The sequence below is a fragment of the Brevundimonas sp. genome, from assembly GCF_036400995.1.
In the GTDB taxonomy this organism is placed as follows: Bacteria; Pseudomonadota; Alphaproteobacteria; order Caulobacterales; family Caulobacteraceae; genus Brevundimonas.
Window position 1 is genome coordinate 1 of sequence record NZ_DASWWG010000085.1, and the last position, 50833, is coordinate 50833.

Annotated in this window: 50 protein-coding genes, 1 tRNA gene and 1 riboswitch; of the genes, 27 read left to right on the top strand and 24 right to left on the bottom strand. The window is 70.3% G+C overall.

Features of this window, described 5'->3' with window-relative positions; genetic code table 11:
* Positions 1-144 precede the first annotated feature (144 nt).
* The 5 genes from VGE03_RS12125 to rpe all read right to left on the bottom strand — a co-directional run bounded on the left by VGE03_RS12125 (position 145) and on the right by rpe (position 4521).
* Positions 145-342, bottom strand: a complete 198-nt coding sequence (locus VGE03_RS12125; RefSeq protein WP_331046730.1) for a Trm112 family protein — start codon at positions 340-342, stop codon at positions 145-147.
* 91 nt (positions 343-433) lie between these two features.
* On the bottom strand, positions 434-1099 hold the full coding sequence (locus VGE03_RS12130) for an LON peptidase substrate-binding domain-containing protein (protein WP_331046731.1): 666 nt from the start codon (positions 1097-1099) through the stop codon (positions 434-436).
* A 9-nt stretch (positions 1100-1108) separates the two neighbouring features.
* Complete coding sequence (gene trxA / locus VGE03_RS12135) at positions 1109-1996, bottom strand: thioredoxin (RefSeq protein WP_331046732.1); 888 nt, start codon at positions 1994-1996, stop codon at positions 1109-1111.
* Positions 1997-2059: 63 nt separating this feature from the next.
* Positions 2060-3865, bottom strand: a complete 1806-nt coding sequence (locus VGE03_RS12140; protein WP_331046733.1) for a heparinase II/III family protein — start codon at positions 3863-3865, stop codon at positions 2060-2062.
* Positions 3862-4521: a ribulose-phosphate 3-epimerase gene (gene rpe / locus VGE03_RS12145; RefSeq protein WP_331046734.1), complete on the bottom strand. Its 660-nt coding sequence runs from the start codon at positions 4519-4521 to the stop codon at positions 3862-3864. Before rpe ends, VGE03_RS12140 begins: the two co-directional genes overlap by 4 nt.
* A 103-nt stretch (positions 4522-4624) precedes the next feature.
* Between rpe and VGE03_RS12150 the strand changes: the two genes are divergently transcribed.
* Positions 4625-5086 carry an OsmC family protein gene (locus VGE03_RS12150; protein ID WP_331046735.1) on the top strand — a complete coding sequence of 154 codons (462 nt, stop codon included), beginning with the start codon at positions 4625-4627 and terminating at the stop codon, positions 5084-5086.
* Between the two features lie 2 nt (positions 5087-5088).
* On the opposite strand, the gene VGE03_RS12155 is transcribed toward VGE03_RS12150, so the two are convergent.
* Positions 5089-5850, bottom strand: coding sequence for a dienelactone hydrolase family protein (locus tag VGE03_RS12155; protein WP_331046736.1), 762 nt, complete (start codon positions 5848-5850; stop codon positions 5089-5091).
* 159 nt (positions 5851-6009) lie between these two features.
* Between VGE03_RS12155 and VGE03_RS12160 the strand changes: the two genes are divergently transcribed.
* Positions 6010-6534, top strand: a complete 525-nt coding sequence (locus VGE03_RS12160) for a PadR family transcriptional regulator (protein WP_331046737.1) — start codon at positions 6010-6012, stop codon at positions 6532-6534.
* Complete coding sequence (locus VGE03_RS12165) at positions 6531-7337, top strand: siderophore-interacting protein (protein WP_331046738.1); 807 nt, start codon at positions 6531-6533, stop codon at positions 7335-7337. Before VGE03_RS12160 ends, VGE03_RS12165 begins: the two co-directional genes overlap by 4 nt.
* Here VGE03_RS12165 and VGE03_RS12170 read toward each other — a convergent pair.
* From VGE03_RS12170 to VGE03_RS12180, 3 genes are all read right to left on the bottom strand, one after another.
* Complete coding sequence (locus tag VGE03_RS12170) at positions 7324-7788, bottom strand: GNAT family N-acetyltransferase (RefSeq protein WP_331046739.1); 465 nt, start codon at positions 7786-7788, stop codon at positions 7324-7326. The two genes, VGE03_RS12165 and VGE03_RS12170, sit on opposite strands and share 14 nt — an antisense overlap.
* Positions 7789-7796: 8 nt before the next feature.
* Positions 7797-9401, bottom strand: coding sequence for a bifunctional phosphoribosylaminoimidazolecarboxamide formyltransferase/IMP cyclohydrolase (gene purH / locus VGE03_RS12175; protein ID WP_331046740.1), 1605 nt, complete (start codon positions 9399-9401; stop codon positions 7797-7799).
* 82 nt (positions 9402-9483) lie between these two features.
* A complete protein-coding gene (locus VGE03_RS12180; RefSeq protein ID WP_331046741.1) occupies positions 9484-10029 on the bottom strand; it encodes a prolyl-tRNA synthetase associated domain-containing protein in 546 nt (181 codons plus the stop codon).
* A gap of 52 nt (positions 10030-10081) precedes the next feature.
* Here VGE03_RS12180 and VGE03_RS12185 point away from each other — a divergent pair, with 52 nt between their 5' ends.
* Entirely contained in the window at positions 10082-10825 is a 744-nt protein-coding gene (locus tag VGE03_RS12185) for a DUF6065 family protein (protein WP_331046742.1), read from the top strand.
* A gap of 140 nt (positions 10826-10965) precedes the next feature.
* On the opposite strand, the gene VGE03_RS12190 is transcribed toward VGE03_RS12185, so the two are convergent.
* From VGE03_RS12190 to VGE03_RS12210, 5 genes are all read right to left on the bottom strand, one after another.
* Positions 10966-11520, bottom strand: a complete 555-nt coding sequence (locus tag VGE03_RS12190) for a CC0125/CC1285 family lipoprotein (protein ID WP_331046743.1) — start codon at positions 11518-11520, stop codon at positions 10966-10968.
* A gap of 83 nt (positions 11521-11603) precedes the next feature.
* A complete protein-coding gene (locus tag VGE03_RS12195; RefSeq protein ID WP_331046744.1) occupies positions 11604-12233 on the bottom strand; it encodes a LysE family translocator in 630 nt (209 codons plus the stop codon).
* 50 nt (positions 12234-12283) lie between these two features.
* Positions 12284-12868, bottom strand: coding sequence for a hypothetical protein (locus VGE03_RS12200; RefSeq protein ID WP_331046745.1), 585 nt, complete (start codon positions 12866-12868; stop codon positions 12284-12286).
* A 76-nt stretch (positions 12869-12944) separates the two neighbouring features.
* Positions 12945-13403, bottom strand: a complete 459-nt coding sequence (locus VGE03_RS12205; RefSeq protein ID WP_331046746.1) for a hypothetical protein — start codon at positions 13401-13403, stop codon at positions 12945-12947.
* 92 nt (positions 13404-13495) lie between these two features.
* Positions 13496-14740, bottom strand: a complete 1245-nt coding sequence (locus VGE03_RS12210) for an argininosuccinate synthase (protein ID WP_331046747.1) — start codon at positions 14738-14740, stop codon at positions 13496-13498.
* A gap of 332 nt (positions 14741-15072) precedes the next feature.
* On the opposite strand from VGE03_RS12210, the gene VGE03_RS12215 reads away from it, so the two are divergent.
* Complete coding sequence (locus VGE03_RS12215; protein WP_331046748.1) at positions 15073-15969, top strand: aldo/keto reductase; 897 nt, start codon at positions 15073-15075, stop codon at positions 15967-15969.
* On the opposite strand, the gene VGE03_RS12220 is transcribed toward VGE03_RS12215, so the two are convergent.
* Entirely contained in the window at positions 15953-17770 is a 1818-nt protein-coding gene (locus VGE03_RS12220; protein WP_331046749.1) for a TonB-dependent receptor plug domain-containing protein, read from the bottom strand. The genes VGE03_RS12215 and VGE03_RS12220 overlap by 17 nt on opposite strands.
* Positions 17771-17935: 165 nt before the next feature.
* Positions 17936-18077: riboswitch (cobalamin riboswitch) on the bottom strand.
* A gap of 100 nt (positions 18078-18177) precedes the next feature.
* On the opposite strand from VGE03_RS12220, the gene mutS reads away from it, so the two are divergent.
* The 7 genes from mutS (at position 18178) to VGE03_RS12255 (ending at position 28042) form a co-directional block, all read left to right on the top strand.
* Positions 18178-20874 (top strand): DNA mismatch repair protein MutS, encoded by a 2697-nt coding sequence (gene mutS / locus VGE03_RS12225; RefSeq protein ID WP_331046750.1) that lies wholly within the window; start codon positions 18178-18180, stop codon positions 20872-20874.
* Positions 20871-21389 carry a hypothetical protein gene (locus VGE03_RS12230; protein ID WP_331046751.1) on the top strand — a complete coding sequence of 173 codons (519 nt, stop codon included), beginning with the start codon at positions 20871-20873 and terminating at the stop codon, positions 21387-21389. The genes mutS and VGE03_RS12230 overlap by 4 nt, the downstream gene beginning before the upstream one ends.
* Complete coding sequence (gene glnD, locus VGE03_RS12235) at positions 21386-24064, top strand: [protein-PII] uridylyltransferase (RefSeq protein WP_331046752.1); 2679 nt, start codon at positions 21386-21388, stop codon at positions 24062-24064. Before VGE03_RS12230 ends, glnD begins: the two co-directional genes overlap by 4 nt.
* Positions 24065-24094: 30 nt before the next feature.
* Complete coding sequence (gene murJ, locus VGE03_RS12240) at positions 24095-25690, top strand: murein biosynthesis integral membrane protein MurJ (RefSeq protein ID WP_331046753.1); 1596 nt, start codon at positions 24095-24097, stop codon at positions 25688-25690.
* 143 nt (positions 25691-25833) lie between these two features.
* On the top strand, positions 25834-26871 hold the full coding sequence (trpS, locus tag VGE03_RS12245; RefSeq protein WP_331046754.1) for a tryptophan--tRNA ligase: 1038 nt from the start codon (positions 25834-25836) through the stop codon (positions 26869-26871).
* Between the two features lie 2 nt (positions 26872-26873).
* Positions 26874-27302, top strand: coding sequence for a hypothetical protein (locus VGE03_RS12250; protein ID WP_331046755.1), 429 nt, complete (start codon positions 26874-26876; stop codon positions 27300-27302).
* A 65-nt stretch (positions 27303-27367) separates the two neighbouring features.
* Positions 27368-28042 (top strand): GNAT family N-acetyltransferase, encoded by a 675-nt coding sequence (locus VGE03_RS12255; RefSeq protein ID WP_331046756.1) that lies wholly within the window; start codon positions 27368-27370, stop codon positions 28040-28042.
* Here the strand turns inward: VGE03_RS12255 and VGE03_RS12260 are convergent.
* Both VGE03_RS12260 and VGE03_RS12265 read right to left on the bottom strand, forming a co-directional pair.
* On the bottom strand, positions 28039-29376 hold the full coding sequence (locus VGE03_RS12260) for an RsmB/NOP family class I SAM-dependent RNA methyltransferase (RefSeq protein ID WP_331046778.1): 1338 nt from the start codon (positions 29374-29376) through the stop codon (positions 28039-28041). The genes VGE03_RS12255 and VGE03_RS12260 overlap by 4 nt on opposite strands.
* Positions 29377-29423: 47 nt before the next feature.
* Positions 29424-31403: a potassium transporter Kup gene (locus VGE03_RS12265; RefSeq protein WP_414644948.1), complete on the bottom strand. Its 1980-nt coding sequence runs from the start codon at positions 31401-31403 to the stop codon at positions 29424-29426.
* Positions 31404-31558: 155 nt separating this feature from the next.
* Here VGE03_RS12265 and VGE03_RS12270 point away from each other — a divergent pair, with 155 nt between their 5' ends.
* Together VGE03_RS12270 and VGE03_RS12275 are read left to right on the top strand one after the other, a co-directional pair.
* Positions 31559-32029 carry an Rrf2 family transcriptional regulator gene (locus VGE03_RS12270; RefSeq protein WP_331046757.1) on the top strand — a complete coding sequence of 157 codons (471 nt, stop codon included), beginning with the start codon at positions 31559-31561 and terminating at the stop codon, positions 32027-32029.
* Between the two features lie 7 nt (positions 32030-32036).
* On the top strand, positions 32037-32843 hold the full coding sequence (locus VGE03_RS12275) for an SDR family oxidoreductase (RefSeq protein ID WP_331046758.1): 807 nt from the start codon (positions 32037-32039) through the stop codon (positions 32841-32843).
* Between the two features lie 5 nt (positions 32844-32848).
* On the opposite strand, the gene VGE03_RS12280 is transcribed toward VGE03_RS12275, so the two are convergent.
* From VGE03_RS12280 to VGE03_RS12290, 3 genes are all read right to left on the bottom strand, one after another.
* Positions 32849-33553 carry a lysozyme gene (locus VGE03_RS12280; protein WP_331046759.1) on the bottom strand — a complete coding sequence of 235 codons (705 nt, stop codon included), beginning with the start codon at positions 33551-33553 and terminating at the stop codon, positions 32849-32851.
* A 164-nt stretch (positions 33554-33717) separates the two neighbouring features.
* Positions 33718-33792: transfer RNA gene (locus VGE03_RS12285), tRNA-Gly, on the bottom strand.
* A gap of 144 nt (positions 33793-33936) precedes the next feature.
* Positions 33937-34719, bottom strand: a complete 783-nt coding sequence (locus VGE03_RS12290; protein ID WP_331046760.1) for an SDR family NAD(P)-dependent oxidoreductase — start codon at positions 34717-34719, stop codon at positions 33937-33939.
* Between the two features lie 57 nt (positions 34720-34776).
* Here VGE03_RS12290 and VGE03_RS12295 point away from each other — a divergent pair, with 57 nt between their 5' ends.
* Complete coding sequence (locus tag VGE03_RS12295) at positions 34777-35193, top strand: YkvA family protein (protein ID WP_331046761.1); 417 nt, start codon at positions 34777-34779, stop codon at positions 35191-35193.
* Between the two features lie 7 nt (positions 35194-35200).
* On the opposite strand, the gene VGE03_RS12300 is transcribed toward VGE03_RS12295, so the two are convergent.
* The gene (locus tag VGE03_RS12300; RefSeq protein WP_331046762.1) at positions 35201-36202 is read right to left on the bottom strand and encodes an NADPH:quinone oxidoreductase family protein; all 1002 of its coding nucleotides are present in this window, start codon (positions 36200-36202) and stop codon (positions 35201-35203) included.
* Between the two features lie 105 nt (positions 36203-36307).
* Between VGE03_RS12300 and VGE03_RS12305 the strand changes: the two genes are divergently transcribed.
* Positions 36308-37177: an isoaspartyl peptidase/L-asparaginase gene (locus VGE03_RS12305; protein WP_331046763.1), complete on the top strand. Its 870-nt coding sequence runs from the start codon at positions 36308-36310 to the stop codon at positions 37175-37177.
* On the opposite strand, the gene VGE03_RS12310 is transcribed toward VGE03_RS12305, so the two are convergent.
* A complete protein-coding gene (locus tag VGE03_RS12310; RefSeq protein WP_331046764.1) occupies positions 37178-38116 on the bottom strand; it encodes an alpha/beta hydrolase family protein in 939 nt (312 codons plus the stop codon).
* Between the two features lie 191 nt (positions 38117-38307).
* Between VGE03_RS12310 and VGE03_RS12315 the strand changes: the two genes are divergently transcribed.
* Both VGE03_RS12315 and acnB read left to right on the top strand, forming a co-directional pair.
* On the top strand, positions 38308-39018 hold the full coding sequence (locus tag VGE03_RS12315; RefSeq protein ID WP_331046765.1) for a LytTR family DNA-binding domain-containing protein: 711 nt from the start codon (positions 38308-38310) through the stop codon (positions 39016-39018).
* 149 nt (positions 39019-39167) lie between these two features.
* Complete coding sequence (gene acnB / locus VGE03_RS12320; RefSeq protein WP_331046766.1) at positions 39168-41750, top strand: bifunctional aconitate hydratase 2/2-methylisocitrate dehydratase; 2583 nt, start codon at positions 39168-39170, stop codon at positions 41748-41750.
* Positions 41751-41951: 201 nt separating this feature from the next.
* Here acnB and acnA read toward each other — a convergent pair whose 3' ends face one another.
* On the bottom strand, positions 41952-44672 hold the full coding sequence (acnA, locus tag VGE03_RS12325) for an aconitate hydratase AcnA (protein ID WP_331046767.1): 2721 nt from the start codon (positions 44670-44672) through the stop codon (positions 41952-41954).
* Between the two features lie 201 nt (positions 44673-44873).
* Here acnA and ccmA point away from each other — a divergent pair, with 201 nt between their 5' ends.
* Both ccmA and ccmB read left to right on the top strand, forming a co-directional pair.
* Positions 44874-45473 (top strand): heme ABC exporter ATP-binding protein CcmA, encoded by a 600-nt coding sequence (gene ccmA / locus VGE03_RS12330; protein ID WP_331046768.1) that lies wholly within the window; start codon positions 44874-44876, stop codon positions 45471-45473.
* Entirely contained in the window at positions 45470-46135 is a 666-nt protein-coding gene (gene ccmB, locus VGE03_RS12335; protein WP_331046769.1) for a heme exporter protein CcmB, read from the top strand. The genes ccmA and ccmB overlap by 4 nt, the downstream gene beginning before the upstream one ends.
* Positions 46136-46145: 10 nt before the next feature.
* On the opposite strand, the gene VGE03_RS12340 is transcribed toward ccmB, so the two are convergent.
* Entirely contained in the window at positions 46146-46370 is a 225-nt protein-coding gene (locus VGE03_RS12340) for an alkylphosphonate utilization protein (protein WP_331046770.1), read from the bottom strand.
* A 95-nt stretch (positions 46371-46465) separates the two neighbouring features.
* Here VGE03_RS12340 and VGE03_RS12345 point away from each other — a divergent pair, with 95 nt between their 5' ends.
* The 7 genes from VGE03_RS12345 to VGE03_RS12375 form a co-directional block, all read left to right on the top strand.
* Entirely contained in the window at positions 46466-47188 is a 723-nt protein-coding gene (locus tag VGE03_RS12345; protein ID WP_331046771.1) for a heme ABC transporter permease, read from the top strand.
* Between the two features lie 2 nt (positions 47189-47190).
* On the top strand, positions 47191-47352 hold the full coding sequence (gene ccmD, locus VGE03_RS12350) for a heme exporter protein CcmD (protein WP_331046772.1): 162 nt from the start codon (positions 47191-47193) through the stop codon (positions 47350-47352).
* On the top strand, positions 47349-47915 hold the full coding sequence (locus VGE03_RS12355) for a DsbE family thiol:disulfide interchange protein (RefSeq protein ID WP_331046773.1): 567 nt from the start codon (positions 47349-47351) through the stop codon (positions 47913-47915). The genes ccmD and VGE03_RS12355 overlap by 4 nt, the downstream gene beginning before the upstream one ends.
* An 81-nt stretch (positions 47916-47996) precedes the next feature.
* Positions 47997-48251, top strand: coding sequence for a hypothetical protein (locus VGE03_RS12360; RefSeq protein ID WP_331046774.1), 255 nt, complete (start codon positions 47997-47999; stop codon positions 48249-48251).
* Between the two features lie 59 nt (positions 48252-48310).
* Positions 48311-49060 carry a DUF1223 domain-containing protein gene (locus tag VGE03_RS12365; RefSeq protein WP_331046775.1) on the top strand — a complete coding sequence of 250 codons (750 nt, stop codon included), beginning with the start codon at positions 48311-48313 and terminating at the stop codon, positions 49058-49060.
* A gap of 111 nt (positions 49061-49171) precedes the next feature.
* Positions 49172-49819: a hypothetical protein gene (locus tag VGE03_RS12370; RefSeq protein WP_331046776.1), complete on the top strand. Its 648-nt coding sequence runs from the start codon at positions 49172-49174 to the stop codon at positions 49817-49819.
* A gap of 29 nt (positions 49820-49848) precedes the next feature.
* The coding region (locus VGE03_RS12375) for a hypothetical protein (RefSeq protein WP_331046777.1) at positions 49849-50833 on the top strand (985 nt) is incomplete at its 3' end.

Sequence of the window (50833 nt, forward strand, 5' to 3'; positions counted from 1 at the left end):
GCGATCAGCCGACGAGACGGAGGGGGCGGCGCGGATGGAAAGGGATTGGCGGCCAGCTTTCAGAAGCCTGAGCCGCCCCCTCCGTCACGCTTCGTATCCGAAGCGCGACACCTCCCCATTCGCAACGCGAACGGGGAGGAGGCGTCAGCCCAGCTGACGGGCTTCCTCGGCCAGCATGATCGGCACGCCGTCGCGGATCGGGAAGGCCAGTTTCGCGCCCGCGGACACCAGTTCCTGCGCCTCGCGGTCATAGGTCAGCTTGCCGCGGGTGACCGGGCAGACCAGCGTCTCGAGCAGGCGCGGGTCGACGGTATTGGGGGTGTTGAAGGCGTCGCTGGTCATGGGGGAAGGTTACAGGTTCTCGGGGTCAGGTTCTAGGTTTCGGAAGGACGTCCGGTCCGCCCTAGCGCCTGGCCCCTTGAACCTTGAACCTTCACTGCATCGACGGGCCTTCGCCCTCGCCGATCTCGCCGCCGGCTGCGCCGATCTGCATCAGGGCGGTCAGGACGCCGGCGCGGGCGTCGAGGTCCGGGGCCTCCAGCAGGGCCTGTTTCTCGGTCGGTTCGAAGGGCAGGGCCATGGACAGGCTGTTGACCAAGGCCTCCGGCGGGGCGGTCTCGGCCGTGTCCCAGTCGATGTCGAGACCCCGGGTCTCCAGATAGGCCTTCAGGGCGTCCAGCAGGCTTTCACGGTCCAGACCGCCCTCGCCCGCGGGTGGGGCGACCAGATCGTCAGCCCAGGCGTCGAAGGCGGCGCGGACCTGACGGTAGGGGGTCTTCACCGGCAGTTCGGCGGCCACGCGGAAGCGGGCGATGCCGGTCAGGGTGATCAGGTAGCGACCGTCCGACGTCTCGTTGAAGCTGGTGATCCGCCCCGCGCAGCCGATCGCCGACAGGCCCGGCAGACGGGCCGGTCCGCCCGAGGGCTGCAGCATGCCGATGATCCGGTCCCCGGCCATCGCGTCATCGATCATGTTCAGATAGCGCGGCTCGAAGATGTTGAGCGGTAGCTGGCCGCGCGGCAGCAGAAGGATGCCCGACAGCGGGAAGACGGGAATGACCTGCGGCAGGTCGGCGGCCCTGATGTATCCCTGAGCCACCGGCCCTCCTTAGGCGAACAGCAGCGACGACAGGCGACGACGGCCGTCGCGGGCGACGTCCGAGGTCGAGCCCGCGGCTTCGAAAACGGTCAGCAGTTGCTTGCGGGCGGCCTGCTCGTTCCACTCGCGGTCGGCGGCGACGATCTTCAGCAGGTGATCGACCGAGCCCTTGAGGTCGCCCGAGGACGCCAGGGCCTGGGCCAGGTCGAAGCGGGCCTGATGGTCGTTCGGGTCGGCGGCGACGCGGGCTTCCAGCTCGGTCGAGGCGCCGGTTGGAGCCGAGCCGGCCAGCGACAGCTGGGCGCGGACCGACTGGACCGTGGCGTCGCGCGAGTCCTGCGGGGCCATGGCGATGGTCTGGCGGGCCTGCTCGACGTCGCCGTCGGCCAGATAGACGCGCGCCATGCCGGCGATGGCCTTCTCATGCTCGGGTTCGAGCGTCAGCACCTGGGCGAAGGCCTGGGCGGCGCCGCCCAGATCGTTCAGCGACAGGGATTCCTCGCCCAACGACAGCAGCTGGTCGATGTCCGAGTTCGCGCTCGTCCCTCCGGTCAGCTTGTCGATGAAGGCCTTGATCTGGCTTTCCGGGATCGCGCCCTGGAAGCCGTCGACGGGCTGGCCGTTGACGAAGGCGTAGACGGTCGGGATCGACTGGACCCGCAGCTGACCCGCGTAGGCGGGGTTCTTGTCGACGTCGATCTTGACCAGCTTCACGGCGCCGCCGGCCGCGCGGACGGCCTTTTCGATCATCGGCGTCAGGGTGCGGCAGGGCCCGCACCAGGTCGCCCAGAAGTCGACCAGCACGGGCTGGGTCTTCGAGGCCTCGACGACATCGGCCATGAAGCCGGCGTCGGAGCCTTCCTTGATCAGATCGTTCGGCAGGTCGGTCAGGGTCATGAGGTCGGGGTCCGGATCAGTCGTAACGCGGTAGCCGTCAGATGGTCCCGGGACCATCGCGGCTCAAGAGGGATCGTTGCCGGCGCCGGCGGGGCTGAGCTTCCAGCGGATCTTGGTCTCGGAGTCGGTCCGGGCCGAGCCGCGCACCACGATCTGCAGCGAGCGACGGGTCAGGCCGTCATCGACATGGACCGAGGGTTCGATGGCCACGTCCGGGCCGTCGGTGCGGAACCACCAGCCCCGGCCGGAATGGCCGCGCAGCAGGATGGAGCGGCGATCCCGGGCCAGCGACGCCTGCACGCCCGGCTCCAGCTGGAAACGGACGGCGTAGGGGGCGGCGATGGCGCGGACCACGTCCTTCTGGCCGGGCGCCGGATGCAGCCGCTCTTCCGCGCGGAGCTCGTCCAGACGCTGGTCGAGATACAGGCGGCGCTGGTGCAGCAGGCCGAATTCGTGGACCCAGCCGTCGTGCTCGATCTCCAGCCAGACGGCGCCTTCGCCGTCACGCTGGTTGGCCTCGACGTGCAGGGGGCGGCCGACGAGGCGGGCGCCGAGCAGGTCGCCCTTCCAGCCGCCGAGCGGTTCGCCCGTCGAGCTTTCGCCCAGGGTCAGGGTGGAGTGGCCGGGGGTCAGGCGCAGGCCCTGCCGGTCGGCGGCGCGCGGCGTCCAGCCGGAGCCGGTGATCAGGCGATCCTTGCCGCAGACCACCTCTAGCGACAGCGGCTGGGCGCAGGCGGCCGCGGACCAGGGGCCGCGCGCGGGCGGGGCGGTGTCGGCGACCACGGTCAGAAGGGGGCTGCGGATGCGGGTGAGGCCGGCCACGGCGCCGGCGACGTCTTCCAGTTCGGTCTCGACGCCCCGGGCGGCCGCGACGCGAGCCGGGGTGGAGGGGCCGCCGCCCTGCAGGGTGGCCAGACGGCCGTCCGGGAGGGTCTGGATCGCCAGCGCCGCCTTCAACCGGTTCAGGGCCGCGGTCAGGGCCTCGGGCGCCGGTTCGGAAATCTGGGCCAGGGCGTCGTCGAGCGTCAGCAGGTCGAGCAGCAGCTCCAGTCCGGCCTCCGGGCTGCGCGTCGCATGGCCGCCGTCAGGGCCGACCGTGCGCGGCAGGGCGCGCGACAGGCGCGACAGGGCCCGGCGACGCAGGCCGGCGCCCGGCGGGCCCGACAGGACGGCGCCGATCAGGGCGGCGGCGGTCAGACGCTCGGACAGGGTGGACGGATTGCCGGGCGGGCGCAGCAGCTGGCGCGCCTGACGGCCGAGCACATTGGCCAGCTTCAGCCGCTCCGCCTCGGTGGCGACCTGACCCATGCGGCGGGCGGCGCACGCCAGGTTGATGGCGCGGCGGGCGAGGATATCGGGGTCCCAGGCGAAGGGCGACCAGCGGACGAAGACGTCGGACCAGACCAGCGTCAGGCGCAGGGCCTCGCGCGCGCCGCGGTCGCCCTGGGTCATCAGCGACGGCAGCCAGGCGAAGGCGTGCAGGTCGACGGCGAAGGCGCGGGTCGGGCTGGGCCGGTTGAAGGGGTCTTCGGTCTCGCCGATCTCGAGACTGGAGCCGGACAGCACATAGCGGCCGCCCAGAATGGCCTTGCCGACCGTCGGATCGACCGGACGGAAGTCGCGCGGGGTGGCGGCGAAGGCCTGGGCGACGCGGCCGCGCAGCGTCAGGGCGTAGCCGGGCAGGCCGTAGGCCTCGATCCACAGCTGGCGGGTCAGCAGCCGACCCAGGATGGCGGGCCACAGGGCGGGGCCGGTCGCCGCCCCGGTGGTGCGCACGGGGGTGCGGACGGGCGCGCCGCGCAGGCCCGGAATCTCGCCGGGCGCGGGCCCGTCGCCTTCCGGCTTCGAGAAGGGGCCGAATGGGTTCACGCGGACTTCAGGGCCTGGATGTTGGCGGCGTAGGCGTCAGGGCCGCCCTTGAACACGAAGGAGCCGGCCACGAGGGCGTCGGCGCCGGCGGACACGCAGGCCGCCGCATTGGCCGAGGTCACGCCGCCGTCGACCTGCAGGTGCGCCTTCGATCCGGCGGCGTCCAGCAGGGCGCGGGCCTTCTCGATCTTGCGCAGCGAGGTCGGGATGAAGGACTGGCCGCCGAAGCCCGGATTGACCGACATGAGCAGCACCAGATCCACCAGCTCGACCACCTCCTCCAGAACGGCGAGCGGGGTGCCCGGGTTCAGCACGACGCCGGCCTTGGCGCCCAGCTGGCGAATGCGGCCCAGGGTGCGGTGCAGGTGCGGGCCGCTTTCCGGGTGGACGGTCAGGATGTCGGCGCCGGCCTCCTTGTAGGCCTCCAGCCAGGGGTCGACCGGGGCGACCATCAGGTGCACGTCGAAGGTCTTGCTGGTGTGTGGCCGGATCGCTTTCACGATGTCGGGGCCGAGGGTGATGTTGGGCACGAAATGGCCGTCCATCACGTCGATGTGGATCCAGTCGGCGCCGGCGGCGTCGAGAGCGCGGACTTCCTCGCCCAGCTTCGAGAAGTCGCTGGCGAGAATGGAGGGGCAGATCAGGGGCGCGGCCATGAGCCCCGGATAAGGCGGGTCGCCCGCGCGGGCAAGCCGGGCGGGCTCCGATGCGGCGAAGCGTGCTACACGGTTTGGTCATCGTCCGGACGGGGAGGCCGCCATGACCGAGTATCTCGCGACTGTCGAATGGGGGCGGGGCGACCAGCCCTTCCTCGACAACAAATACGCCCGCGCCCACGACTGGCGGTTTGACGGCGGGGCGGTGGTGCGCGGCTCCTCGGCCCCGGAAAGCGTGCCGGTCCCGATGTCCGATCCGACCGCGGTGGACCCGGAAGAGGCGCTGGTGGCGTCCGCGTCCAGCTGTCACATGCTGTTCTTCCTGGCCTATGCGGCCAAGGCGGGCTTCGTCGTCGACCGCTATCTGGACGAGGCGGTCGGGGTGATGGGGCGGGATGAGCGGGGCAAGGTCGCCATCGTCTCGGTGATCCTGCGGCCCGCGGTGACCTTCTCGGGCGAAACGCTGCCGGACGCGGCGGCGATCGCCGACCTGCATCACCGGTCGCATGAGCACTGCTATATCGCCAACTCGCTGCGGGCAGAGGTGACGGTGGAGCCGCGCTAACCCTAAACGGGAAGGGGCGGGGCGGCGGCGACGTCCTCCAGCAGGGCGACGAAGCGGCGGACGGCCTCGTCGGCCAGGGCGGGCTGGTAGGTCATCGGATGGGTCGCGCCGGGCTCGTCGAAGGCGTGGGAGCCCTCGGCGATCCAGGTCTCCACCTCGGCGCCGCACTCGCGGACCATGGCGTGCACCTGTTCGGCGTTGCGGACCGTGGTCAGGTGATCGGTGCGCGAGATGACCGCCAGGGTCTTCGGGCAGTGCTTCCAGGGTCGCATCCGGTTGAGCGCCGCCAGACCGATGTAGGGGTAAGCCAGATAGACCGCCCTCACACCGTCCAGCGAGACGTCGCCAGGATCGGCCAGGCCCAGCATCCGGTCGTGCCGTTCCGAGCTCATGGCCTCCATGATGCCCCAGCCGCCGTGGCTCCAGCCGGCGAGCGCAAGGCGGGAGGCGTCCACGTCACGCCTCTGTGACACCCCGTGGAGCGCGGCCAGGATATCGCCCGCCCGCTTGTCGCCACGCAGGACCAGGCCGGTGCAGACGGTCATCAGGGCGCGCTGGCGGCCCCAGCCGCGCGGGCCGAAGGAATCGACGATGAAGGCGCGCCAGCCGGCCGCCTTCGCGGCCTCGGCGTAGCGGGGCAGGTGATCGCGCAGGCCGCCGCAGCCGTGGAACAGAAGAACCCCCGGACGTGGGCGGTCATCGTCCGGCCCGACCACGGCCACGCCGGGTTCAAGCATCGTCCAGCGGGCGGCGAGCGTGTCCATGCCTGCAGTGAGCCCCGCTTCGGCGCCGAACGCCACCCCTTGCGGAACGACAGTTTCAGATATATCTAATCGCTTATGAACAGATATATCGAAAAGAAAGAGCGAGAGATGGGACATCATCCTTTCGGCCGTCACGGTCACGGTTTCTTCGGGCGCGGAATGCGCAATGAGTTCGGTCGCGGCTTCGGCGGTGGTCGGGGCGGTCCGCGCGGCCATCGCGGCGGCGGCAAGCGGCTGCTGGCCCGGGGAGACCTGCGCTGGCTGATCCTGTCGCTGATCGCCGAGGACGGCCCTGCGCACGGCTATGTACTGATCAAGGCTATCGAAACGCGGATGGGCGGCGCCTACGCGCCCAGCCCCGGCGTCATCTATCCGACCCTGACCCTTCTGGAAGAGATGGGCGCGCTGGAAGGGCGCGAGGAGGGCGGCAAGAAGCGTTACGCCATCACCGACGCGGGCCGCACCCTGCTGGAGGAGAATGCGGAGGCCCTGACGGACCTGCGCGAGACCCTGGCCAAGTTCGCCCACCGCGCGGCGCGCCCGGCGCCGATCGCCGAGGCCATCATGCGGTTGCGCGGCGTGGTCCACGCCAAGCTGGCCGAGGACGTCCCGCTGGACGCGGCGCGGATCAGGGAGGTCGCCGACATCCTGAACCAGGCCGCCGACCGGGTGGAGAAGGCATGACCGACGCGCTGCGTATCGCCCGGCGCGTCCGGCATCCGCTGAAATTCCGCCTGCTGGAGGTGACGGAGGTCGGCGACCTGACCCCGTCGCTGAAGCGGGTGGTGCTGACCGGGGACCTGGCGGACTTCGTGTCCCTGGGCTTCGACGATCATGTGAAAATCTTCCCGGTGCGGGACGGCGAGACGCCGGTCCTGCCGGAGGCGGGGCCGGACGGGCCGGTTTTCGCCGAGCCTCGCCCGGTGATGCGGGACTACACGCCCCGTGTCTGGGACACGGCGGCCGGGACCCTGACGATCGACTTTGCGACCGGCCACGGCGGTCCGGCGACGGACTGGGCCATGGCGGCCGCGCCCGGTTCGACGCTGGGCGTCGGGGGGCCGCGCGGCTCCTTCATCGTGCCGACCGCCTTCGCGCATCATGTGCTGATCGGCGACGAGACGGCGGTTCCGGCGATCTCACGACGGCTGGAGGAGCTTCCGGCCGGTGTGGCGGCGACGGTGGTGCTGGAGATCGAGGATGCGGCGTCGCAACCGCCCCTGACCAGCGCCGCCGATCTGACGGTGGTTTGGGTCGAGCGGAACGGTGGGCCGCGTGGACGTGTCGAAGGCTTGCGGACTGCGGCGGAAACCGCCCTGGCTGATGTCGCGCGAGATGACGCCTATGTCTGGATCGCGGGCGAAAGCCAGGTCGCCCGGACCCTGCGCGGCGTCGTGGTCGCCATGGGCTTCGATCCGAAGGCGATGAAGGCCGCCGGCTACTGGCGCGCCGGAGCCGTCGGCGCCCACGAGGTCATTGAGGACTGAGGGCCCTGGCCATGCAGACCGACTCCGGACGCCCGACATAGCGGCCGAAGGGTTCGGTCTCGCCCCAGCCCTGACGTTTGTAGAAGTCGACGGCCCGATGGTTCACCCGCCGGGTCGACAGTTTCAGCACGGAATAGCCCAGCCGTTCCGCCTGAGCCTCCAGCGCCGCCAGCAGGGCCGCGCCGACACCTTTCGTGCCGGGCGCGGCGTACATGCGTTTGATCTCGCCGATTCCGACGGCGAGCGGACGCAGGGCGCCGCAGCCGACCGGCTGATCCGCCTCGTCCAGCGCCAGCAGGAAGACCGAGCCGGGCTCGTCAGCCTGCGCCGGGTCGAAGGATGAGCGCCCGTCATCGCCGGTGATGGCGCTCAGGGCGTCAGACAGCGCGTCCAGCAACGGAGCCGCCGCCGGATCATTCGGCGAGGCGACGATGATCCGGACAGCTGTCATTTTTCAGATCAATGCCGGAAGACCCGCACGCCGGTGAAGGCCATGGCGATGCCCTTCTCGTCGGCGGCGGCGATGACTTCGGCGTCGCGCATGGAGCCGCCCGGCTGGATCACCGCCGTGGCGCCCGCCGCGACCGCTTCCAGCAGGCCGTCGGCGAACGGGAAGAAGGCTTCCGACGCACAGGCCGAGCCCTCGGCGAGCGAGGTGGTCAGGCCCTTGGCCTCGCCGGCTTCCTTGGCGCGGATGGCGGCGATGCGGGCCGAGTCGCGGCGGTTCATCTGGCCGGCGCCGATGCCGGCCGTCTGGCCGTCCCTGGCGTAGACGATGGCGTTGGACTTCACGTGCTTGGCGACCGTGAAGGCGAACAGCATGTCCTGGATCTCGGTCGGCGTCGGTTGGCGCTTGGTGACGATCTTCAGGTCAGCGGGTTTGATCAGCGAGCGGTCGCGCGACTGGACCAGGAAGCCGCCGGCGACCGAACGGAAGACCTCGCCCGCGCCGTGCGGGTCCGGAAGACCATCCGTGATCAGCAGGCGCAGGTTCTTCTTGGCGGCGAAGATGGCCTTTGCCTCGTCATTCGCGCCGGGGGCGATGACCACCTCGGTGAAGATGTCGGTGATGGCGCGGGCGTCGGCGCCGTTCAGCGGACGGTTGACGGCGATCACGCCGCCGAAGGCCGAGACGGCGTCGCATTCCAGCGCGCGGGCGTAGGCTTCCGACAGGTCCTTGCCGACCGCCACGCCGCAGGGGTTGGCGTGCTTGACGATGACGACGGCGGGCTGTTCGAACTCGGCGACCAGCTCATAGGCGGCGTCGGCGTCGGCGATGTTGTTGTAGCCCAGTTCCTTGCCCTGGATCTGGGTCGCATAGGCCACGCCCGGACGGCGTTCGCCGGTCCGGTAGAAGGCGCCCGACTGGTGCGGGTTCTCACCGTAGCGCAGGGTCTGGGCCAGCGAACCGGCGATCGACTTGCGGGCCGGGGCCTCGTCGCCGACCTGGCCGGCGAACCAGGCCGAGACGGCGGCGTCATAGGCGGCGGTGCGGGCGAAGGCGCGGGCGGCCAGACGCTTGCGCAGCTCCAGCGAGGTCGCGCCGTCGGCCTTGAGCGCGGCCAGCACCTCGTCCACGGCGACCTTGTCGACGCAGACGGCGACGTAGCCGTGGTTCTTCGAGGCCGAGCGGATCATGGCCGGGCCGCCGATGTCGATGTTCTCGACCGCCGCCTCAAACCCGCCGCCCGAGGCGACGGTCTGTTCGAACGGATAGAGGTCGATCCAGGCGATATCGATGCCGCCGATGCCGTGCTCGGTCATGGCCTGCGCGTGGGACGGCTCGTCGCGCACGCCCAGCAGGCCGCCGTGCACGACGGGGTGCAGGGTCTTGACCCGGCCGTCCATCATTTCCGGGAAGCCGGTCAGGTCGGCCACGTCCTTCACCGGCAGGCCGAAGCCGGCGATGGCGGCGCGGGTGCCGCCGGTCGAGACCAGTTCGACGCCGAGGTCGTGCAGGGCGCGCGCGGCCTCTTCCAGCCCCGTCTTGTCGCTCAGCGAAATCAGGGCGCGCTTCGGCGCCACGCGGTTCGGCGCGGGGGGAAAGTCGGGAGCGGCGGGCATGGCGGCGTCCGTGATCTGGAATGGGGTCGGGGAGACGCGCGGGGCTCTAGCACTGTCCGGCCAAGGATTGAACCTCGCAGGGTCAGCGAAGGTCCGAAAAGTCCACCACCGTGACCGGAGCTCGCCCCATGGCCGCCAGCGCCTTGCGGAACTGGTCCTGCGTCATCGCCGTGGTGGCGGTGTTGGTCAGGGGATGGAAGTTGACGATGTCGGCGTCCCACAGGGCCTTGTCGAGGATGAAGGTCACGCGCTGGTCCGGGTCGTTGATCAGGCCCAGGGCGGTGACCGAGCCGGGGCGGACGCCGAGCGTCTCGTAGAGCAGGTGTTCGTTGCCGAAGGACAGGCGGTCCGAGCCGATGGTCTTCGGCGCCCGCTTCAGGTCGACCACCGTGTCCTGCCGGGCCGATATCAGCCACAGCTTTCCCTTCTTGTCCTTGAGAAACAGGTTCTTGGTGTGGGCGCCCGGCATGGCCGCCTTGAGCTCCAGCCCTTCCTCGACGCGGAAGACGGCCGGGTGGTCGTGGGTCGTCTGCGCGACCCCCTGTTCGGCCATCCAGCCCAGCAGGCGGTCGCGGTCGAAGGCCGGTTCGGCCACGGGGGCGGGAGCGGTCGGGTTGTCTTCGGTCATCGGGCTTCGGTAGGGAGGAGGGACGTATTCGCTTACCCGCCGGAGGCCGCCCGTGGAACTGGAATGCTATCCGATGTCGAGGCAGCCGCCCGACCTGGTGCCCGGCCGGGTCTCGCGCGACTGGATGGACGCCTTCGCCCAGCGCCACCCGTATCGCTGCCTGCCGCTGAACATGGCCAACACCACCGGGTGGGAAATCCTGGTGCCCTTCACCTTCACGGCGGAGTGGAACGGCGGGCCCAGCCAGACGGATATCGTCATCACGCCGGAGCGGCCGAATCCGCACGTCAGCCATTTCGTGACCTCGCACTTCTCGCGCGGGGTGCTGACGATGCATCCGCAGTACCTGTTCCGCACGCCGCCGGGCTGGGGGATGCTGGCGGGCGGGTCGCCCAACCATGTGAAGGACGGCATCCAGCCGCTGACCGGCCTGATCGAGACCGACTGGTTGCCCTTCCCCTTCACGATGAACTGGATCTTCACCCGGCCGGGCCGGGTGAAGTTCGAAAAGGGCGAGCCCTTCTGCTTCATCACACCGGTCGAGCACCGCAAGGTGGAGGCCTTTGAACCGGTGATCCGGACGCTGGAGTCCAACCCCAACATGAAGGGGCAGTACGACGCCTGGCTGAAGGCGCGGACGGACTTCAACAACCGGCTGGCCGCCGGCGACGCCGAGGCGACCAAGGAGCAGTGGCAGCGCTTCTACTTCAAGGGCGAGATCCCGGAGGACCTGGGCGCGGCGCCCGCGACCCACACCAACAAGCGGCGGCTGAAGGCGCCGCGGGTCGGGCTGTAGCAGAGTGGCTGGCGGCTAGTGGCCAGTTTGGACTTCGTCATCACGGTGACCGGATAACAAAATGCCCCGCCCGGATGTCCGGGCGGGGCTTCTGTCTGTCTGGACGGTGAAACGCTCCGCCTGATCCACCAGCCGGCCGATCAGCCGCGCGGAACGCGCGAGCTCAGATTGTTGACCACCTCGCGGGCGTCGAAGGCGTTGGGATCGTTGGCCGGTTTGGCGCCGCGACCCAGGACGATCTCGGCGGTGGCCTCGAACCGGTCGATCTCGCGGACGTCGAAGTCCGGGCCGAACGGATCGCGGAAGCCCCACGGGCTCCAGAAGCCGCGACGGTTGTAGTAGCGCCAGGACGGACCCCAGAACGGGCTGTACCGGTCATAGTAGAACGGGTCCGGGGCGCCCTGCAGGCGAACATCGCGGTCGGTGGCGCGGTTCACGGTGGTGAACCAGTCGTGGCCGCTTTCCAGCGTCAGTTCGGCGGCGCGCAGCAGCAGCGACATCTCGACCTGCTCACGCGAGGTCACCGAATTGCCGGCGAAGGCGACGCGGTAGCGGTCGGCGTCGACGCGCTGTTCGGAATAGCCGTAGCGGCTGTTGGGGCCGGCGGGACCGTAGGGGGTGGCGGTCGCGCAGGCGGACAGGGCGAGCGCCGCCGCCGTCACCAGCAATACGGGCTTGAGGAAACGGGTGTTCATCGGATGCTCCTTGAACGCGGTACGACGCGCTCCTGTGGCTGAACGGTACATGAACGGCGCCGGTTCCGGGATGCGGCAAACCGCTATAAACGCGAGAGAATAAGCACGGCGGCGGCGATCAGCAGAGCGCCGGTCAGAAAGGCGAAGCCTTTCCGGAATCTAGGTTCGGACATGCGCCGCGCCAAGGCCGCGCCGCCCAGACCGTAGGCGGACATGCTGACCACGTCCATGCCGACCGCGGCGACCGCGAACAGGGCCAGCTGGGGCGCGGCCGGGCGGCTGACGTCGATGAAGGGCGGCAGGACGGCGGTGAAGAACAGGATGGCCTTGGGGTTGGCGATCTGGACCATGAAGCCGTCGACCAGGGCGCTGCGACCCAGCTTCACCGTCGGGGCTTCGGGGTCGGCGGCGGTGGCGAAGGCGCCGCGCAGCGCCTTGTAGCCCAGCCAGGCGACGTAGAGGGCGCCGGCGATCGAGATGAAGCGAAAGACCTGGGGGAAGGCCGCGACCAGGGCGCCCAGACCGAGGGCGGCGGCGCCGAACCAGACCAGGGTGGCGGCGTTCATGCCGACCACGCCCGCCATCGCGCCGGCCTTGCCGCGCTGGACCCCGTTGGCGACGGAGAAGACGTTGGCCGGTCCCGGCGTGATCGCCATGACGGCCATCACCCCCAGGAAGGTGGCGTAAAGGTGCGGATCGACGGGCAGGACCATGCGCCGATCCTGTCGGACCGGCGCCGCTTCGGGTCAAGCGTGGTGACGGTTCAGTCGGCCTGCGGCGCCTCGGCGGGGGTGTCCGCCTCGTCCTCGTCGTCGAGGTCGATGTGGATTTCACCGCCGGTGGCCTCGTCGATGGCGTCCATGGCCTCGCCGACCGCATATTCGGCGACCAGGCCATAGGTGGCCATGTGCTCCGGATCGTTCGAGGCCCAGGCGCCGTTGGCGGCCATGCCGCCGGCCATGTCGAGCGCGCCGGACTCGGTGACGCCGGCGAGGGCCTCGGCGACGATGCCCTCGATATCGACCTCGGCCAGGGCCGCGCCGGCGATCGTGCCGACATGCTCGCTGACGACGGCGGTGAAGGCGGCGACGTCAGGTTCGTATTCGGCCCAGATCGCGGCGATCCGGGTCTTCTTCTCGGTCTCGCTGAGGCCGTCGTCCTCGGAGATCGCGTCGGCGCGTTCGCCGAAGGCCTCCATGCGGGCCTCGAAGCGTTCGGCGGCGGCCTCGATGGCGGCCTCCGCGGCCTCGGACGAGGCTTCGGACGCGGTCTGCGGGTCGGCCGCGGCGAGCGCCGCCGACAACGGCAGGACGGCGAGGGCGGCGGCGAGGGAGAGGGCCTTGATCATCACAGGTCTCCGGGGGGAAGGGCTGCCGGAGGGTCCGCCCAACGCCGTTCGACCTCAAGTGAAATCGCCGTAAGGCTTACTGCCCCTCATCCTCCTCGCCGGTTTCGCCGGTGATCAGGGCCTGGGTGATCTCGGCCATGATCATCGGGCCGATCATGGTCGAGGCCTCGGCGATCTCCTCGGGCGAGGCGCCTTCGTCGGCGGCCTCGAAGGCGACCATGTCGGTGATGGCGGCGACGAACTCGTCCAGCTTGGCCTGATGCGGGGCCAGAAGGGCGCGGATGCGGGTTTCCTTGTCTTCGGGCGACAGGGCGGCGTCGGCGCGGATGGCGGCGGCCTGCGGCTCCAGCTCCTCCATCACGGTCTTCAGGGCCTCGCCGGCGGTCTGGACGCGGGCGATGGCGGCGGCCTGGACGGGCGGGATTTCAGCCGGGGCCTCGGCCGGAGCGGGCGGCGTCGGGGGAACCTGCCGGGCGAAGGCCGGTCCGGCGAAGGCGAGGACCGTCGAGGCGGCGAGGACGAGACGCAGGGACATCGGCGTTCCGATCAAACAAAAAGGCCACGGCGGCCCGAAGGCCACCGTGGCGCATTTGGTCAGACCTGGCGAGCCGCTTCTGCGGCCGCGCTTCAACCGTTGTCGCGGGCGTCGCGCTTGGCCAGCACGCGCAGGCGCAGGGCGTTCAGCTTGATGAAGCCGGCGGCGTCCTTGTGGTCATAGGCCTGGACGCCTTCCTCGAAGGTCACCAGGTCCTGGTCGTAGAGGCTGTTGGGGCTTTCACGACCGATGACCGAGACATTGCCCTTGTAGAGCTTGACCCGGACGGTGCCCGAGACCTTCTCCTGGCTCTTGTCGATGGCGGCCTGCAGCATCTCGCGCTCGGGCGAGAACCAGAAGCCGTTGTAGATCAGCTCGGCATACTTCGGCATCAGCTGGTCCTTCAGGTGCATCGAGCCCCCGTCCAGGGTGATGCTCTCGATGCCGCGGTGGGCCGCGATCAGGATCGTGCCGCCCGGGGTCTCGTAGACGCCGCGCGACTTCATGCCGACGAAGCGGTTCTCGACCAGGTCCAGACGGCCGATGCCGTTGTCATGACCATACTGGTTCAGGGCGGTCAGGATCGTGGCCGGGCTCATGGCCTCGCCGTTGATCGAGACGGCGTCGCCCTTCTCGAAACCGATCTCGATGACGGTCGCCACGTCCGGCGCGTCTTCCGGCGAGATGGTGCGCTGGTGGACGAATTCGGGGGCCTCGACCGCCGGGTCTTCCAGCACCTTGCCCTCCGACGAGGAGTGCAGAAGGTTGGCGTCGACCGAGAACGGGGCCTCGCCGCGCTTGTCCTTGGCGATCGGGATCTGGTTCTTCTCGGCGAAGTCCAGCAGGGCCTCGCGGCTGCGGAACTCCCACTCGCGCCAGGGGGCGATGACGTGGATGTCCGGGTTCAGGCCGTAGTAGCCCAGCTCGAAGCGGACCTGGTCGTTGCCCTTGCCGGTCGCGCCGTGACAGACCGCGTCGGCGCCGACCAGTTTGGCGATCTCGATCTGGCGCTTGGAGATCAGCGGGCGGGCGATCGAGGTGCCGAGCAGATAGTCGCCCTCGTACTGGGCGTTGGCGCGGAACATCGGGAAGACGAAGTCGCGGACGAATTCCTCGCGCAGGTCGTCGATGAAGATGTTCTCGGGCTTGATGCCCAGCTTCAGCGCCTTCTCGCGCGCCGGCCCGAGCTCCTCGCCCTGGCCGAGGTCGGCGGTGAAGGTCACGACCTCCGCGCCGTATTCGGTCTGCAGCCACTTGAGGATGATCGAGGTGTCCAGGCCGCCGGAGTAGGCGAGCACGACCTTCTTGACGGGCTTCTTCGGAGCGTCGGACGACATGGGCAGAATCCTTCGACGAACGCGGGGAGGCGTTCCGTTATTTCGCGCGCTTAAAGGGCCAGACGCCCCGCGATGCAAGGGCCGGAATGGGGCAGGGGGTCTCCGGCGCTGATTCTTCAACGCGGGCCGGGCCGCTGTTCGCGTTCACGGACGCCCGGGGCGGGAACTCTCCTGTGGATTGTCGACCGACCGGTGGGGCCTCCTCAAGGCTCCGATTTGCCCTCAAGTGCCTGAAAAACGTCCACAATAAGGCTGAGACCGGTGTTCCGTGGGTAAGATTCGGTCAATGTCTCGGAAGGGGGGCCTTAAGCATTCGTGCGCAAGGTAGGGTCGTGATCCCCAACCGCGCCCCGTCCCCGGTCGAAAAGCTGGCGCTCGCCGTCGTGCACCAGCCTGAACGCGCCCTGCCTGCACCCGCCGGCGCGCGCGAGGAGGCTTTGCGCTTCCTGCTGCAGACCGCCGCCGACGCCGGCGTGACCGTGGTGGCGACCAAGCCGGACGGGGACGGCGAACGTCTTCTGGGCCAGGCTTGGCCCTTCCCGTCGCCGTTCCGCGTGACCGTGCGCACCGTGTCCATCGAGGAGGGCGTCGACCGGGTCGAGGCCCGCGCCCGCCGTTCGCTGGAGCGGATGGGCCTGCCGCGCGGCGAGGTGCTGCTGGCGTCCCGGGCGTCCGACCTGGTGGGCGCCGAGGGGCGCGCCCTCTGGGACCGGATGCAGGCGTTGAAGGATCGGGGCCTGTTCCGCAAGATCGGCTTCTGCGCCACGGTCGACGACGGTCCGGCCCTGCTGGCCCGCCGATTCCAGCCCGATGTGGTGCAATTGCCGTGCAGCCTGCTGGACCAGCGGGCGCATCGTTCGGGCGCGCTGGACGAGATCGCCGCCCTGGGCGTGGACCTGCATGTGTCGTCGGTCTTCTCGGGCGGCCTGCTGTTCATGAGCGGCGACGCCCTGCCGCAGGATATGGCGCATCACGCGCCGCAGCTGTCGCGTATTCGCCGTCGACTGGCCGAGGCGCGGGTCGACCCGATGCAGGCGACCCTGGCCTATACGCTCGGCCTGCCGCAGGTGTCGGCGGTGATCGCCAGCGCGGCCTCGGCCGCCGAACTGCGCGCCGTGGTGGCCGCCGCCCACGCGCCCGCGCCGGCGCTGGACTGGGAGCTGCTGCAGCTCGAGCACCCGGCCGCCGCAGCGGCCGGGCCTCGCGCCCGGATCAGTAGCGCAGCCTGATCCCGACGTAGCCGGAACGTCCCGGTTCGCCGTAGCCCCGCACCTGCTGGTAGTGGTCGTCGGCCAGGTTCTCGACGCGCGCCGTCAGGGTGACGTGATCGGTCAGTTCGTAGGCCGCGTTGACGTTGGCGGTGACGAAGCCCTCGCGCACGCCGCCCGAGTCGTCCTGATCGCCTTCGGCGCGGACGGTCAGGGCCCCCGACAGGCGGTCGCCCGTCCAGCCCAGGGTGGCCGAACCCGAGTGCTCGGGCACGCGCAGCAGGCGGGCGCCGGTGGTCTCGTCCTGGGCATCGGTCCAGGCGTAGGCGAGGCTCAGGTCGAAGCCGCCGCCCAGCAGGGCCCGGCCTTCCAGCTCGACCCCGTCCGTCGCCGTCTCGGCGATGTTGATGTAGTAGCTGTCGAAGGTCGTCGTATCGAAGAAGTAGGTGATCTGGTCCTCGACCCCGAGGTGATAGACCGTCGCCCGGCCCTCGATCCGGCCGTCCGCCGAACGCCAGCCGATGGCGGCCTCATAGCCTTCCGCCTTTTCCGGACGCAGGGTCGGGAAGGGGATGGCCGCGAAGCAGAAATCGCAGGCGGCCTGGCTGACCGACGGCGCCTTGAAGCCCGTGCCGTACGCGCCCGACAGGGTGAAGCCGTAGCCCAGCTCGTACGCGGCCGAGACGCGGCCAGTGGTCTTCGAGCCGAAGTCGTCGGTGTCGTCGAAGCGCAGGCCGCCGGTGACGCTCAGGGCGTCCGAGACCTGGTAGCGGCCGGTGGCGAAGACCGAGGTGGTCCCCAGGCTGACATCATCGCCGGTCGACAGGCTGCCGGTGCTTTCCTCGCGCTCGGCGCCGAAGGCGTAGGTGGCCGCGCCGGTCTCGCCGTTGGCCTGCCAGCGGTAGGCCTGACGATCGGCCTCGAACACCGAGCCGAACGCGCTGAAGGTCTGGCGCTCGATGTTCGAGCCCGAAACGCTGAACTGGTGCTCAAGGCCGAGGGCGTCGACGGTGGCGCGCACCACGCCCGACCATTGCTCGGACTCCGACCGGTCGCTGTTGTCGGAGACGGGGAAGCCGTTATCGAGGTCGGCCTCGCTGCGCGACCAGCGGGCCGAACCGTCCAGCTTCACGCCCGGGGAGACGGCGTAGCGGCCGCGCACGCCGACCGTGGTGTTGTCGAAGCCGTCGGCCTCCGTGTTGCCGTTGGCCTCGTCCGCGACCGAGATGCCGTCGGTGGTGAAGCGCGAGACATAGCCGCCCAGCGCCCAGGTCTCGTTGGCGGTCCCGACGGCGATGCGGCCGCGCACGGTGTCGAAGCTGCCGGCCTCGGCCTCGGCGCGGATGCCGTCGATCTCGCGGGTGGTGAAGGAGATCACGCCGCCGATGGCGTCCGAGCCCCACAGCGAGGATTGCGGGCCCGACAGGATTTCGATGCGCTCGACATCGCCGAGATCGAAGCCCGAGAAGTCATAGGCGCCGTTCGGCTCGGCGGCGTCGTTTACCGGTGCGCCATCGACCAGCACCAGGGTCTTGCCCGGGGTGGCGCCGCGCATGCGGACCTGGGCCACGCCGCCGAAGGCGCCGGAGCGGGTCACGGACAGGCCGGGCACGTCGGCCAGGGCGTCGGCGGCGAAGACGGCGCCGCGCTGTTCGATGGCTTCGGCGTCGATGACCCGGGCGCCCGGGGTGTCGGCGACGATGGCCGGGATGCGGGTGGCGGTGACCACGACCTCGGGCAGGTCCTCGGCCTGCTGGGCGAAGGCCGGGGCGGCGAAGGCGGCGGCCATGGCGGCCGAGGTCAGAAGAATGGAGCGCTTCATGTGAGCGTGTCCCCCGTTCAGGCCCCGCGAATGCGCGCGAGAGGCCTTTATGAGCGAACCGATCCGCCGGGCCTGCTGGTCCGGACGGCGCAAGATCGGGTCGCTACGACGGAAGTCCCCGCGCTGCTGTCTGGTCCCGGACAGGAGCGAGCGACACCGGCGGCCAGGTCTCCTGGCTTGCGGGTCGCCAAACGAAGCCCTCGCCTTCCCGGTCCGGGGACCAGTGACGCCGGGGCGAACCCCGGACGGACGACGCTCTCGCCGCCTACAGTTGCGGGCACAGCCGCGGTGTCTGACCGCGTTCCCTTAACCGCCGAGCCGGGCGTATCGCAGCGCGGCGAGGCTTGTGCAAGACAGGCGGATCACGCTTGAGAGGACGGCTCCGATCCGTCACCCTGACGCCACGCATGAACGCTCCCCTCGCTCACCCGCCGCAAACCGACGCCGTCCCGTCCGTGGAGGGCGCGACGCCGTTCATGGCGCAGTATCTGACGGCCAAGGCCGGGCAGCCGGATGCGATCCTGTTCTTCCGCATGGGCGACTTCTACGAGCTGTTCTTCAAGGACGCCGAGATCGCCGCCGCCGCCCTGGGCATCACCCTGACCAAGCGGGGCAAGCACCAGGGCGACGACATCCCGATGGCGGGCGTGCCGGTGCATGCGCTGGACGGCTATCTGGCCCGTCTGATCCGGCAGGGCTTCAAGGCCGCCATCTGCGAACAGCTGGAAGACCCGGCGGAAGCCAAGAAGCGCGGCTCCAAGGCGGTGGTGCAGCGCGGCGTCGTGCGGGTGGTCACCCCCGGCACCCTGACCGAGGACAGTCTGCTGGACGCGCGCGGCGCGAACCGGCTGGCCGCCGTGGCCGTCCGCAAGGGCCGCGCCGCCGTGGCCGTGGTCGAGCTGTCGGCCGGGGCGGTCGATGTCGTCGCCTGTGCGCTGGAAGACCTCGGCGCCACCCTCGCCTCCTTCCGGCCGTCGGAAGTGCTGGTCCCCGACCGCCTGTTCTCCGATGAGGAGACCAAGGACGCCCTGAACGGCTCCGGCGGCGTGGTCCAGGCCCTGCCGCAGGCGCTGGCCGAGCCGGTCGGGGCCAAGGTGCGGGCCGAGCGCCTCTATGGCGTCGCCTCGCTGGACGGTTTCGGCGCCTTCGAGGAGGCCGAGGTCTCGGCCCTGGGCCTGATCGCCGCCTATCTGGAGACGACGCAGGCCGGAAAGATTCCCGCGCTGACGCCGCCGCGCCGGTCGGGCGACACCGGCTTCCTGGCCATCGATCCGGCGACCCGGCTGAGCCTCGAGATCGACCGCACCCAGCGCGGCGAGCGCGACGGCTCCCTGCTGGCCTGCATCGACCGGACGGTGACGTCCGGCGGGGCGCGGGCGCTGGCCGAGCGGATCGCCCGTCCGCTGCGCGATCCCCTCGCCATCAATCAGGGGCTGGATGCGGTCGAGTGGCTGCTGGAGCGCCGCGATCTGCGGCGAGACCTGCGCGACGGACTGAAGGCGTCGTCGGACGTGGCCCGGGCCGTGTCGCGACTGGTGCTGGGCCGGGGTGGGCCGCGCGATCTGGCCGCCATCCGCAACGGCCTGTCCATCGCCGAGGGCATTGCCGGCCTGTTCCCGCCGGTCGCCGATCCCCTGACCGGGCCGCCGCCGCGCATCGCCGGATGCGTGGACCGGATGACCCTGTCGCCGGATCTCGGCCGCCTGCTGGCCGACCTGGCCGCCGGTCTGGTCGCCGAGCCGCCGCATCTGGCCCGCGACGGCGGCTTCGTGAACCCGGACTTCCGCCCTGAACTGGACGAGGCCCGCCGCCTGCGCGACGACAGCCGCCGGGTCGTGGCCGATCTGGAGGCGCGCGCCGTCGCCGAGTCCGGCGTGGCCTTCAAGATCAAGCACAACGCCGTGCTGGGCTATTTCCTCGAGACCAGCGCCAAGGCCGCCGAGCCCCTGCTGCGACCGACCGGGGAAAGCCCCTTCATCCACCGCCAGACCCTGGCCAACCAGGTTCGCTTCACGACCATCGAACTGTCGGAGCTGGACGCGAAGATCAGTCAGGCGGGCCACCGCGCCCTGGCCATCGAGGGCGAGACCTTCGAGATCTGGCGACGCACGGTGCAGTCCCTGTCGCAGCCCCTGCAGGCGGTGGCCGAGGCGCTCGCCGAGCTGGACGCGCACGGGGCGCTGGCCGAGTGGGCGCAGGAGGTGGGCGCGGTGCGCCCGCAGGTCGACGACACCCTGTGCTTCGAGGTCTCGGGCGGGCGTCACCCTGTGGTCGAGGCGGCGGTGAAGGCGGCGGGCGATCCCTATACGCCGAACGACTGCCGGCTGGACGGCTCGGGCGCCGGAGCGTCGCGCCTGTCCATCGTCACCGGCCCGAACATGGCCGGTAAGTCGACCTTCCTGCGCCAGAACGCCCTGCTGGTGGTGCTGGCCCAGGCCGGGGCCTTCGTCCCCGCCCGGGCGATGCGGCTGGGCGTGGTCGACCGGCTGTTTTCCCGTGTCGGCGCGGGAGACGATCTGGCCCGCGGGCGTTCCACCTTCATGATGGAGATGGTCGAGACCGCCGCGATCCTGACCCAGGCCACCGACCGCTCGTTCGTGGTGCTGGACGAGATCGGCCGCGGTACGGCCACCTATGACGGCCTGGCCATCGCCTGGGCGACGGCGGAGGCCCTGCACGATCGCAACCGGGCGCGGACCCTGTTCGCCACCCACTATCACGAGCTGGCGGCGCTGGAGACGCGGCTGGCCCACGTCTGCAACCTGTCCATGCGGGCCAAGGAGTGGAACGGGGAGCTGGTCTTCCTGCACGAAGCCGCCCCCGGCGCCGCCGACCGCTCCTACGGCGTGCAGGTGGCCAAGCTGGCCGGGGTGCCCGGGCCGGTCGTGGCCCGCGCCCGCGAGGTTCTGGACCGGCTGGAGGGCGAGAAGGCCGCCGGCGCCAGCCTGACCGACCTGCCCCTGTTCGCGGTCAATGAACCGCCCGCGCCGGAACCGGCGAAACCTTCGATGGTCGAGGACGCCCTGCGCGGCATCGATCCCGACGACCTTACGCCCCGCGAGGCGCTCGAGGCGCTCTACAAGCTCAGGAATTTGATGAAATGACCACCGCCGCGACGGCCCAGGACATCGGGGCGACCTTCGGATCGTTCGCCAGTGAGGCGGCCTATGAGGTGGCCGAGGTTTCGGCCGACTGGTTCGTCTCGCGTCGTGACGCGGGGGCCATGGTCGAGCGCTACACCAGCGCCGCCGTCTGGTGCTTCGCCCAGTCCTCGCCGGGCTTCCTGAACATGCCCGCGCCGAAACCGGCCGAGGCGATGAAGGCCTATCAGACGAACCGGCTGGCCCGCTTTGTCGGCGTCGCGCCGAACCAGAAGGACGCGGACGTCTGGCGGATGCTGCAGGAGGACGCCGAGGTCTTCGCCCGCATCCTGATGGCCCCGGACACCCAGTCCAGCGCCACGCCGCTGGAGCGTATCGCGGACCTGTGGTTCGCCGAGCGGGCCGGGGGCGCGCCGTCGGCGGTGCTGCCTGAGGCCTCGGCCGCCCGCACGGCCTCCGCGACCGGCCATCTCTACAGCGCGGTGACGCAACTGGTCGCCCGGGTCACCGGCGGGTGAGCCAGCCCCTCGACGCGCGGCTGGAAGCGGCCGCCGGAGAGGCGGACGTCCGCAAGGCCGTGGCGACGATCCTGCGTGAAAGCTGGGACGCCGCCCGGGCGAAGGCCGCGCGTCGACTGGAGGCTGGGGGAGACGGCGTCGAGGTGGCGCGGCTCTACTCCGAGGCCGCCGACGACATGCTGACCGCCCTGTGGCGGTTCACCACCGACACCCTCTATCCTGCGCCCAATCCGACCGAGGCCGAGCGGCTGAGCCTGATCGCGGTCGGCGGCTATGGCCGGGGGGTGCTGGCGCCGTTCTCGGACCTGGACCTGCTGTTCCTGCGGCCGTGGAAGTCGATCCCGCGCACCGAGCAGGTGATCGAGTTCATGCTCTACGTCCTGTGGGACCTGGGGGTGAAGGTGGGGCAGGCGGCGCGGTCGGTGGACGAGTGCCTGTCGCTGGCGAAGACCGACATGACGGTGCGGACGGCCCTGCTGGAGGCGCGCCCGCTGGCGGGCGACGACGCCCTGGCCGAGGACTTCATCGGCCGGTTCCGCGCCTTCGTGGTCAAGGCCGACCCGCGCCCCTTCATCGCCGCCAAGCTGGAGGAGCGGAACGTCCGGCACCAGAAGACCGGGGCGGTGCGCTATCGCGTCGAGCCGAACGTCAAGGACGGCAAGGGCGGGCTGCGGGACCTGAACACCCTGTTCTGGATCGCCCGCTCGCTGGCGCCGGACAGCCCGCTGGGGGCGCGGGTCATGGACGATCTGCTGACCCCGCGCGAGCGTCGGACGTTCGAGGAATCCTTCGACTTCCTGTGGCGGACGCGGGCGCATCTGCACCTGATCGCCGGCCGGGCCGAGGAGAAGCTGACCTTCGACCTCCAGCCCGAGGTCGCCCGGCGCATGGGTTGGCAGGGGCGGGGGGACGAGCCGGCGGTGGAGCGGTTCATGCGCCGCTACTTCCTGGTAGCCCGCGACGTCGGCGCCCTGACGCGGGCCCTGTCGGCCAAGCTGGAGGCGCGGCACCAGAAGGCGGCGCTGAGCCTGTCGCGGCTGATCCCGGGGCGGAAGAAGAACCTGGGCGTCGAGGGGTTCGTCGAGGTCGCGGGGCGGCTGTCGGTGACCGGGCCCGAGGTGTTCGCCGACGATCCGACGAAGCTGCTGACGCTGTTCCGGACCGCGGACGGCCACGATCTGGACCTGCATCCGGACGCCTTTTCGGCGGTGACGCGGTCGCTGTCGCTGGTGACGCCGTCGTTGCGCCGGGACCCGGAGGCCACCCGCGCCTTCCTCGACATCCTGACCGGCCAGCGGCCGTACCGGGTGCTGACCCTGATGAACGAGACCGGGCTGCTGGGCCGGTTCCTGCCCGAATGGGGGCGGATCGTTGGCCAGACCCAGTTCAACATGTACCACGCCTTCACCGTGGACGAGCACACCCTCCAGGCCATCGGCATCATCAACGACATCTGGCGCGGCAAGCTGAAGGCCGAGCATCCGACGGCGACCGAGATGGTCCACCGGATCGACGACTTCGAGGCCCTGATGCTGGCCATGCTGCTGCATGACGTGGGCAAGGGCGGCGACCGGGGGCAGCTGGAGGACGGCGCCATCGCCGCGCGGCGCGCCTGCGACCGGCTGGGCATTGACCCGCGTCGGACCGAGTTCGTGGTCTGGCTGGTGCGCAACCACCTGGCCCTGTCCGACTATGCGCAGAAGCGGGACGTGTCCGATCCGGCGACGGTCCGGGCCTTCGCGCGGCTGGTCGGCGATCCCGAACGGCTTCGCACACTGCTGGTGCTGACCGTGGCCGATGTGCGGGCGGTCGGGCCGGGCGTGTGGAACGGCTGGAAGGGCCAGCTGATGCGCGAGCTCTACCAGCGGACCGAGGCCGTGTTCCGCGGCGAGGACGTGACCCGGGCCGATCCGTTGGCCGACTTCCCGGATCTGGTGAAGCGGGCGGGTCAGTCGGGGGCGGCGGCCAGCCTCGTCACCGGGCGGGACGAGGACGAGGGCAACGAGCCGCTGGCCGCCGCGCGGATCGCGGTCGCCGCAAAGGACCGGCCGGGCCTGTTCGCCGATCTGGCCGCCGCGCTGGCGGCGGGCGGGGCGGACGTGGTCGGCGCCCGGGTGGCGACGGCGGAGGACGGCACGGCGCTGGACGTGTTCGAGCTGCAGGACGGTTCGGGCGCGCCCTACGGCCAGGCCGAGCCGCGCCGCCTGACGCGGCTGGTGTCGGCGCTCGAGGCCGCGGCGCGGGGCGAGAAGTCGGGCGCGCCGCCGGCGCCCCAGCCGAACCCCCGCCGCGCGGCCTTCGACGTGCGCCCGGTGGCCCTGATCGATCTGGACGAAACCCCGGACGCGGCGGTGATCGAACTGTCCGGCGCGGACCGGCCCGGGCTTCTGGCCGAGCTGTCGCGGGTGCTGGCGGATCATGGCCTGTCGATCCGTTCGGCCCATATCGCGGGCTTCGGCGAGCGGGCGGTGGACAGTTTCTACGTCACTGACGCCCGGGGACGACGTCCTGCGGCGGGGCCGAAGCTGGATCGCCTGCGCGAGGCGCTTGAGGCGGTTCTGGACCGCCGCGACGCCAATGTCCGGCCGGTGTCGACGCCGGTGCGCGCCAGCCTGCGTGACGTGTCCGAGTTCGGGCGCAAGCGGCCCGTATCGCCCCGGCCTGAAGCACGCTAAGCCAGCGTTCCGCGCCCCTTCGAGTTCCCCATGAGCCTCGCCCGAAACACCCTGGTTCAAGCGACCCTGACGCTGGGGAGCCGCGTTCTCGGGTTCGCCCGTGACCTGGCCCTGTCGGCGCGGTTCGGGCAGGGGCCGATGATGGACGCCTGGGCGACCTGCCTGATGCTGCCCAACCTGTTCCGCCGCCTGTTCGCCGAGGGCGCCTTCGCCCAGGCCTTCGTGCCGGTCTACGGCGGGGTCAAAGCGCGCGAGGGGGATGAGGCGGCGGCGGTGACCGCCTCCGAGGCCCTGAGCTTCATGTTCGCCGTCGTTGCCGCCTTCTGCATCGTGCTGCAGGTGCTGATGCCGTGGATCATGCCGTGGCTGCTGTCCGCCTGGCGCGACGATGCGGCGGTGATGCGCACCGCGGTGATCGCCACCCAGCTGGCCATGCCCTATCTGGCCTGCATGACCATCGCCTCCCTGCTGTCGGGGGTGCTGAACACCGGCGGCCGCTTCGCCCTGTCGGCCGCCGTGCCGGTCTTCCTGAACATCTGCACCCTCGTGCCCCTGCTGGCGCCGAGCGTCATGCCGATCAGCCAGCCGACGACCCTGCTGGCGGCGGCGGCGGCGGTGACCGTTTCCGGCGTGATCCAGGCGGGCCTGCTGTGGTGGGGCGTGCGTCGTCTGGGCGTGACCCTGAAGCTGGGCGTGCCGCGCCTGACGCCGAACGTGAAGCGGGCCCTGGCCCTGGCCGTGCCCGGCGCGCTGGCCGGCGGCGCCATGCAGATCAACTCGGTGGTCAGCCAGGTGCTGACCGGTACGGACGAGGGCGCCCGCTCGGTGCTCTACAACGCCGACCGCCTGTACCAGCTGCCGCTGGGGCTGGTGGGGGTGGCCATCGGTCTGGCGCTGGTGCCGCGCCTGACCCGGGCCTTCGTGCAGGGCGACCATGAGGGCGGCCGCAAGACGCTGGACGACGGCGTGACCCTGGCCATGGCCTTCACCCTGCCGGCGGCGGTGGCCCTGTTCGTCATTCCCTTCTTCATCATCGACGCCACCGTGACGCGCGGCGCCTTCACCAGCGCCGACGCGGCCCGCACCGCCGATGTGCTGCGCCAGTTCGCTTGGGGCGTGCCGGCCTTCGTGCTGGCCAAGGTCCTGACGCCGCCCTTCTTCGCGCGCGAGGACACCCGCCGCCCGATGATCTTCGCCGTCGCCGCGGTGGTGTTCACCGTGGTCGTCGGTTCGGTGCTGTTCTTCTGGCTGTCGGCGCGCGGCCATGACGGCGTGCTGGGTCTGGCGGTGGCGACCAGCCTGTCGGCCTGGTTGAACGTGGCCCTGCTTGGCGGGACCCTGATCCGCGAGAAGGCATGGCATGCGTCGACCGCCTTCATCTCGCGCATTTCCCGGGTGCTGCTGGCCAGCGGCGTGATGGCCGCGGCCCTGCTGGCGGCGGGGATCGGGTACGAGACCCTGAGCCGCGTCTTCTTCGCCAAGGAGATCGCCGTGCTGGTGGTCTGCGGCGTCGGCGCGGGGCTCTACGGCGCCTGTCTGCTGGTCTTCCGCGCCGTCAGCATCCGCGAACTGAAGGCTGTGCTGCGTCGCGAGCCGGGCGGCTCGATCTCCTCCGGTCTGGACTGACCGGCAGTGAGACGATAAGCGCGATGAAATGATGATTTCGGGACAGACCTTCGCCGCCCGTCGATGGCGCCGCTGAACAGCTCCAGCACCTTGCCGTGCGCGCGTCCGCGCGCCTGATCCAGATTCCTCCCGAGTACCCGACCATGACCGATACCGCTCCGGCTCAATACACCGGCCCGCGCCGCATCCTGTCCGGCATCCAGGCCTCCGGCGCCCTGCACCTGGGCAACTACCTGGGCGCCCTGAAGCGCTTCACCCAGCTGCAGGACACGGGCGCGCCCTGTTTCCTGTTCGTGGCTGACCTGCACGCCATCACCGTGTGGCAGGACCCGGCCCTGCTGACCGCCCAGACCCGTGAGATCGCCGCCGCCTATCTGGCCTCGGGTCTGGATCCGGCGAAGTCGGTGATCTTCCCGCAATCGGCCGTGCGCGCGCACACCGAGCTGGCCTGGATGTTCAACTGCGTCGCCCGCCTCGGCTGGCTGGACCGGATGACCCAGTTCAAGGAGAAGACCGGCAAGCACAAGGAGCGCGCGTCGGTCGGCCTGTACACCTATCCGGTGCTGCAGGCGGCGGACATCCTGCTGTACAAGGCCACCGAGGTCCCGACCGGCGAGGACCAGAAGCAGCACCTCGAGCTGACCCGCGACATCGCCGCCAAGTTCAACAACGACTTCGGCGTCCCGGGCTTCTTCCCCCTGCCCGAGCCGCTGACGCAGGGCCCGGCGCCGCGCGTGATGAGCCTGCGCGACGGGGCGGCCAAGATGTCCAAGTCCGATCCGTCGGACGCCTCGCGCATCAATCTGATCGACGACGCCGACACCATCGTGGCCAAGATTCGCAAGGCCAAGACCGACCCCGGCAATCTGCCGGAAGAGGTCGAGGGCCTGAACGACCGGCCCGAGGCGAAGAACCTGGTCACCATCTACGCCGCCTTGGCCGACGAGACCAAGGAACAGGTGCTGGCCGAGTGGGGCGGCAAGGGCTTCGGCGCCTTCAAGCCGGCGCTGGCCGAACTGGCCGTGGCCTCGATGGCCCCGGTCACCGCCGAGATGCGCCGCCTGATGGCCGACACGGCCGAGATCGACAAGGTGCTGAAGGACGGCGCCGAACGGGCCGCCGAGATCGCCGATCCGGTGGTCGACGAGGTGAAGAAGATCATCGGCTTCTGGAGGGGCTGACCATGATTGAACTGCTGCTGGCGCTCGTGAATGAACCGGTGGCGGTTCAGGAAGCCCCCGCCTCGCCCCTGAAGGTCGTGAATACGGCCTTCATCGTCGAAGGCCTGTCGGCGCCGTTCGCCGCCAACATCCGGGTGGTGGTCCAGAATACGGGGACGGAGGCCGACGAACTGGTCGCCGTCACCACCCCACTGGGCCAGCCGACCGCTTTCCGCACGGACGGAAACCTGTTCAGCCGCCAGCCGCCGGTCGAGCTGCCGATTCCGCTGCCCGCCCCGACGGCGGGGCAGGAGGCCTATCTGCCGCTGGTGGTGTGGGTGCCGGGGCTGGAGACCGGGGACTATCGCGCCGCCGGATCCAGCATCACCCTGCGCTTCGCCCGCGGCGGGGAGATCACCGTGCCCCTGACCCAGAGCTCGCCCGCGCCCTGAGCGATTTCCGGACCCGGCGTCGCTTCGGCGCTGGCGCCGGTCGGCCTGTGGGGTAGGGAAGGACCATGTCCGCTTCGCATCCCCTCGACCGCGCCGTCCGCAACGCCCTGACCAGCCGGCAGGCGCCGCTGTCCATCCGTGAGGGCGGGGTGCTGCGGTTCGATCCGGCCTACGCCACCTTCGCCGCCGCCGGTCCGGATGCGACGGCGGAAGATTGGGTTGCGCTGGCGCGGAGCACCGGCCCGGTCGCCCTGTTCGAGACCGATCCGGTCATTCCGGCGGGACTGGGCGAGGTGAGCCGCATCGATTGCCTGCAGATGACGGCGACGGCCCTGACCGCCGACGGTCGCGATATCGCGTTCGAGGCCCTGACCGACGCTGACGGCCCCGAGATGCTGGCGCTGGCGACCCTGACCCAACCGGGGCCCTTCTTCTCGAAGACCCATCTGCTGGGGCCCTTTATCGGCATCCGACGGGAAGGCGTGCTGGTGGCCATGGCCGGCGAACGGCTGAGCCTGGACGGGTTCAGCGAGGTCAGCGGCGTCTGCACCCATCCGGACCATCGCGGCCACGGCTACGCCGGGGTGCTGATGCGCGCCGTGGGGCAGCGCATCCTCGACCGGGGCGACACGGTCTTCCTGCACGCGCGGATCGGCCACGCGGCGACCATCGCCTTCTATGAGACCCTCGGCTTCCGGCCCCGGATCACGCCCAGCTATGTGGTGATGGACGTCGCCTAGGAGACGCGGTCCAGTCGGGCCACGAAGAAGCCGTCCACGCCGCCCTTGTCCGTCCACATCGACGGCAGGATGCGCAGCCAGCCCTCGGGCGTCAGGGCCTCGTCCGGGGCGCCGACCTCGGCCGGGACGGCGGCGACGGTCCTGAAGGCCGGGTTGCGGCGCAGGAAGGCGATGATCTGGGTCTCGCCCTCTTCCCGTTCCATCGAGCAGACGCAGTAGACCAGACGCCCGCCCGGTTTCACCCGTTCGGCGGCGGCGTCGAGCAGGCGGTGCTGCACGTCGGCCAGCTTGGCCACGTCGGCGGGCTTGGTGGCGCGCAGGACTTCCGGGTTGCGGCGGAAGGTGCCGGTGGCCGTGCAGGGCGCGTCCAGCAGGACGGCGTCGAAGGTGCGATCGTCCTCCCAGTCCTCGGCCGGGACGGCGACCACCTCGGCCGACAGGCCGGTGCGTTCCAGATTGGCGCGCAGGCGCTTCAGGCGGCTGTCGGAACGATCCAGGGCGACCACTTCGGCGCCGGAGGCGGCCAGTTGCAGCGTCTTGCCCCCCGGGGCGGCGCACAGGTCGATGATGCTCTCGCCGGCCTTGGGGGCCAGCAGGCGGGCGGGGACGGCGGCGGCGGCGTCCTGCACCCACCAGCTCCCGTCCTCGAAGCCGGGCCAGGAGGCCACGTCGCCGCGACGGCCGGTGCGGACCGTGCCGCCCGGCAGGACCTCGCCGTCGACGGCGGTCGCCAGGGCTTGGGCGTCGGCGTCGGGCTTGAGGCTCAGGTCGGTCGGCGGCTCCTCGCGCGCGACCAGGGCCAGGGCGATCAGCCCCTGTTCGCCCCAGGTCGCCTTCCAGCGGGCGGCGATCCAGTCGGGCAGGTTGCTCTCGGCGGTGGTCAGGCCGGGGCCGTCACGGCCGACGCCGCGCAGGACGGCGTTGACGAGGTTCTTGTACGGACGGGTCTTGGGGTCGCGTTCGGCCAGTTTCACGGCGGTCGAGACGGCGGCGAAGGCCGGGGTCTCCAGCACCAGGGTCTGGGCCAGGGCGATGCGCAGGATGGTGCGCACCGGCAGCGGCGGCGCCTTGTTCAGGCGGCGGTCCAGGATCTGGTCGATCTCGCCCAGACGGCGCAGGGCGGCCATGGCCACGGCGCGGGCGAAGGCCCGGTCGGGCGCGGGCAGGGCGGCGATCTCGCGGAAGGTCTGGGCCGAGTCCATGCCGCCGCGGCCCTCGAGGGCCGCGTTCAGCAGGACGCCGGCGGCCAGCCGGGCCTCGACGCCGATGTCGGCGGCCTCGTCGCGCGGCGCCTCGGGGCGGGGCGGGCGGGGACCGCGGGCCTTCTCGGCCATGCGGCGACCACGGGCGGCGGAGTTGCGGCCCGCGCCGTCACGGGCGGTCAAACCGACACCTGCGTGCCCAGCTCGACCACGCGGCCGGGCGGGATGTGGAAGAAGTCGGTGGGGTTGGCGGCGTTACGCATGAGGAAGATGAACAGCCGGTCCTGCCACAAGGGCATGCCCTCGGTGGACGAGGCGATGACCGAGCGGCGGCCCAGGAAGAAGCTGGTCGACATGATGTCGAACTTCAGCCCCTGCTTGCGGCAGACGCCCAGGGCCTTGGGCACGTTCGGCTGCTCCATGAAGCCGTAGGAGATGACCAGCTTCTTGAAGTCGTCCGAGATCGGTTCGATCGAGACCCGGTTGGCCGGATCGACGCGAGGCCGGTCGGTGGTGCGGACGGTCAGGATGACGTTCTTCTCGTGAAGCACCTTGTTGTGCTTGAGATTGTGCATCAGGGCGACCGGGGCGATGTCCGGGTCGCTGGTCAGGAAGATGGCCGTGCCCGGCGCGCGGTGCGGCGGACGGGCGCGCAGCATCTCGATCAGGTCGATCAGCGGCAGGCTGTCCTTGCGGGTCTTGGTGGTCAGGATTTGCGTGCCGCGCACCCAGGTCCACATCAGCAGCACCAGGGCCGCGCCCAGCACCAGCGGCATCCAGGCGCCGTCCGGAATCTTCAGCAGGTTCGACGTCAGGAAGACGGTGTCGATGAAGCCGAACGGGATCAGGCAGCCCAGAACCGCCCACATCGGCCAGTTCCACTTCTTGGTGATGACCGACCAGGACATCAGGGTGTTGACCAGCATGGTGCCGGTGACGGCCACGCCGTAGGCGGCGGTGAGGTTGTGCGAGCTCTGGAAGACGACCAGCAGCACCAGCACCCCGACCATCAGCAGGGTGTTGACCGCGGGGACATAGATCTGGCCCGCCTGACTCTCGGAGGTGTTGAGGATCTGGATGCGCGGCAGCAAGCCCAGCTGGACGGCCTGCTGGGTCACCGAGAAGGCGCCGGTGATCACGGCCTGCGAGGCGATGACGGTGGCGGCGGTCGCCAGCGCCAGCATCGGCCAGTAGATGCCCTGCGGGACCATGCTCCAGAACGGGTTTTCCGAGGCGCCGGGATTGTCGAGGATCAGGGCTCCCTGGCCGAGGTAGTTCAGCGTCAGGCAGGGCAGGACGAAGGCCAGCCAGCCGATGCGGATCGGCGACTTACCGAAATGGCCCATGTCGGCGTACAGGGCCTCGGCCCCGGTCACGGCCAGGAAGACGCTGCCCAGGATGATGAAGCCCAGGAAGCCGTCATTGATGAGCAGCTGGACGCCGTAGTGCGGCGACAGGGCCCGCAGGATCGAGATGTCGTCGAAGATGTGGATCAGGCCCAGCACGCCGAGGCTGAGGAACCAGACGGCGGTGATCGGGCCGAACCATTTGGCCAGTCCGGCGGTGCCGCGGGCCTGGACGAGGAACAGGGCGATCAGGATGCCCGCCGAGACCGGCACGATGAAGGGATCGAGGCTGCCGCCGACGCCCGGGGCCTCCTTGACGCCCTCGATCGCCGACAGGACCGAGATGGCGGGCGTGATGATGCCGTCGCCGTAGAACAGGGCGGCGCCGCAGACGCCGAGGATGAAGATCAGGGCCGAGCGTCGGCCGATCGCGTGCTGGGCCAGGGCCATCAGGGCCAGGGTGCCGCCCTCGCCCTTGTTGTCCGCGCGCATGAGGAAGAAGACGTATTTGAACGTCACCACGATCATCAGGGCCCAGAAGGCCAGGGAGACGACCCCGACCACGGCGAGATCGCCGCCGACGCCGCCGCGGGCGTGGTCGATGGCTTCACGCAGGGCGTAGAGCGGGCTGGTGCCGATGTCGCCGAACACCACGCCGATGGCGCCGATGATGAGACCCATCTTGCCGGCCTTGCCGACCGGATGCCCATGCGCATCCGTCGCCGGAAGGGCGCCGGAGGATGGATTCTGTCCGTTGGGTTGTTCGCCGACGGCCTGAGCGTCGTCTTCACCTTGGGGAGAGGCCCCGGCCATGAAGTTCCTCCGGGGCTCCGCGGTGCGCGGCCCCATCAAAAGCCGCGAGCCTTTAGGCCCTTTCAACGGGGGTTTCAATCGTGCTGCAGGTGCGAAGGTTGCGTCGGTTTGTGAAACGCACCCGGAACGCCTATCTTATCGACGAAAGAGCGCACATGTCAGACAGCCAACGCTTCCCCGTCGCCGCCCACTCCCTGGCCTATCTGGCCCACAAGGGCGCATACTCGCCGGCCGAGGCCGCGCCGAGCGCGGTTCTGGCCGCCTCGGTGCCGACCAACCCGGTCGTGGTCCGTCGCGTCACCGCCCAGCTGGCCAAGGCCGGGCTGATCGCCACCCGTCCCGGCGCGTCCGGCGGGGCCTGGCTGCTGCGCCGGCCCGAGGATATCCGGCTGAACGAGGTGCTGGCCGCCGTGAACGGCTGCGCCCACATCGGGTCGCCGCCCGCCGGTGCCAAGGGCTGTCCGGTCAGTGAACATATCCCGCGTCAGGTGGCCAAGGCCCTGACCGCCGCCGAGGTCGCGGCGGCCGAGGCGCTGTCGAAGATCACCATCGCCGACCTGCTGGCTGAAAACCCCGCGTCGCTGGCGGCCTTCACGCCGCACAAGTCCTGCCCCGTCGCGGCCTGACCGGCGCGTGAACCCCGGCAATCGCCGCACTGCCCTGATCACCGGCGCCAGCGCGGGCATCGGCGCGGCCCTGGCCCGCGTCTATGCGGCCGAGGGCTGGGACCTGATCCTGACCGCCCGCCGCGAAGGCCCGCTGAACGCCCTGGCCGACGAACTTCGCCGCACGGGTTGCGCCGTCACCGTCCTGACCGCCGATCTGGCCGACCCGGCCGCGCCGCGCGCCCTGTACGAGGCCGTGCTGGAGCGCGGGCTGATGGTCGACGCCCTGATCAACAATGCGGGCTTCAGCCGGACGGCGGGCTTCCTGCACACCGATCCGGCGGATCACGCCGCCATGATCCGGGTGATGTTGACCGCGCCCGTCGAGCTGTCGCGCCTCTTCGCGCCGGACATGGTCGCGCGCAGCTACGGCCGGATCATCAATGTCGCCTCCCTCGCCGGACGGATGCCCGCGACCGGCGGCGACACCCTGTACGGGCCGATCAAGAGCTTCCTGATCAAGGCGTCGCAGGGCCTGTATCTGGAGTTGAAGGACACCGGCGTGCACGTCACCGCCCTGTGCCCCGGCTACACCCTGACCGAGTTCCACGACGTGAACGGCACACGGGACGAGGTCTCGGCCGCCTATCCGGCCTGGATGTGGCAGACGGCGGCCCACGTGGCCCGCGTCGGCTATCACGCCGTCGAGGCCAACCGTCCGCAGGTGACGCCGGGCGTCATGAACAATCTGCTGGCCGGTCTGGCCAAGCATCTGCCGGACGCCGTAGCCCTGAAGATGGTCGGCGGGCACGCGAAACGGCTGAAGCGGATCTGATCCGGTCAGGCCTGTTTCAGCGCCTCCCGCAGATCGGCGGTGATATCCAGCCGCTTCGCCTTGCTGAAGTTCGGTTGGTAGCCCGGTTTGCGGACGGGGATGACCGAAGCCTTGCCGTCGTTGGACCAGCGCCCGTCGAAGAACAGGTCGCACTCGGCCCGCCGGCGGCTCAGGATTTCGGGCGGCTTCTTCCATTGCATGAAGGCCGTCTTCGCCCTGGCGGTCTCGCCCTGCCTGAACAGTTTGACCCAACTCGCCGTGCCGATGGCGCCGGTGTTGTAGTGGAATGAAAGCGCCGCCGCGAACTGCGCTTCGCTCAGGAGCGTGCCGCTGAAGGCCTTGCGGACCGCGGGGGCGTATTTCTTCTCCAGCAGCCAGACATAGACTTCGAGACATTTCGGGATCGGCTGCGGATTGTCCTTGTACCCAGACACGGCGTGGCCGGAGGCGCTGGTGACGCCCACGCTCCAGGTCCAGACGCCGACAGAGTCCCTGTAGGCCTCCTGAACGATCGCCTCGTGGGAGATCAGCTCCAGAGCGACCCGTTCGGTGATGGTTCCCTGGAGCGTCGGGGGAGTCGCCGGGGGCGCGTCGGCCCGGGGCAGGCCGAAGGCGTCGGCCAGATCATCGATGACCCGGACATGGTCGGGTGTGAAGCGCTTGTCCGGGGCAAAGGGCCGGATGGCGTCGAACAGGGCGGTGCGGGTCATGCGGGTCTCCGGTGAGGACGACGACCGAACAGGACGAACCGGCCCTACAGCGACCGGTGATATTCCAGATTGCACAGTTTTCCGGGATCGCGTCCAGAGGGAAGTCCAACGATCCGCCAAAACAAAAAGGCCCGGTCCGAAGACCGAGCCTTTTGCGTTTCGACTGGAGCGGGCGAGGCGATTCGAACGCCCGACCCTCACCTTGGCAAGGTGATGCTCTACCCCTGAGCTACGCCCGCACTCCGTGAAACGGCGAGGCCGTTCCGTGTCGAGGAGGGGGCGTATAGCGGACCCTTCCGGACCCGTGCAAGCCCCCTTTTGAAAAAACCGCGCTCAGGCAGCGAGCGACCGTGTCGCCGGCGTCAGCGCGTCTCTTTCAGGCGTCAGCGCGGCGCCAGCCGGATGGCGCCGTCCAGACGGATGCATTCGCCGTTGATGTAGACGTTACGGGCCAGTTCCAGCACCAGCGAGGCGTAGTCGGCGGGGGTGCCGAGGCGGCTCGGGAAGGGGATGGCGGCGGCGAGGCTGTCCTGAACCTTCTGGTCCATGCCGGCCATCATCGGCGTCCACATGATGCCGGGCAGGATAGTGTTCACCCGCACGCCTTCCTGGGCCAGGTCACGGGCGATCGGCAGGGTCATGGCGTAGACGCCGCCCTTGGAGGCCGAATAGGCGGCCTGGCCGATCTGGCCGTCCTGGGCCGCCACCGAGGCGGTGTTGACGATCAGGCCGCGCTCGCCATCGGCCATCGGCTCCAGGGTCACCATGCCCGCCGCCGACTGCGACAGGACCCGGAAGGTGCCGAACAGGTTGATGCGGACCGTGCGCTCGAACGAGGCCATGTCGTGGGCGCGGATCTCGCCGGTGTCGCGCTTGCGGCTGACGGTCTTCTGGCCGGTCGCGATGCCGGCGCAGTTGACGACCAGACGCTCCTGCCCGTGGGCGGCGCGGGCCTTGGCGAAGGCGGCGGCGACTTCCTCGTCGCTGGTGACGTCGACCTTGCAGAAGACGCCGCCGATTTCGTTGGCGATCGCCTCGCCCTTTTCCTCGTTCATGTCGAACAGGGCGACCTTGGCGCCGGTGGCGGCGATGGCGCGGGCGGTGCCTTCACCGAGGCCCGAGGCGCCGCCGGTGACCACCGCGGCGATGCTGCTGTCGAGTTTCATGTCCTGAGCCCCTATGTCCTGTTGTGAACCGAGTATGTCGCGGGGGATTTAGCCGCCATGACCACCAATGCCAAACCTGCCGCCGGGGCAGCCAACCCCGAAAATGCGCTGGACCCGTCCCACGCCCTCGTTCCGGCGGTGCAGCAGGTGAACGAAACGCGGGTGCGCCGGGGGTTCTGGCCCAAGATCCGGCGCACGGCGGCGCGCATCCCGTTCGCCGACCAGGCGCTGTCGGTCTGGTACGCCGCGCGCGACCCCGAGACCCCGGCGGCGGCCAAGGGGATCATGCTCGGGGCGCTGGCCTATTTCGTCCTGCCGACCGACGCCATCCCGGACCTGTTCGCGGTGATCGGCTTCACCGACGATGCGGCGGTGTTCGCCGCCCTGCTGGCGACGCTGGGGGCGAACATCAAGGCGCGGCACCGGGAGCTGGCCCGGACCGCGCTTGATCATCTGAAAGGCGACGCGGACTGAGCGGGGCTCAGTCCTCGACGGTGACGACCACCTTGCCCATGACCGAGCGGTCGCCCAGCGCCTGGATGGCCTCGTGGGCGCGCTCCAGCGGGAAGGTGCGGCTGATGCGGGGCCTGATCTTGCCGTCGCTCCAGAATTTGAACAGGTCGGCCATGTTCGCGACGTGCAGGGCCGGGTCGCGGGCGACGGCGGCTCCCCAGAAGACGCCGATCACCGACACCGACTTCAGCAGGGTCAGGTTCAGCGGCAGGGACGGAATGCCCGCCGGGAAGCCGACCACCAGATAGCGGCCGTTCCAGTCCATGGCGCGCAGGGCGGGCTCGCAATAGTCGCCGCCGACACCGTCATAGACCACGTCCGGGCCGTCGCGGCCCGAGGCCAGTTTCAGTTCGCCCGACAGCTCCTTCTGGGCGACCTTGTCCATCTTGCCCGACGGATAGATCAGGCCGTTGTCGGCGCCGGCCTCCAGCGCGAACTGGACCTTGTCGTTGGTCGAGGCGGCGGCGATGACATGGGCGCCCATGGCCTTGCCCAGTTCGACGGCGGCGACGCCGACGCCGCCCGCGGCGCCCAGCACCAGCAGGCTTTCACCGGCCTTGAGCTGCGCCCGGTCCTTCAGGGCGTAGTAGGAGGTGCCGTAGGTCATCACCAGCGAGGCGGCGGTCTGGAAATCCATCGCGTCGGGGATCTTGATCACCGAGGCGGCGGGCACGGCCAGCCGTTCGACCATGCCGCCCCAGCCGGGTACGGCGATGACGCGATCCCCCTTGAAGATGCCCTTCACGCCCTCGCCGACGGCCTCGACGATCCCGGCCACCTCGCCGCCCGGCGAGAAGGGCCGCTGCGGCTTGAACTGGTACTTGTCCTCGATGATCAGGGTGTCGGGGAAGTTGACCCCGATGGCCTTCACCTCGATCACCACCTCGCCCTTCTGCGGGCGGGGGTCCAGAACCTCCTCGACGACGAGGGTTTCGGGGCCGCCGGGAGCTTTCGAGAGAACAGCGCGCATCAGGCTTCCTTGGAACGTCAGGCGCTCGCCCCCGTGGCGCTCGCGTGGAGGGAAGGCTAAGGACCCCCACGCCCGTTGAAAAGAGGCGATCAGGAGACGAACGGAATGACGGCCCTCATCCTTCACGGCGGCGCGGGCGCCCGGCGCGAGCGCAACTATGACGCCGAGGTCGTGCACATGCGCGAGGTGGTCGAGGCCATGAAGGCGCGGCTGGACGCGGGCGAGAGCGCGCTGGACGTCGCGGTGGCGGCGGTGGTCATGCTGGAGGACTCCGGCCTCTATGTCGCGGGACGCGGCGCCTCGCCCAATCTGGCCGGCGCCTATGAGCTGGACGCCAGCATCATGGACGGGGCGACGAAGCGAGCGGGCGCCGTGGCGGCCCTGCAGGGCTTCCGCAATCCGGTCGTGGCCGCGCGGGCCGTTATGGACCGCACCCCCCACGTCATGCTGGCGGGCGAGGGCGCGGCCCTGTTCGCGCTCGATCAGGGGCTGGAGCCCATCGCCGACGAAGAGGCCTGGTTCACCCGCGCCGGCAAGGGCGAGGACAACCATCCGCCGGGCACGCTGAGCCACGGCACGGTCGGCTGCTGCGTGCTGGACGCCGCCGGCCGGCTCGCCGCCGCCACCTCGACCGCGGGCGTGTTCGGCAAGATGCCGGGCCGGGTCGGCGACACTCCGATCCCGGCGGCGGGCACCTGGGCGGACGGAAACGTCGCCGCCTCGGGCACCGGCCAGGGCGAGTATTTCATCCGCGTCGCCGCGACGGCCCAGACGGCCTGGCGGGTGGCGGCGGGTCAACCGTTGAGCGTGGCCGCACAGGCGGTGATCGACGAGATCGGCGCCATGGGCGGCGACGGCGGCCTGATCGCCCTGGACCGCGACGGCAACATCACCGCCCCCTTCAACAGCCAGGGCATGAAGCGCGCCTGGCTGACGCCCGCCGGGGAGATCGGCGTCGAGGTCTTCGGCCGCTGATCAGGCCGCCGGGTCCATCAGGGTCCGGCGGAAGAAGCGCACCACCTCGGCGTTGAGCCGGTCGTGGAAGGCCGCGCGGTCGAAATCCGGCGCCGAGACGCAGATCATCGGGGCGCTGGCCTGAACCTCCGGGCGGCAGGGCGGCAGGAAGTCGAAATGACCGGCCCCGGGAACCAGATGAAACTCCGGCGGCGTCGGCAGGGCGGCGCGCACCGGCTCGACATAGACGGGGGCGGGCAGGATGCGGTCATCCTCCGCCTGCCACAGCTGCACCGGCCCGGTGACGGCCTTCAGCCCATCCGGCGCGAAGGTGAAGCCCAACGCCGGGGCGGCCGCCACCACGGCCTTGATGCGCGGATTATGGGTCCAGGCCACCGGCGCACCGTTCGCGGGTAGGCCGACGGACGCGATCAGGCGGCAGTCGTAGAAGTCCGGATGGGCCCGGCAGTGATCGGCCACGCGGCCCATGTCCGGCTCGCCGCCCGCCGCGGTCAGGACGGTGAAGCCGCCGGCGGAGAAGCCGAAGGCGCCCACGCGGTCCGCGTCGACCCCGCCCCCGGCGACCATGGTCTCGACCAGCAGCGACAGCTGGCGCGGGCGCCGGGCCACGTCGGTCGCGCCGCTCTGGTCGCGCCAGCTGTCGCCGGTGTGGGTCAGGGCGGCGACGACGAACCCGGCGGCGGCCAGGGCGCGGGCGGTGTCCTCGTGTCCGCGGAAATCGCCGCCGTTGCCGTGGGAGATCACGACCAGCGGCCGGGGCGCGGCCGAGGGGGTCGAGGGCGACCAGACGCCGATCTCCACCGGCGTGTCGCCGTCCGCCATGGTGCGGCGTTCGAAGGTCACCGGATCAGCCTGCTGTACGGCGACGGTCAACAGATGATCGGGCGGCGACAGCGGGGCGGTCAGCAGGGCGGCGGCGAGGGCGGAGGTCAGGAGCATGGGACAGGGTTCCGGTGGGGTGACCGGTCCTGTCTTCCGTCCCTTCGAAGGCCGCGCCACGCCGTTTGCGCCAACGGGCGAACGGGCGCGTGACCGGGCGGACGGGTCCGGCTAGCCACAAGGGCTGTCTGTGGCAGGATCGGGCGATGGATTCGGGGCTGTTCAAATCGGGGGGCTGGGGGCGGTCGGTCGTGGCGGGGTTCGCCGCCTCGACCGCGCTGGGTGTCCTGCTGGGCCTGATCGGGCCGTTCGGCAGCTATATGAACGGGGGGCTGCCCGAGCGGCTGGCCTACTGGACGCTGAGCCTGTGGAGCGGCTGGGCCCTGTTCGGCCTGGTCGTGCCGTGGATCGCGCGGCGGGCGATGCGGCGGCGGGTTCCGGTCTGGCTGTGGGCGCCGCCGGTGGTGACCCTGCTGACGGTTCCGGCGACGGCCCTGAGCCGTCTTCTGGCCCGGACCGTCTGGCCGGGGACCGGCCGGGTGCCCTGGCTGGAATGGTATGGCCAGTCGCTGATCATCGCCGCGATCGCGACGGCGGTGGTGCTGTGGTGGATGAGCCGGGGTCTCGACGCGGTCGAGGCCGACAGCGCCGATCCGCGCGACCGCCTGCCGCCGGGTCTGGGGCGGGACATCCTGTGCCTGCAGATGGAGGACCACTATGTCCGGGTGCACACCCCGCGCGGCTCGACCCTGGTCCTGATGTCCCTGTCGCAGGCCATGGCCGGGCTGAAGGGCGTGGAGGGCGCGCAGACCCATCGCTCATGGTGGGTGGCCCGCTCCGCCGTCGAGGGGGTGGTCGAGGACGGCCGGAATGTGCGGCTGAAGCTGGCGGGCGGGCTGGAGGCGCCGGTGTCGCGCAGCAATGTCGGACGGCTGAGAGAGGACGGCTGGTTCGCCGGCTGACGTCGCGGCGCCTGTTCCGCATACGACACATGCCCGCTACGTATCGGGCGGTCGTGTTGCGGCGCCGGAGCAGATGTGGGAAAGGCCCCGCGCGGTTTTGACGGGCCGACGGCCAGTCTTGCCGCGACTGGATCAAGGACGCCCTCCCCATGCTTCAAGCCTATCGTGCCCATGTCGCCGAACGCGCCGCGCTCGGCATTCCGCCGCTGCCGCTGTCGGCCGAGCAGACCGCTGACCTGATCGAGCTGATCAAGGCGCCGCCGGCCGGGGAGTCCGAACAGGAGCTGCTGGACCTGCTGACGTATCGCGTGCCGCCCGGCGTGGACGATGCGGCCAAGGTGAAGGCGTCCTTCCTGTCGGCGGTGGCGCACGGCGATTTCGCCGTGCCGTCGCTGTCGCGTGAGCGCGCGACGGAACTGCTGGGCACCATGGTCGGCGGCTATAACGTCAAACCGCTGATCGACCTGCTGAACGATGCGGTGGTTGGCGCGGTGGCCGCCGAGGGTTTGAAGAAGACCCTGCTGATGTTCGACTTCTTCCACGACGTCGCCGAACTGGCCAAGGGCGGCAATGCCAATGCGCAGGCCGTGATCCAATCCTGGGCCGACGCCGAATGGTTCACCTCGCGCGACAAGGTCGCCGAGAAGATCACCGTCACCGTGTTCAAGGTGACCGGCGAGACCAACACCGATGACCTGTCGCCGGCGCCCGACGCCTGGTCGCGGCCGGACATTCCGCTGCACTATCTTGCCATGCTGAAGAACGCCCGTCCCGGCATCACGCCGGAGCAGGACGGCGTGCGCGGACCGATGGCCTTCATCGAGGAGCTGAAGGCCAAGGGCCATCTGGTCGCCTATGTCGGCGACGTGGTCGGCACCGGTTCGTCGCGCAAGTCGGCGACCAACAGCGTGATCTGGGCCACCGGCGAGGACATTCCGTTCGTGCCGAACAAGCGCTTCGGCGGCGTGACCCTGGGCGGCAAGATCGCCCCGATCTTCTTCAACACCCAGGAAGACTCCGGCGCCCTGCCGATCGAGGTCGATGTGACCAGCCTGGAGATGGGCGACGTCATCGACATCTATCCCTATGCGGGCAAGATCGAGAAGGACGGCCGGACGGTCTCGACCTTCGAACTGAAGTCGCAGGTGCTGCTGGACGAGGTGCAGGCCGGTGGCCGCATCAACCTGATCATCGGCCGTTCGCTGACCGCCCGCGCCCGTGAGGCCCTGGGTCTGGCGCCCTCGACCGAGTTCCGCCTGCCGGTCACGCCGGAAGACAGCGGCAAGGGCTTCACCGTCGCGCAGAAGATGGTCGGTCGCGCCTGCGGCCTGCCGGAAGGTCAGGGCATCCGTCCGGGCACCTATTGCGAGCCCAAGATGACCACGGTCGGCTCGCAGGACACCACCGGTCCGATGACGCGTGACGAGCTGAAGGATCTGGCCTGCCTCGGCTTCTCGGCCGACATGGTGATGCAGTCCTTCTGCCACACCGCCGCCTATCCGAAGCCGGTGGACGTGAAGACACACCGCGAACTGCCGCAGTTCATCTCGAACCGCGGCGGTGTGGCCCTGCGTCCGGGCGACGGCGTGATCCACTCCTGGCTGAACCGCCTGCTGCTGCCCGACACCGTCGGCACCGGCGGCGACAGCCACACCCGCTTCCCGATCGGCATCTCCTTCCCGGCCGGTTCGGGTCTGGTGGCCTTCGGCGCCGCCACCGGCGTGATGCCGCTGGACATGCCGGAGTCGATCCTGGTCCGCTTCAAGGGCGAGCTGCAGCCGGGCATTACCCTGCGTGATCTGGTCCACGCCATTCCCTACTACGCCATCAAGCAGGGCCTGCTGACGGTGGCCAAGGCGGGCAAGATCAACGCCTTCTCGGGCCGCATCCTCGAGATCGAGGGCCTGCCGGACCTGAAGGTGGAACAGGCGTTCGAACTGACCGACGCCTCGGCCGAGCGTTCGGCGGCGGGCTGCACCGTCAAGCTGAACAAGGCGCCGATCATCGAGTACATGACCTCGAACATCGTGCTCATGAAGAACATGATCGCCGACGGTTACGCCGACGCCCGCACCCTGCAGCGCCGCATCGACGCCATGGAGGCCTGGCTGGCCAACCCCAGCCTGCTGGAGGCCGACGCGGACGCCGAATACGCCCACGTCATCGAGATCGATCTGGCGGATGTGACCGAGCCGGTCCTGTGCGCCCCGAACGATCCCGACGACGCGCGCCTGCTGTCGGAAGTCCAGGAGACCCCGATCGACGAGGTCTTCATCGGCTCGTGCATGACCAACATCGGCCACTTCCGCGCGGCCTCGCTGCTGCTGAAGGGCAAGAAGGACATCCCAACCCGGCTGTGGGTCGCCCCGCCGACCAAGATGGACGCCTCGGAACTGACCAAGGAGGGCCACTACTCGACCCTCGGCGGCGCCGGCGCCCGCATGGAGATGCCGGGCTGTTCGCTGTGCATGGGCAACCAGGCGCAGGTGAAGGAGGGCGCGACCGTGGTCTCGACCTCGACCCGCAACTTCCCCAACCGTCTGGGCAAGGGCTCGAACGTCTATCTGGCCTCGGCCGAACTGGCGGCCGTGGCCTCCAAGATGGGCCGCATCCCGACCGTGGCCGAGTACATGGCCGAGATGGGCGTGATCGATAAGGATCGCGACGAGGTCTATCGCTACATGAATTTCGACCAGATCCCCGAATACGCGGATCGCGTCGCCGCCGAGTAAGGGCGGGGTTCAGTTTGAAACGGGAAGGGCCGGCGGGGCGATCCGCCGGCCCTTTTTGTTTGCGGTGAGGAGTCCCACCGTCTCCCGCTGCACGACGGAAGGAGACAGGCCAAGAAAAAAGGCCGGTGGATCGCTCCACCGGCCTTTGGTCGTTTTCACGCTACCGGCCGGCTCGCGGAGCCGGCCTGCTTGAGCGGGGCCTTACTCGGCGGCTGCCGGGGCCGCTTCACCGCCTGCGAGGTTGCGCAGGACGTAGGGCATGACGCCGCCGGCGCGCAGGTAGTCGAGCTCGGTCTGGTTGTCGATGCGGCAACGGACCGGGAAGCGGGCCATCTTGCCGTCCGACGGGCGGAACAGCTCGACCCACAGGTCCTGACGCGGCTTCAGCTTGCCGATGTTGGCGTCGGTCAGGCCGCGGATGGTGACGATCTCCTCGCCGGTCAGGCCCAGCTTGTGCCAGCCGTCAGCCTTGAACTGCAGCGGCACGACGCCCATGCCGACCAGGTTCGAGCGGTGGATGCGCTCGAAGCTCTCGGCGATGACGGCGCGGACGCCCAGCAGGTTGGTGCCCTTGGCCGCCCAGTCGCGCGACGAGCCGGTGCCGTATTCCTTGCCGGCGAAGACGACCAGCGGACGGCCTTCCGACTGGTAGCGCATGGCCGCGTCGTAGATCGACATGACGTCGCCCGACGGGAAGTGCTTGGTGACGCCGCCCTCGATCTCCGGGGTGATCTTGTTGCGGATGCGGATGTTGGCGAAGGTGCCGCGCATCATGACTTCGTGGTGGCCGCGGCGGGCGCCGTAGCTGTTGAAGTCCAGGGCGTCGACGCCGTGGTTGGTCAGCCACTGGCCGGCCGGCGAGGTCTTCTTGATCGAACCGGCCGGGGAGATGTGGTCGGTGGTGATCGAGTCGCCGAAGATGGCCAGCACGCGGCCCTCGACGATGTCCTGGACCGGAGCGGCCTCCATCGACAGGCCCTCGAAGTAGGGCGGGTTGGCGACGTAGGTCGAGCTGTCATCCCAGCTGTAGGTCTGGCCGCCGGCGACCTTGATCGCCTGCCAGTGCTTGTCGCCCTTGAAGACGTCCTTGTAGCGCTTGGCGAACATGGCCGGAGTCACCGACTTGCGCTGGATGTCGGCGACTTCCTGCGCGGTCGGCCAGACGTCCTTCAGGAAGACGTCATTGCCCTTCTTGTCCTTGCCGAGCGGCTCCTTGGTGATGTCGATGCGCATCGAACCGGCCAGGGCGTAGGCGACGACCAGCGGCGGCGAGGCCAGGTAGTTGGCCTGGACGTCGGGGTTCACGCGGCCCTCGAAGTTGCGGTTGCCCGACAGGACCGAGGTGGCGACGATGCCGTTGTCGTTGATGGCCTTCGAGATCGCCGGATCCAGCGGGCCCGAGTTGCCGATGCAGGTGGTGCAGCCGTAGCCGACCAGGTTGAAGCCGATGGCGTCCAGGTCCTTCTGCAGGCCGGCGTCGGTCAGGTAGTCGGTGACGACCTGCGAGCCCGGGGCCAGCGAGGTCTTGACCCAGGGCTTGGGCTTCAGGCCCAGCGCATTGGCCTTGCGCGCCACCAGACCGGCGGCGATCAGGACCGACGGGTTGGAGGTGTTGGTGCAGGAGGTGATGGCCGCGATCACGACGTCGCCGTCGCCGACCGAGAACTTCTCACCCTCCACGTCGGCGCGCGGGGCGTCGGCGGCGCGGGCGAAGGTCCCGGTCAGGTGGCCTTCGAACTCCGGGGCGGCGGTGGTCAGTTCGACGCGGTCCTGCGGACGCTTCGGACCGGCCAGCGACGGCACGACCGAGGCGAGGTCCAGCTCCAGGGTGTCGGTGAAGACCGGCTCTTCCGAGGTTTCGTCGATCCACAGGCCTTGCGCCTTGGCGTAGGCCTCGACCAGGGCGACGCGCGCCTTGTCACGACCCGTGGCGGTCAGGAAGTCGATGGTGGCCTGCGAGACCGGGAAGAAGCCGCAGGTGGCGCCGTATTCCGGGGCCATGTTGGCGATGGTCGCCTGGTCTTCCAGCGTCAGGCCGGTCAGGGCGTCGCCGAAGAACTCGACGAACTTGCCGACCACGCCCTTCTTGCGGAGCATCTGGGTGACGGTCAGGACCAGGTCGGTGGCGGTGGCGCCTTCCGGCAGCTTGCCGGTCAGCTTGAAGCCGATGACTTCCGGGATCAGCATCGGGATCGGCTGGCCCAGCATGGCGGCTTCAGCCTCGATGCCGCCCACGCCCCAGCCCAGAACGGCCAGGCCGTTGATCATGGTGGTGTGGCTGTCGGTGCCGACCACGGTGTCCGGGTAGGCGACGGTCTTCTTGCCTTCGTCCAGCGTCCAGACGGTCTGGGCCAGATTCTCCAGGTTCACCTGGTGGCAGATGCCGGTGCCGGGGGGCACGACGCGGAAGTTGTTGAAGGCCGACGAACCCCAGCGGAGGAAGTTGTAGCGCTCGATGTTGCGCTCGTACTCACGCTCGACGTTCTGGTTGAAGGCCTTGGCGGTGCCGAAGTGGTCGACCATGACCGAGTGGTCGATGACCAGGTCGACGGGGACCAGCGGGTTGATCTTGGTGGCGTCGGCGCCGAGGGCGGCCATGGCGTCACGCATGGCGGCCAGGTCGACGACGGCCGGAACGCCGGTGAAGTCCTGCATCAGCACGCGGGCCGGACGGAAGGCGATCTCGTGCTCGACCGAGCCCTTGTTCTCGATCCAGGCGGCCACGGCCTTGAGGTCGGCTTCGGTGACCGAAACGCCATCCTCGTTGCGCAGCAGGTTCTCCAGCAGCACCTTCATCGAGCGCGGCAGGCGGGAAATCCCGGCCAGACCGGCTTCCTCGGCGGCGGGAAGGCTGTAATAGGCGTATTTCTTGCGCCCGACGGTGAGATCCTGACGGGTCTTGAGGCTGTCAATCGACGGCATGGAGAGTCTTCCTCTGGTGTACGCCGCCCGACAATCCGGTTGCGCCTTCGCGCGCTGTACGCCGGGACTCACAGGGTCCAGACGCGCGCGGCGAAAGCCTGCTGCGACGATCGCGGATATAGCGAGGGTCGTGGTGCGCGTCCATGAATCCATGACGCCGACAGGGGTATTGCGAGACGTTCGCAATTGCGGGGGTTGCGGATGATCGCCGTCGACGGGCTGACGCTGTCCCGGGGCGAGCGCGTCCTGTTCCGTGAGCTGTCGTTCTCGACCGCGTCCGGCGAGGCGCTGGCCCTGACCGGAGCCAACGGCGCGGGCAAGACCAGCCTGCTGCGGGCCCTGGCCGGCTTCCTGCGCCCGGACGCCGGGACCATCGCCTTCGCCGACGTACCGGCGGACGAGGCGCGGACGCAGCATCTGCACTGGCTCGGTCATCAGGACGGGCTGAAGGGCGCGCGCCGGGCGCGGGAGGAACTGACGTTCCAGACGCAATGGCTGGGCGCCGACGCCGACGGGATCGCCGCGGCCGTGGACGTGCTGGCGCTGGAGCCGTTGCTGGATCTCGAGGTGCGCAAGCTGTCGGCCGGCCAGCGCCGGCGCCTTGCCTTCGCCCGGCTGATCGCCGTGCAGCGGCCGATCTGGCTGCTGGACGAGCCGCTCAGCCCGCTGGACGCCCGCTGGCGCGCGGCTATGGGGGTGCTGATGCAGGCGCATCTGGACCGGGGCGGGGCGATCCTCGCGGCCGTGCACGATCCGCTGCCGATCCCGGCGCGGACGCTCGACATCGGGGACGCCCGATGAAGGCGCTGACGGTCCTTTGGCGGCGTGAGCTGGCGCTGGCCTGGGCGGGCGGCGGCGGGCCGCTGCTGGCCTGCGGCTTCTTCCTGTGCCTGACCGTGCTGGTCCCGCTGGCCTCGGGCAGTGATCCGGCGGCCCTGCGCCCGATCGCGGGCGGCATCAGCTGGGTGGCGCTGGCCGTGTCGTCGATCCTGTCGCTGGAACGGCTGTTCGAACGTGATTTCGAGGACGGGACGCTGGATCTGCTGACGCTCGGCCCCGCGCCGCTGGAGCTGGTGGTCGTCGCCAAGGCCAAGGCCCAGTGGCTGGCGGTCGGCTGGCCCCTGGCCGTGACCGCGCCGGTGGCGGCGATCACCCTTGGCCTGCCGGTCGCGCTGGCGCCGCTGGCCGCGCTGGCGGCCCTGATTGGCGGGCTCGGCTTCGCCCTGACCGGGGCGCTGGGCGCGGCTCTGGCGCTGGGCTCGAAGCGCGGGGGCCTGTTGATCGCCGTGATCGTCCTGCCCCTCTTCATTCCGCCGGTGGTGTTCGGCGCGGGCGCGCTGGAGCGGGCCGCCAACGGCCAGTCGCCCGCCCCGGCGCTGGCCTTCCTGTGCGCCTATGTGCTGTTCGCCGCCGTGATCACCCCCCTGGCGGGCGCCGCAGCCATCCGCAACGCCCAGGGCTAGGGGCGGCGGCTCAGGCCTTCTTGACGAACTCGGTGCGCAGGACGAGGCCGCGGACCTTCTCGACATTGGCCTCGATCTCGTCGGGGTCGCCGGTCAGGCGGATGTTCTTCACCAGCGTGCCGCGCTTGAGCGTCACCCCGCCCGAGCCCTTGACCTTCAGGTCCTTGATCAGGGTCACGCTGTCGCCGTCGGCGAGGCGGTTGCCGTTGGAATCCTTGGTCACGTCGTCGGTCATGGGAGCCTCCCGGAAATGCGCGCGACGGTCTGGCACGGCGAATGGCTCCGCCTCAAGTAGCGCGACGCGCGATCAACGATTAAAGAGCGCCGATCATGTTCGGCCTCGCCAATCCCGACCGGTTCGCCCGCTTCACACGCCCGCTCGTGCCGGTGCTGTGGGCCGCGGCCGTCGTGCTCCTGCTGGCCGGGAGCTGGTTCAGCTTTACGGCGCCCGAGGATTACCAGCAGGGCGACACCGTGCGGATCATGTTCGTGCACGTGCCGGCGGCGTCCGTGGGGCTGATGATCTACGGCGCGCTGGGCGTCTCAAGCTTCTTCGCCCTGGTCTTCCGCCATCCTCTGGCGGACGCCGCGGCCCGCGCCGCCGCCCTGCCGGGCGCGGCCTACACCCTTCTCGCCCTCGCGACCGGCAGCCTGTGGGGCAAGCCGATGTGGGGCAGCTGGTGGGAGTGGGGCGACGCCCGCCTGATGTCGGTGCTGGTGCTGTTCCTGTTCTACCTCGGCTACATGGCCCTTCGCGCCTCGATCGATGACGAACAGAAGGCCGCCCGCGCCGCCGCGGTGCTGGGGCTTGTGGGCCTGATCAACCTGCCGATCGTGAAATTCTCGGTCGACTGGTGGAACACCCTGCATCAGCCGGCCTCGCTGATCCGCGCGGACGGGCCGTCTATGCCGCCGGTCTTCCTGACCCCGCTGCTGACCATGATGGCGGCCTATCTGGTGTTGTTCCTGGCCCTCTGGCTGACCGCGATCCGCACGGAGATCGTGCGTCGCCGGGTCGTCGCCCTGCGCGCCCGCCGGGCTCTGGAGGCCTGACCATGCTCGACCTCGATATGGGCAAATACGCCGCCTACGTCTGGCCCGCCTGGGGGATCAGCGCCGTGGTGCTGGTCGCGCTCGCCGCCCGCGCCCTGGTCGCCGCCCGTCGCTGGAAGGCCGAGTTGGCCAGGCTCGAGGCCGACAAGGCGCCCCGGTCATGAGCCGCTGGTTCGCCGTCGTTCCGCTGGTGGTGCTCGTCGCCCTGTCGGCCCTGTTCATCGGCTGGTCGCTGAAGCGCGATCCGGGGGTGAAACCGGACGCCCTCGTCGGCCAGCCGGTGCCGGAGACCGTGCTGCCCCTGCTGGAGGGCGCGCAGGCCGGGACGCGGAACCTGGACCTGAAGACCGCCGGCGTCGGGCGGCCGATGCTGATCAATGTCTTCGCCAGCTGGTGCGCGCCGTGCCGCGCCGAGCATCCGAAGCTGATGGCGCTGAAGGATCGCGGGATCGCCGTGGTGGGCGTGGCCTGGAAGGACGATCCGGCGGATACCCGCGTCTTCCTGGACGAGCTGGGCGATCCATTCGCCATGGTGCTGGTGGACCGCGAAGGCCGGGCCGGTCTCGACCTCGGCATCACCGGCGCGCCCGAGACCTTCGCCGTGGACGCCCAGGGCCGGGTCGTCGCCAAATTCGCCGGGCCGCTGCTGGAGGACGCCGAGATCGAGCGTCTGGTCGCGGCCATGCAGGCTCCGCCGCGCCCGCTGCCGACCGCCGCGAAACGCTGACCGCCAACCTCCCGACGGGGCTGAAATCCTTGCGGGGAGGGCGTTAACCCATTTCCGACGGTTTTCATTAACCCTGTCGGCATGAGCGCGATTCGCCCGCCTGTTCCGTCGCCCCTGTTCCCGTCGCAGACCCCTCCGTCTCCGGCGTCGAACTCGCGTTCGGCCTTCTTCCAGGCAGCGCTGCAGGCGGCTTCGCCCTCGGTGGCGGCCGCGGCCCCGGTCGCGCCCGCTCCGGTGAAGGATACGCCGGTGCGCGCGGTCGCCCCCCGGTCCGCGGAAGGGGAGCCGACGCGGCGCTACGACCGTCCGGGCAGCCTGCTCGACATCCGGGTCTGACACCCGCCTCACGCGAAAATGACCGGCGCGTGTTCGGGCGGCGTGATTAAGATGTCCGGATGCGCACCTGGGGGTGGACACTTCTGATTGCGGTCGGTCTGACCGCGTCGCTTGCGGCGGCCACCTCGGCCCAGCCGTCGGCGACGCGCGTGCGCCATCGCGCGACGCCCGCCGAGCCGGTGGTCGTGGAGCTGTTCACGGCCCAGGGCTGCGCCGGCTGTCCCGAGGCCAACGCCCGGATCGAGGCCGTGGCGGGCGAGCCGGGCGTGATCGCCCTGACCTACGCCGTCGATTACTGGGACTATCTGGGCTGGGCCGACACCTTCGCCCGTCCGGAGTTCGCCCAGCGCCAGCGGGCCTATCGTCGGCCCCTGCGCATCCGCAATGTCTCGACCCCGCAGGTGGTCATCGACGGCCGTCGTCAGGCCCCGGCCAATGTCGAGGCCCTGCAGGCCGCCATCGACGAGGAGGCGGCGCGCCGCGTCTTCCCGCCCGAGGTCGAGTTCCGGGAGACCGGCGACCGGGTCGGGGTGGGCTCGGGCCGAGCGCCCACCGGCGGCGCCGAGGTGATCGCCGTCGTCTATACGCCGGGCCCGCAGACGGTGGAGATCGGCGGGGGCGACAACCGCGGCCAGAAGGTGCGTCACATGAATGTGGTGCGGTCGGTGCGGGTGCTGGGGCCCTGGACCGGTCGGCCGGTGCTGTACGCCCTGCCGGAGCTGTCGTCGCCGGATCAGGCGGTCGCGGTCCTGGTGCAGGCCCGCGACGATCGGCGCATCCTGACGGCCGCCGTGCTTGAGGCCCGCTGACGCGTCGCGTCAGCTTCGGTCAGTATCCCTGTTCTCTCTGAAACCCGCACAGTGCATGATCGGCCCCGAGACGTCGGGGCGTCGGCGCCTGGGGATGGACGCATGTTCGGCATGAAGCCTGTACTGAAGGGAGCGACGATCGCCGCCGTTCTGGCCGTCGCCGGGGGCGTCGCGGCCTTCGCCTCCGATCCCGAGCCGGTGATCACGCCCGAGGCCCGCGGTGTGGCCCAGGCCGTGACCGCCGCCGAACTGGCCGCCTGGGGGCGCGAGCGAGGCGATGCCGGGGCGCTGATCATGGCCGCCCGGTTGCTGTCCGAAGTGCCGGTGCGTCAGGGCGAGGGCCCCGAGCCCATCCTGACCCCGGGTCGCCTGCTGGACGAGGCCGCGGCGCTGTCGGCGGGAAACCAGCCGATCATCGACGCCATCGACCGCCTGCGGGAGCCGATGACGCGGGGCGTCCGCTCCTCGCCCTTCGGCGCCGGGCCGGTGTTCACCGTCAAGCAGCTGCGGGCGCGCGAGAGCTGGACCTTTGACGTCGACGCCCGGGCGGGCGAGGTGCTGCGCGTGGCGGCCATCGGCGACGGCGACACCGACATCGACCTGACCATCCATGACCAGCGCGGCGCCACCATGTGCCGGGACGGCTTCGGCGATCACTATCCGGTCTGCACGGTCTCCTCGCGGGCCGGGGGCAAGATGCGGGTGGCGCTGACCAATCGCGGCGATGTGCGGACCAGCATCCAGGTGCTCAGCAACTGATGCGGCGGCCCGGGCGCTTCTGGACCGGGATGCTGGCGATCGCGAGCCTGCTCGCGGCCTCGCCCGCCCTGCCCGCCGGTTCCGACACGCCCGAGACCCTGAGGGCTGAGGCCTTCGAGGCGGCCCAGTGGGCCATCGCCTCCGACGCCGCCGACGCCCTGGCGCGGGTGTCCGCCCGCTTCGCCCAGGGTGATGATGCGCTCGGCCGACTGGCCGAGGAGCGGGAGGATCTGATCGTCCGCCGCGACCGGCTGGAGCGGGCGCTGGAGCGGCACTACGCCTCGACCGATCCCGCCGATCTGGAGGCCCGCGTTCGCGCCCAGGCCGAGTGGGAGACGGTCACCGCCCGGCTGGCGGCGCTCGACGCCGACATCGAGGCCCGCTTCCCCGCCTATTCCGAACTGACCAGCCCCCGGGCCCTGTCGATCCGCGAAACCCAGCAGTTGCTGCGCCCGGACGAGGGCCTGCTGCTGATCCTCGTCAATCCCGAGGCGACCTATGTCTGGGCGGTGACACGGGAGCGGGCGGCCTGGACCCGGTCCGAGACCCTGACCGAGGCGCGGTTGACGGCTTCCGTGGAGCGCCTGCGTCAGTCGCTGAGCGCCACCGCCGCCCCGCGCGGCGACGACATCGACCCGACCCTGTTCGCCGGACGCCAGCCGCTCCCCTTCGACCGGACCGAGAGCTGGCGGCTGTATTCGGAGCTGGTCCTGCCCGTCGAGGAGACGTTCAAGGACAAGACCACCCTGATCACCGTCACCACCGGCGCCCTGACGGCCCTGCCGCTGTCGGTTCTGGTCACCGCGCCGCCGCAAGGGTCGGACGCCGACCTCGACGCCCTCGCGGCCACGCCCTGGTTGTCGGACCGCTATGCGATGGCCGCCCTGCCGGCGGTGTCCAGCCTGCGGGCCCTGCGCTGCTATCTGGTCGCCGACCCGGCCGCCCGCAGCGCCGGTTGCCCGCCCATGCCCGCCGCGGCGCCGCGCGAGCGGGCCGCCTTCGAGCCCCTGCGCC

What these genes read in the sequence shown, in the direction of transcription:
- VGE03_RS12125 (WP_331046730.1), bottom strand. Translation starts at nt 342, where the DNA reads ATGACCAGCGACGCCTTCAACACCCCCAATACCGTCGACCCGCGCCTG.
- trxA (WP_331046732.1), bottom strand. Translation starts at nt 1,996, where the DNA reads ATGACCCTGACCGACCTGCCGAACGATCTGATCAAGGAAGGCTCCGAC.
- rpe (WP_331046734.1), bottom strand. Translation starts at nt 4,521, where the DNA reads ATGGCCGCGCCCCTGATCTGCCCCTCCATTCTCGCCAGCGACTTCTCG.
- VGE03_RS12150 (WP_331046735.1), top strand. Translation starts at nt 4,625, where the DNA reads ATGACCGAGTATCTCGCGACTGTCGAATGGGGGCGGGGCGACCAGCCC.
- VGE03_RS12155 (WP_331046736.1), bottom strand. Translation starts at nt 5,850, where the DNA reads ATGGACACGCTCGCCGCCCGCTGGACGATGCTTGAACCCGGCGTGGCC.
- VGE03_RS12160 (WP_331046737.1), top strand. Translation starts at nt 6,010, where the DNA reads ATGCGCAATGAGTTCGGTCGCGGCTTCGGCGGTGGTCGGGGCGGTCCG.
- VGE03_RS12165 (WP_331046738.1), top strand. Translation starts at nt 6,531, where the DNA reads ATGACCGACGCGCTGCGTATCGCCCGGCGCGTCCGGCATCCGCTGAAA.
- VGE03_RS12170 (WP_331046739.1), bottom strand. Translation starts at nt 7,788, where the DNA reads ATGACAGCTGTCCGGATCATCGTCGCCTCGCCGAATGATCCGGCGGCG.
- purH (WP_331046740.1), bottom strand. Translation starts at nt 9,401, where the DNA reads ATGCCCGCCGCTCCCGACTTTCCCCCCGCGCCGAACCGCGTGGCGCCG.
- VGE03_RS12180 (WP_331046741.1), bottom strand. Translation starts at nt 10,029, where the DNA reads ATGACCGAAGACAACCCGACCGCTCCCGCCCCCGTGGCCGAACCGGCC.
- VGE03_RS12190 (WP_331046743.1), bottom strand. Translation starts at nt 11,520, where the DNA reads ATGAACACCCGTTTCCTCAAGCCCGTATTGCTGGTGACGGCGGCGGCG.
- VGE03_RS12195 (WP_331046744.1), bottom strand. Translation starts at nt 12,233, where the DNA reads ATGGTCCTGCCCGTCGATCCGCACCTTTACGCCACCTTCCTGGGGGTG.
- VGE03_RS12200 (WP_331046745.1), bottom strand. Translation starts at nt 12,868, where the DNA reads ATGATCAAGGCCCTCTCCCTCGCCGCCGCCCTCGCCGTCCTGCCGTTG.
- VGE03_RS12205 (WP_331046746.1), bottom strand. Translation starts at nt 13,403, where the DNA reads ATGTCCCTGCGTCTCGTCCTCGCCGCCTCGACGGTCCTCGCCTTCGCC.
- VGE03_RS12210 (WP_331046747.1), bottom strand. Translation starts at nt 14,740, where the DNA reads ATGTCGTCCGACGCTCCGAAGAAGCCCGTCAAGAAGGTCGTGCTCGCC.
- VGE03_RS12220 (WP_331046749.1), bottom strand. Translation starts at nt 17,770, where the DNA reads ATGAAGCGCTCCATTCTTCTGACCTCGGCCGCCATGGCCGCCGCCTTC.
- mutS (WP_331046750.1), top strand. Translation starts at nt 18,178, where the DNA reads ATGAACGCTCCCCTCGCTCACCCGCCGCAAACCGACGCCGTCCCGTCC.
- VGE03_RS12230 (WP_331046751.1), top strand. Translation starts at nt 20,871, where the DNA reads ATGACCACCGCCGCGACGGCCCAGGACATCGGGGCGACCTTCGGATCG.
- murJ (WP_331046753.1), top strand. Translation starts at nt 24,095, where the DNA reads ATGAGCCTCGCCCGAAACACCCTGGTTCAAGCGACCCTGACGCTGGGG.
- trpS (WP_331046754.1), top strand. Translation starts at nt 25,834, where the DNA reads ATGACCGATACCGCTCCGGCTCAATACACCGGCCCGCGCCGCATCCTG.
- VGE03_RS12250 (WP_331046755.1), top strand. Translation starts at nt 26,874, where the DNA reads ATGATTGAACTGCTGCTGGCGCTCGTGAATGAACCGGTGGCGGTTCAG.
- VGE03_RS12255 (WP_331046756.1), top strand. Translation starts at nt 27,368, where the DNA reads ATGTCCGCTTCGCATCCCCTCGACCGCGCCGTCCGCAACGCCCTGACC.
- VGE03_RS12260 (WP_331046778.1), bottom strand. Translation starts at nt 29,376, where the DNA reads ATGGCCGAGAAGGCCCGCGGTCCCCGCCCGCCCCGCCCCGAGGCGCCG.
- VGE03_RS12265 (WP_414644948.1), bottom strand. Translation starts at nt 31,403, where the DNA reads ATGGCCGGGGCCTCTCCCCAAGGTGAAGACGACGCTCAGGCCGTCGGC.
- VGE03_RS12270 (WP_331046757.1), top strand. Translation starts at nt 31,559, where the DNA reads ATGTCAGACAGCCAACGCTTCCCCGTCGCCGCCCACTCCCTGGCCTAT.
- VGE03_RS12280 (WP_331046759.1), bottom strand. Translation starts at nt 33,553, where the DNA reads ATGACCCGCACCGCCCTGTTCGACGCCATCCGGCCCTTTGCCCCGGAC.
- VGE03_RS12290 (WP_331046760.1), bottom strand. Translation starts at nt 34,719, where the DNA reads ATGAAACTCGACAGCAGCATCGCCGCGGTGGTCACCGGCGGCGCCTCG.
- VGE03_RS12295 (WP_331046761.1), top strand. Translation starts at nt 34,777, where the DNA reads ATGACCACCAATGCCAAACCTGCCGCCGGGGCAGCCAACCCCGAAAAT.
- VGE03_RS12300 (WP_331046762.1), bottom strand. Translation starts at nt 36,202, where the DNA reads ATGCGCGCTGTTCTCTCGAAAGCTCCCGGCGGCCCCGAAACCCTCGTC.
- VGE03_RS12305 (WP_331046763.1), top strand. Translation starts at nt 36,308, where the DNA reads ATGACGGCCCTCATCCTTCACGGCGGCGCGGGCGCCCGGCGCGAGCGC.
- VGE03_RS12310 (WP_331046764.1), bottom strand. Translation starts at nt 38,116, where the DNA reads ATGCTCCTGACCTCCGCCCTCGCCGCCGCCCTGCTGACCGCCCCGCTG.
- acnB (WP_331046766.1), top strand. Translation starts at nt 39,168, where the DNA reads ATGCTTCAAGCCTATCGTGCCCATGTCGCCGAACGCGCCGCGCTCGGC.
- acnA (WP_331046767.1), bottom strand. Translation starts at nt 44,672, where the DNA reads ATGCCGTCGATTGACAGCCTCAAGACCCGTCAGGATCTCACCGTCGGG.
- ccmA (WP_331046768.1), top strand. Translation starts at nt 44,874, where the DNA reads ATGATCGCCGTCGACGGGCTGACGCTGTCCCGGGGCGAGCGCGTCCTG.
- ccmB (WP_331046769.1), top strand. Translation starts at nt 45,470, where the DNA reads ATGAAGGCGCTGACGGTCCTTTGGCGGCGTGAGCTGGCGCTGGCCTGG.
- VGE03_RS12340 (WP_331046770.1), bottom strand. Translation starts at nt 46,370, where the DNA reads ATGACCGACGACGTGACCAAGGATTCCAACGGCAACCGCCTCGCCGAC.
- VGE03_RS12345 (WP_331046771.1), top strand. Translation starts at nt 46,466, where the DNA reads ATGTTCGGCCTCGCCAATCCCGACCGGTTCGCCCGCTTCACACGCCCG.
- ccmD (WP_331046772.1), top strand. Translation starts at nt 47,191, where the DNA reads ATGCTCGACCTCGATATGGGCAAATACGCCGCCTACGTCTGGCCCGCC.
- VGE03_RS12355 (WP_331046773.1), top strand. Translation starts at nt 47,349, where the DNA reads ATGAGCCGCTGGTTCGCCGTCGTTCCGCTGGTGGTGCTCGTCGCCCTG.
- VGE03_RS12360 (WP_331046774.1), top strand. Translation starts at nt 47,997, where the DNA reads ATGAGCGCGATTCGCCCGCCTGTTCCGTCGCCCCTGTTCCCGTCGCAG.
- VGE03_RS12365 (WP_331046775.1), top strand. Translation starts at nt 48,311, where the DNA reads ATGCGCACCTGGGGGTGGACACTTCTGATTGCGGTCGGTCTGACCGCG.
- VGE03_RS12370 (WP_331046776.1), top strand. Translation starts at nt 49,172, where the DNA reads ATGAAGCCTGTACTGAAGGGAGCGACGATCGCCGCCGTTCTGGCCGTC.